This is a genomic window from Streptomyces sp. NPDC087215, assembly GCF_044744885.1.
Classification (GTDB): domain Bacteria; phylum Actinomycetota; class Actinomycetes; order Streptomycetales; family Streptomycetaceae; genus Streptomyces.
This window is the reverse complement of sequence record NZ_JBIUZD010000004.1, coordinates 507,257-559,080: the sequence shown is the minus strand read 5'-3', so window position 1 is coordinate 559,080 and position 51,824 is coordinate 507,257. Positions and strand designations below refer to the sequence as shown.

Annotated in this window: 55 protein-coding genes (1 of these 55 cut by a window edge); 29 read left to right on the top strand and 26 right to left on the bottom strand. The window is 72.4% G+C overall.

Annotated elements, in window-relative coordinates; all coding sequences use genetic code 11:
• From ACIO92_RS15395 to ACIO92_RS15375, 5 genes are all read left to right on the top strand, one after another.
• On the top strand, positions 1–1,290 hold a 1,290-nt coding region (locus ACIO92_RS15395; RefSeq protein WP_402281560.1), incomplete at its 5' end, for a vitamin B12 dependent-methionine synthase activation domain-containing protein.
• Positions 1,287–2,147, top strand: a complete 861-nt coding sequence (gene metF, locus ACIO92_RS15390) for a methylenetetrahydrofolate reductase [NAD(P)H] (RefSeq protein WP_366446306.1) — start codon at positions 1,287–1,289, stop codon at positions 2,145–2,147. The genes ACIO92_RS15395 and metF, both read left to right, overlap by 4 nt.
• Positions 2,140–3,558, top strand: a complete 1,419-nt coding sequence (ahcY, locus tag ACIO92_RS15385; RefSeq protein WP_402281557.1) for an adenosylhomocysteinase — start codon at positions 2,140–2,142, stop codon at positions 3,556–3,558. The genes metF and ahcY overlap by 8 nt, the downstream gene beginning before the upstream one ends.
• Before the next feature lie 6 nt (positions 3,559–3,564).
• The gene (locus tag ACIO92_RS15380; RefSeq protein WP_366446304.1) at positions 3,565–4,251 is read left to right on the top strand and encodes a maleylpyruvate isomerase family mycothiol-dependent enzyme; all 687 of its coding nucleotides are present in this window, start codon (positions 3,565–3,567) and stop codon (positions 4,249–4,251) included.
• 132 nt (positions 4,252–4,383) lie between these two features.
• On the top strand, positions 4,384–8,100 hold the full coding sequence (locus tag ACIO92_RS15375; protein WP_402281555.1) for an amino acid adenylation domain-containing protein: 3,717 nt from the start codon (positions 4,384–4,386) through the stop codon (positions 8,098–8,100).
• Here the strand turns inward: ACIO92_RS15375 and ACIO92_RS15370 are convergent.
• From ACIO92_RS15370 to ACIO92_RS15360, 3 genes are all read right to left on the bottom strand, one after another.
• Entirely contained in the window at positions 8,069–8,575 is a 507-nt protein-coding gene (locus ACIO92_RS15370) for a hypothetical protein (protein WP_366446302.1), read from the bottom strand. The genes ACIO92_RS15375 and ACIO92_RS15370 overlap by 32 nt on opposite strands.
• Positions 8,572–9,615: a hypothetical protein gene (locus ACIO92_RS15365; RefSeq protein ID WP_402281553.1), complete on the bottom strand. Its 1,044-nt coding sequence runs from the start codon at positions 9,613–9,615 to the stop codon at positions 8,572–8,574. The genes ACIO92_RS15370 and ACIO92_RS15365 overlap by 4 nt, the downstream gene beginning before the upstream one ends.
• A 192-nt stretch (positions 9,616–9,807) precedes the next feature.
• Complete coding sequence (locus ACIO92_RS15360) at positions 9,808–10,320, bottom strand: DinB family protein (RefSeq protein ID WP_402281551.1); 513 nt, start codon at positions 10,318–10,320, stop codon at positions 9,808–9,810.
• Between the two features lie 252 nt (positions 10,321–10,572).
• Here ACIO92_RS15360 and ACIO92_RS15355 point away from each other — a divergent pair, with 252 nt between their 5' ends.
• On the top strand, positions 10,573–11,574 hold the full coding sequence (locus ACIO92_RS15355; RefSeq protein WP_402281549.1) for a hypothetical protein: 1,002 nt from the start codon (positions 10,573–10,575) through the stop codon (positions 11,572–11,574).
• Positions 11,575–11,617: 43 nt separating this feature from the next.
• Positions 11,618–12,133 carry a DinB family protein gene (locus ACIO92_RS15350; protein WP_366446299.1) on the top strand — a complete coding sequence of 172 codons (516 nt, stop codon included), beginning with the start codon at positions 11,618–11,620 and terminating at the stop codon, positions 12,131–12,133.
• A 281-nt stretch (positions 12,134–12,414) separates the two neighbouring features.
• On the opposite strand, the gene ACIO92_RS15345 is transcribed toward ACIO92_RS15350, so the two are convergent.
• On the bottom strand, positions 12,415–12,639 hold the full coding sequence (locus ACIO92_RS15345; protein WP_351780666.1) for a hypothetical protein: 225 nt from the start codon (positions 12,637–12,639) through the stop codon (positions 12,415–12,417).
• On the bottom strand, positions 12,636–12,875 hold the full coding sequence (locus ACIO92_RS15340; protein WP_366446298.1) for a hypothetical protein: 240 nt from the start codon (positions 12,873–12,875) through the stop codon (positions 12,636–12,638). Before ACIO92_RS15340 ends, ACIO92_RS15345 begins: the two co-directional genes overlap by 4 nt.
• A 109-nt stretch (positions 12,876–12,984) precedes the next feature.
• Between ACIO92_RS15340 and ACIO92_RS15335 the strand changes: the two genes are divergently transcribed.
• Together ACIO92_RS15335 and ACIO92_RS15330 are read left to right on the top strand one after the other, a co-directional pair.
• Positions 12,985–13,794, top strand: coding sequence for a Scr1 family TA system antitoxin-like transcriptional regulator (locus tag ACIO92_RS15335; RefSeq protein WP_402281546.1), 810 nt, complete (start codon positions 12,985–12,987; stop codon positions 13,792–13,794).
• A complete protein-coding gene (locus ACIO92_RS15330) occupies positions 13,787–13,969 on the top strand; it encodes a DUF397 domain-containing protein (protein WP_366446296.1) in 183 nt (60 codons plus the stop codon). Before ACIO92_RS15335 ends, ACIO92_RS15330 begins: the two co-directional genes overlap by 8 nt.
• 45 nt (positions 13,970–14,014) lie before the next feature.
• Here ACIO92_RS15330 and ACIO92_RS15325 read toward each other — a convergent pair whose 3' ends face one another.
• Positions 14,015–14,365 carry a hypothetical protein gene (locus ACIO92_RS15325; protein ID WP_402056951.1) on the bottom strand — a complete coding sequence of 117 codons (351 nt, stop codon included), beginning with the start codon at positions 14,363–14,365 and terminating at the stop codon, positions 14,015–14,017.
• Between the two features lie 87 nt (positions 14,366–14,452).
• Here ACIO92_RS15325 and ACIO92_RS15320 point away from each other — a divergent pair, with 87 nt between their 5' ends.
• Positions 14,453–14,728, top strand: coding sequence for a hypothetical protein (locus tag ACIO92_RS15320; RefSeq protein WP_402056948.1), 276 nt, complete (start codon positions 14,453–14,455; stop codon positions 14,726–14,728).
• Between the two features lie 1,339 nt (positions 14,729–16,067).
• Here ACIO92_RS15320 and ACIO92_RS15315 read toward each other — a convergent pair.
• The gene (locus ACIO92_RS15315) at positions 16,068–16,862 is read right to left on the bottom strand and encodes a very short patch repair endonuclease (protein ID WP_402056945.1); all 795 of its coding nucleotides are present in this window, start codon (positions 16,860–16,862) and stop codon (positions 16,068–16,070) included.
• On the bottom strand, positions 16,859–18,175 hold the full coding sequence (locus ACIO92_RS15310; protein WP_402281543.1) for a DNA cytosine methyltransferase: 1,317 nt from the start codon (positions 18,173–18,175) through the stop codon (positions 16,859–16,861). The genes ACIO92_RS15315 and ACIO92_RS15310 overlap by 4 nt, the downstream gene beginning before the upstream one ends.
• 121 nt (positions 18,176–18,296) lie before the next feature.
• Here ACIO92_RS15310 and ACIO92_RS15305 point away from each other — a divergent pair, with 121 nt between their 5' ends.
• From ACIO92_RS15305 to ACIO92_RS15295, 3 genes are all read left to right on the top strand, one after another.
• Positions 18,297–19,163: an Eco29kI family restriction endonuclease gene (locus ACIO92_RS15305; protein ID WP_402281541.1), complete on the top strand. Its 867-nt coding sequence runs from the start codon at positions 18,297–18,299 to the stop codon at positions 19,161–19,163.
• Positions 19,164–19,759: 596 nt separating this feature from the next.
• Positions 19,760–20,128, top strand: a complete 369-nt coding sequence (locus ACIO92_RS15300) for a hypothetical protein (protein ID WP_402281539.1) — start codon at positions 19,760–19,762, stop codon at positions 20,126–20,128.
• A 475-nt stretch (positions 20,129–20,603) separates the two neighbouring features.
• Complete coding sequence (locus ACIO92_RS15295; RefSeq protein ID WP_402056936.1) at positions 20,604–20,726, top strand: hypothetical protein; 123 nt, start codon at positions 20,604–20,606, stop codon at positions 20,724–20,726.
• Between the two features lie 145 nt (positions 20,727–20,871).
• On the opposite strand, the gene sigJ is transcribed toward ACIO92_RS15295, so the two are convergent.
• Positions 20,872–21,804, bottom strand: a complete 933-nt coding sequence (sigJ, locus tag ACIO92_RS15290; RefSeq protein WP_402281537.1) for an RNA polymerase sigma factor SigJ — start codon at positions 21,802–21,804, stop codon at positions 20,872–20,874.
• A gap of 134 nt (positions 21,805–21,938) precedes the next feature.
• Between sigJ and ACIO92_RS15285 the strand changes: the two genes are divergently transcribed.
• Positions 21,939–22,385, top strand: a complete 447-nt coding sequence (locus ACIO92_RS15285; protein WP_402281535.1) for a hypothetical protein — start codon at positions 21,939–21,941, stop codon at positions 22,383–22,385.
• Positions 22,386–22,474: 89 nt separating this feature from the next.
• Here ACIO92_RS15285 and ACIO92_RS15280 read toward each other — a convergent pair whose 3' ends face one another.
• Positions 22,475–23,161, bottom strand: a complete 687-nt coding sequence (locus ACIO92_RS15280) for an NAD(P)-binding domain-containing protein (protein ID WP_366439900.1) — start codon at positions 23,159–23,161, stop codon at positions 22,475–22,477.
• A 94-nt stretch (positions 23,162–23,255) separates the two neighbouring features.
• Between ACIO92_RS15280 and ACIO92_RS15275 the strand changes: the two genes are divergently transcribed.
• A complete protein-coding gene (locus ACIO92_RS15275; RefSeq protein ID WP_366439899.1) occupies positions 23,256–23,729 on the top strand; it encodes a helix-turn-helix domain-containing protein in 474 nt (157 codons plus the stop codon).
• A 122-nt stretch (positions 23,730–23,851) separates the two neighbouring features.
• Here ACIO92_RS15275 and ACIO92_RS15270 read toward each other — a convergent pair whose 3' ends face one another.
• Both ACIO92_RS15270 and ACIO92_RS15265 read right to left on the bottom strand, forming a co-directional pair.
• Positions 23,852–24,526 (bottom strand): ATP-binding cassette domain-containing protein, encoded by a 675-nt coding sequence (locus tag ACIO92_RS15270; RefSeq protein WP_366439898.1) that lies wholly within the window; start codon positions 24,524–24,526, stop codon positions 23,852–23,854.
• Positions 24,523–25,695, bottom strand: coding sequence for an ABC transporter permease (locus ACIO92_RS15265; RefSeq protein ID WP_402281532.1), 1,173 nt, complete (start codon positions 25,693–25,695; stop codon positions 24,523–24,525). Before ACIO92_RS15265 ends, ACIO92_RS15270 begins: the two co-directional genes overlap by 4 nt.
• Positions 25,696–25,844: 149 nt before the next feature.
• Between ACIO92_RS15265 and ACIO92_RS15260 the strand changes: the two genes are divergently transcribed.
• The 5 genes from ACIO92_RS15260 to ACIO92_RS15240 all read left to right on the top strand — a co-directional run bounded on the left by ACIO92_RS15260 (position 25,845) and on the right by ACIO92_RS15240 (position 29,081).
• Positions 25,845–26,576 carry a TetR/AcrR family transcriptional regulator gene (locus tag ACIO92_RS15260; protein WP_402281530.1) on the top strand — a complete coding sequence of 244 codons (732 nt, stop codon included), beginning with the start codon at positions 25,845–25,847 and terminating at the stop codon, positions 26,574–26,576.
• A gap of 192 nt (positions 26,577–26,768) precedes the next feature.
• Positions 26,769–27,059 (top strand): hypothetical protein, encoded by a 291-nt coding sequence (locus ACIO92_RS15255; RefSeq protein WP_366439895.1) that lies wholly within the window; start codon positions 26,769–26,771, stop codon positions 27,057–27,059.
• Positions 27,060–27,103: 44 nt separating this feature from the next.
• A complete protein-coding gene (locus ACIO92_RS15250) occupies positions 27,104–27,418 on the top strand; it encodes a DUF2087 domain-containing protein (protein ID WP_366439894.1) in 315 nt (104 codons plus the stop codon).
• Entirely contained in the window at positions 27,415–28,047 is a 633-nt protein-coding gene (locus tag ACIO92_RS15245; protein WP_402281527.1) for a LysE family transporter, read from the top strand. Before ACIO92_RS15250 ends, ACIO92_RS15245 begins: the two co-directional genes overlap by 4 nt.
• 41 nt (positions 28,048–28,088) lie before the next feature.
• A complete protein-coding gene (locus ACIO92_RS15240) occupies positions 28,089–29,081 on the top strand; it encodes a hypothetical protein (RefSeq protein ID WP_402281525.1) in 993 nt (330 codons plus the stop codon).
• 26 nt (positions 29,082–29,107) lie between these two features.
• Here ACIO92_RS15240 and ACIO92_RS15235 read toward each other — a convergent pair whose 3' ends face one another.
• Positions 29,108–29,602: an RICIN domain-containing protein gene (locus ACIO92_RS15235; protein WP_366439891.1), complete on the bottom strand. Its 495-nt coding sequence runs from the start codon at positions 29,600–29,602 to the stop codon at positions 29,108–29,110.
• Positions 29,603–30,303: 701 nt separating this feature from the next.
• On the opposite strand from ACIO92_RS15235, the gene ACIO92_RS15230 reads away from it, so the two are divergent.
• Entirely contained in the window at positions 30,304–31,824 is a 1,521-nt protein-coding gene (locus tag ACIO92_RS15230) for a glycosyl hydrolase family 18 protein (RefSeq protein WP_402281580.1), read from the top strand.
• Positions 31,825–31,951: 127 nt separating this feature from the next.
• Here ACIO92_RS15230 and ACIO92_RS15225 read toward each other — a convergent pair whose 3' ends face one another.
• Positions 31,952–33,001 (bottom strand): hypothetical protein, encoded by a 1,050-nt coding sequence (locus ACIO92_RS15225; RefSeq protein ID WP_402281523.1) that lies wholly within the window; start codon positions 32,999–33,001, stop codon positions 31,952–31,954.
• 190 nt (positions 33,002–33,191) lie between these two features.
• On the bottom strand, positions 33,192–33,956 hold the full coding sequence (locus ACIO92_RS15220) for a PIG-L deacetylase family protein (RefSeq protein WP_366439889.1): 765 nt from the start codon (positions 33,954–33,956) through the stop codon (positions 33,192–33,194).
• A 156-nt stretch (positions 33,957–34,112) separates the two neighbouring features.
• On the opposite strand from ACIO92_RS15220, the gene asnB reads away from it, so the two are divergent.
• The 4 genes from asnB to ACIO92_RS15200 all read left to right on the top strand — a co-directional run bounded on the left by asnB (position 34,113) and on the right by ACIO92_RS15200 (position 39,860).
• Complete coding sequence (gene asnB, locus ACIO92_RS15215; protein WP_366439888.1) at positions 34,113–35,921, top strand: asparagine synthase (glutamine-hydrolyzing); 1,809 nt, start codon at positions 34,113–34,115, stop codon at positions 35,919–35,921.
• Positions 35,922–35,997: 76 nt separating this feature from the next.
• Positions 35,998–37,356 carry a hypothetical protein gene (locus ACIO92_RS15210; RefSeq protein ID WP_402281520.1) on the top strand — a complete coding sequence of 453 codons (1,359 nt, stop codon included), beginning with the start codon at positions 35,998–36,000 and terminating at the stop codon, positions 37,354–37,356.
• Positions 37,357–37,447: 91 nt separating this feature from the next.
• Positions 37,448–38,194 carry an SDR family oxidoreductase gene (locus tag ACIO92_RS15205; protein ID WP_351780725.1) on the top strand — a complete coding sequence of 249 codons (747 nt, stop codon included), beginning with the start codon at positions 37,448–37,450 and terminating at the stop codon, positions 38,192–38,194.
• A 100-nt stretch (positions 38,195–38,294) separates the two neighbouring features.
• Positions 38,295–39,860, top strand: a complete 1,566-nt coding sequence (locus tag ACIO92_RS15200) for a class I tRNA ligase family protein (RefSeq protein ID WP_402281518.1) — start codon at positions 38,295–38,297, stop codon at positions 39,858–39,860.
• Positions 39,861–39,941: 81 nt separating this feature from the next.
• Here the strand turns inward: ACIO92_RS15200 and ACIO92_RS15195 are convergent, their stop codons facing one another.
• Positions 39,942–40,190, bottom strand: coding sequence for a hypothetical protein (locus tag ACIO92_RS15195; RefSeq protein ID WP_402281516.1), 249 nt, complete (start codon positions 40,188–40,190; stop codon positions 39,942–39,944).
• 26 nt (positions 40,191–40,216) lie between these two features.
• Here ACIO92_RS15195 and mshA point away from each other — a divergent pair, with 26 nt between their 5' ends.
• Together mshA and ACIO92_RS15185 are read left to right on the top strand one after the other, a co-directional pair.
• A complete protein-coding gene (gene mshA, locus ACIO92_RS15190; RefSeq protein ID WP_401236396.1) occupies positions 40,217–41,602 on the top strand; it encodes a D-inositol-3-phosphate glycosyltransferase in 1,386 nt (461 codons plus the stop codon).
• A gap of 216 nt (positions 41,603–41,818) precedes the next feature.
• Positions 41,819–42,019 carry a hypothetical protein gene (locus ACIO92_RS15185; RefSeq protein WP_366439885.1) on the top strand — a complete coding sequence of 67 codons (201 nt, stop codon included), beginning with the start codon at positions 41,819–41,821 and terminating at the stop codon, positions 42,017–42,019.
• Positions 42,020–42,139: 120 nt separating this feature from the next.
• Here the strand turns inward: ACIO92_RS15185 and ACIO92_RS15180 are convergent, their stop codons facing one another.
• The 7 genes from ACIO92_RS15180 to ACIO92_RS15150 form a co-directional block, all read right to left on the bottom strand.
• Positions 42,140–43,192 (bottom strand): helix-turn-helix transcriptional regulator, encoded by a 1,053-nt coding sequence (locus ACIO92_RS15180; protein ID WP_366439884.1) that lies wholly within the window; start codon positions 43,190–43,192, stop codon positions 42,140–42,142.
• 117 nt (positions 43,193–43,309) lie between these two features.
• Positions 43,310–44,455, bottom strand: a complete 1,146-nt coding sequence (locus ACIO92_RS15175; protein ID WP_402281513.1) for a LuxR C-terminal-related transcriptional regulator — start codon at positions 44,453–44,455, stop codon at positions 43,310–43,312.
• 98 nt (positions 44,456–44,553) lie between these two features.
• Positions 44,554–44,994 (bottom strand): transcriptional repressor, encoded by a 441-nt coding sequence (locus tag ACIO92_RS15170; protein WP_366439882.1) that lies wholly within the window; start codon positions 44,992–44,994, stop codon positions 44,554–44,556.
• A gap of 153 nt (positions 44,995–45,147) precedes the next feature.
• Complete coding sequence (locus tag ACIO92_RS15165; protein ID WP_366439881.1) at positions 45,148–46,041, bottom strand: methyltransferase domain-containing protein; 894 nt, start codon at positions 46,039–46,041, stop codon at positions 45,148–45,150.
• A gap of 198 nt (positions 46,042–46,239) precedes the next feature.
• Entirely contained in the window at positions 46,240–46,521 is a 282-nt protein-coding gene (locus ACIO92_RS15160; protein WP_366439880.1) for a GNAT family N-acetyltransferase, read from the bottom strand.
• Positions 46,522–46,845: 324 nt separating this feature from the next.
• Entirely contained in the window at positions 46,846–47,754 is a 909-nt protein-coding gene (locus ACIO92_RS15155) for a M56 family metallopeptidase (protein ID WP_366439879.1), read from the bottom strand.
• The gene (locus ACIO92_RS15150; RefSeq protein WP_366439878.1) at positions 47,751–48,143 is read right to left on the bottom strand and encodes a BlaI/MecI/CopY family transcriptional regulator; all 393 of its coding nucleotides are present in this window, start codon (positions 48,141–48,143) and stop codon (positions 47,751–47,753) included. Before ACIO92_RS15150 ends, ACIO92_RS15155 begins: the two co-directional genes overlap by 4 nt.
• A gap of 83 nt (positions 48,144–48,226) precedes the next feature.
• Here ACIO92_RS15150 and ACIO92_RS15145 point away from each other — a divergent pair, with 83 nt between their 5' ends.
• Positions 48,227–48,406 carry a hypothetical protein gene (locus ACIO92_RS15145; protein WP_366439877.1) on the top strand — a complete coding sequence of 60 codons (180 nt, stop codon included), beginning with the start codon at positions 48,227–48,229 and terminating at the stop codon, positions 48,404–48,406.
• 19 nt (positions 48,407–48,425) lie between these two features.
• Here ACIO92_RS15145 and ACIO92_RS15140 read toward each other — a convergent pair whose 3' ends face one another.
• From ACIO92_RS15140 to ACIO92_RS15130, 3 genes are all read right to left on the bottom strand, one after another.
• Positions 48,426–48,707 carry a metal-sensitive transcriptional regulator gene (locus ACIO92_RS15140; protein ID WP_015035316.1) on the bottom strand — a complete coding sequence of 94 codons (282 nt, stop codon included), beginning with the start codon at positions 48,705–48,707 and terminating at the stop codon, positions 48,426–48,428.
• A gap of 88 nt (positions 48,708–48,795) precedes the next feature.
• Positions 48,796–51,060, bottom strand: coding sequence for a heavy metal translocating P-type ATPase (locus ACIO92_RS15135; RefSeq protein WP_366439876.1), 2,265 nt, complete (start codon positions 51,058–51,060; stop codon positions 48,796–48,798).
• An 82-nt stretch (positions 51,061–51,142) separates the two neighbouring features.
• Positions 51,143–51,424: a heavy-metal-associated domain-containing protein gene (locus ACIO92_RS15130; protein ID WP_366439875.1), complete on the bottom strand. Its 282-nt coding sequence runs from the start codon at positions 51,422–51,424 to the stop codon at positions 51,143–51,145.
• Positions 51,425–51,608: 184 nt separating this feature from the next.
• On the opposite strand from ACIO92_RS15130, the gene ACIO92_RS15125 reads away from it, so the two are divergent.
• A protein-coding gene (locus ACIO92_RS15125; protein WP_366439874.1) for a hypothetical protein crosses the window boundary here: on the top strand, positions 51,609–51,824 show its 5' portion. It continues 795 nt past the right edge of the window; the window shows 216 of its 1,011 coding nt (coding positions 1–216); the start codon lies at positions 51,609–51,611; the stop codon falls past the right edge of the window.

The window sequence follows — 51,824 nt, the reverse complement described above, 5'->3', positions numbered from 1 at the left end:
GCCACCGTGCGCGGCGACGTCCACGACATCGGCAAGAACCTCGTCGACATCATCCTGTCCAACAACGGCTACAACGTCGTCAACATCGGCATCAAGCAGCCGGTCTCCGCGATCCTCGAAGCCGCCGAGGAACACCGCGCCGACGTCATCGGAATGTCCGGCCTCCTGGTCAAATCCACCGTCATCATGAAGGAGAACCTGGAGGAACTGAACGGCCGGGGCCTTGCCGAGAAGTTCCCCGTGATCCTCGGCGGCGCCGCGCTGACCCGCGCCTACGTCGAACAGGACCTCCACGAGATCTACCGGGGCGAGGTCCGCTACGCCCGGGACGCCTTCGAGGGCCTGCGCCTCATGGACGCGCTCATGGGCGTCAAGCGGGGCGTGCCCGGAGTCGTACTCCCCCCGCTCAAGCAGCGGCGGGTGCCGAAGCGCGAGACCCCGGCCGAACTGCTGCGGGTCACCGAACCGGAGCCGGTCGGCCGCTCGGACGTCGCCGCCGACAATCCGGTGGCCGAGCCCCCGTTCCTCGGCACCCGGGTCGTCAAGGGCATCCAGCTCAAGGAGTACGCCTCCTGGCTCGACGAGGCCGCCCTGTTCAAGGGCCAGTGGGGGCTGAAGGACGCCGACACCATCGAGTCGGAGGGCCGGCCGCGGCTGCGCATGTGGCTGGACCGGCTCAGACGTGACGACCTCCTGGAAGCGGCCGTGGTCTACGGCTGGTTCCCCTGTGTGTCCAAGGGGGACGACCTGATCCTCCTGGACGAGGACGGAGGCGAGCGGACCCGCTTCTCCTTCCCCCGCCAGCAGCGGGGCCGCCGCCTCTGCCTGGCCGACTTCCACCGCGCCGAGGACTCCGGCGAAGTGGACGCGGTCGCCCTCCAGATCGTCACCGTCGGCTCGCGGATCGGCGAGGAGACCGCGAAGCTCTTCGCGGCCGACGCCTACCGCGACTACCTCGAACTCCACGGCCTGTCCGTGCAGTTGGCCGAAGCGCTCGCCGAGTACTGGCACGCCCGGGTGCGCGAGGAATGGGGCATCGCCGGGGCGTCGGAGCCCGACGGGATCGAGGGGATGCTGCGGACCGAGTACCAGGGCTGCCGCTACTCCCTCGGCTACCCCGCCTGCCCCGACCTGGAGGACCGGGCGAAGATCGCCGCGCTGCTGCGTCCCGAGCGGATCGGCGTGGAGCTGTCGGAGGAGTACCAGCTGCACCCCGAGCAGTCCACGGACGCGATCGTCGTCCACCACCCGGAGGCGAGCTACTTCAACGCGGGAGGCAGACGCCTGTGAACCCCACCTTCTCCTTCGAGTTCTTCCCGCCGAAGACCGACAAGGGCGAGCGGACCCTCTGGGACGCGATCCGCCGGGTGGAGGCCCTCTCGCCGGACTTCGTCTCCGTGACGTACGGCGCGGGCGGCTCCTCGCGGGACCGGACCATCGAGGTCACGAAGCGGATCGTCACCGACACCACCCTGCGGCCCGTCGCCCATCTGACGGCCGTCGGGCACTCCGTCGCCGAACTGCGGGCGATCATCGGCGCCTACGCGGACGCCGGGGTCCGGGACGTGCTCGTGCTGCGCGGGGACCCGCCGGGCGATCCGCGCGGCCCGTGGACACCGCATCCGCAGGGTTTCACGTACGCCCATGAACTGGTGGAACTGGTGCGCTCGCTCGGCGAGTTCAGGATCGGGGTGGCCGCCTTCCCGGAGGGTCACCCGAGGTCCCCGGACGCCGCGAGCGATCTGGCGCACTTCGTCGCCAAGTGCCGGGCGGGCGCGGACTACGCGATCACGCAGATGTTCTTCGACCCGGAGGACTACCTGCGGCTGCGGGACCGGCTCGCCGCCGCGGGCTGCGACACCCCGGTCATCCCGGAGATCATGCCCGCCACCGATGTGCGCCAGATCCGGCGGTTCGCGGAGCTGAGCGACGCGGCTTTCCCCGAGGACCTGGCCCACCGCCTGGAGGCGGCCAAGGACGATCCGGCCACCGCCTACCGCATCGGCGTCGAGCACGCGACGCGGACGGGCCTGCGCCTCCTCGACGAGGGCGCCCCGGGGCTGCACTACATCACCCTGAACAAGTCGACGGCGGCACTCGAAATCCACCGCACCATTCTCAGCGCAAGGAGCGTTGTCCATGTCTGACGTCACTGCCTCCGGCTTCACCGATTTCAAGGTCGCCGACCTGTCCCTGGCCGTCTTCGGCCGCAAGGAGATCACCCTCGCCGAGCACGAGATGCCCGGTCTGATGTCGATCCGCCGCGAGTACGCCGACCGGCAGCCGCTGGCGGGAGCGCGGATCACCGGCTCCCTGCACATGACCGTGCAGACCGCCGTCCTCATCGAGACCCTCGTCGCGCTCGGCGCCCGGGTCCGCTGGGTGTCCTGCAACATCTACTCCACCCAGGACCACGCCGCCGCCGCGATAGCCGCCGCGGGCATCCCGGTCTTCGCCTGGAAGGGCGAGACCCTGGAGGAGTACTGGTGGTGCACCGAGCAGGCGCTGACCTGGCCGGACGCCGACGGTCCGAACATGATCCTGGACGACGGCGGTGACGCCACCCTCCTCGTCCACAAGGGTGTGGAGTACCAGAAGGCGGGTGCCGTCCCGGACCCCTCGACGGCGGACAACGACGAGTTCCGCGTCATCCTGGAACTCCTCCGCGACACCGCGCTGGACTGGGGCACGATCGCCGCCGGCATCCGGGGCGTCACCGAGGAGACCACCACCGGGGTCCACCGGCTGTACGAGATGCACCGCGAGGGCGCCCTGCTGTTCCCCGCGATCAACGTGAACGACGCCGTGACGAAGTCCAAGTTCGACAACAAGTACGGCTGCCGCCACTCCCTGATCGACGGCATCAACCGCGCCACCGACGTCCTCATCGGCGGCAAGACCGCCGTCGTCTTCGGCTACGGCGACGTCGGCAAGGGCTCGGCGGAGTCCCTGCGCGGCCAGGGCGCCCGGGTCATCGTCACCGAGATCGACCCGATCTGCGCGCTCCAGGCGGCGATGGACGGCTACCAGGTGGCGACCCTGGAGGACGTCGTGGAGACCGCCGACATCTTCATCACCACCACCGGCAACAAGGACATCATCATGGCGTCCGACATCGCCCGGATGAAGCACCAGGCCATCGTCGGCAACATCGGCCACTTCGACAACGAGATCGACATGGCCGGCCTGGCGGCGATCCCCGGCATCGTCAAGGACGAGGTCAAGCCGCAGGTCCACACCTGGAAGTTCCCCGACGGCAAGGTCGTCATCGTCCTGTCCGAGGGCCGCCTGCTCAACCTGGGCAACGCGACCGGCCACCCGTCCTTCGTGATGTCGAACTCCTTCGCGGACCAGACCCTGGCCCAGATCGAGCTGTTCACGAAGCCGGAGGAGTACCCGGTCGACGTGTACGTGCTGCCCAAGCACCTGGACGAGAAGGTCGCCCGCCTGCACCTCGACGCCCTCGGCGTCCGGCTGACGACCCTGCGCACCGAGCAGGCCGACTACATCGGCGTGCCCGTCGGCGGCCCGTACAAGCCGGACCACTACCGCTACTGAGGACCCATGTGTACCGACGACCCTGGTGACGCGCCCGAGGTGCGCGACCCGTGGCTGCCGGACCGGCTCCTGAGAACGGAGCGGGACCTGCTCCTGCCACTGCTCCGCCGCACCCCCGAGGAGACGTACGAGCTCCGCACCGCCTGCCCCGGCTGGACGGCGCGGCAGGTCCTCGCCCACTGCGGGGCGGCCCTCGTCCGGATCGTCGAGGGCCGCCTCGAAGAAGGCGTGTTCCTGCCCGAGGCCAACGCCTGCGACGTGGCCGAACGGGAGGACTGGCCGCTCGGCCGCATCCTCGACGAACTCGAACGCGGCCTCACCGAGGCCGGACCGGTCATCGCCGGGCGCGAGGACGGCAGGCTCGACGCCGTCGCGCTCGGCGAATGGGTCCACGCGGGAGACGTCCGGGAGGCCTTCGGGGCCCCCGGCGCCTACTGCGGCGACAGCCTCGAACTGGCCCTGCCGCTCCTCTCGGTGACCAGCCGCAAGCGGGAGACCCCCCGCCTGGTGGGCGTCCTGGAGGACCGCGAGACCACCCCGGTCGCCCTCGGCAACCCCATCGAGGGCCGCCCCCCGGCCTCCTTCAAGGGCGACGCGGCCACCCTGATCCGGATCTACTCCGGCCGCCCCCTCGTCCGGACCCGCTACGAACTGACAGGCGCCACCGAACGCGAACTCCTCATCTACCGCTGAGGGCCCGGCTCTTCGGCCCCCGCCCCCCACCCCCGCTCCCGCACCCGGGGCCCGGCCCACCGCCGGGCCCCGCCGCGGAGCGGGGCGAGCCGTACCCGAGGCCCCCGGCGCACCGCATCCGAAGGGACCTTCATGCCCAGCACGCTCGACCGGCTCCTGCACGCCGAGACCCTGGAAAGACCGGACGCCACCGCCGTCGTCCACGAGGGCGAGACGCTCACCTTCCGGGAGCTGTCGGAGGGCGCCCTCGTCCTCGGCCACTATCTGCGCTCCCTCGGCGTGACGAGGGACTCCCGGGTCGGCGTCCACGTCGACCCGTCCCTGGAGCTGGTCATCGGCACCTGGGGGGTCCTGTGCTCCGGCGCCGCCTACGTGCCGCTCTCCCCGGAGTACCCGGAGGAGCGCGTCCGCTACATGATCGAGGACAGCGGCGCCCGGATCGTCTTCACCCAGGACCGCTTCCGCGACCGCGTCACCGACCTCGCCCCGCCCGGCACCACCGTCGTCACCCTCCGCGAGGCCGTCCAGCACGCCTGGCGCACGGCGGGCGAGGAGGTCCCCCCGTACGAGATACGGCCGGACGACCTCGCGTACGTGATCTACACCTCCGGCTCCACCGGAAGACCCAAGGGCGTCATGGTCGAGCACCGCTCGATCGTCGCCCAGATGCGCTGGATGGCCGCCGAGCACCAGCTGCGGCCCGGCGCCGTCGTCCTCCAGAAGACCCCGATGAGCTTCGACGCCGCCCAGTGGGAGATCCTCGCCCCGGCGACCGGCGCCCGCGTCGCCGTCGGCCCGACCGGCTGCTACCGCGACCCCGACGCCCTCGTCGACACCATCCGCGCGCACGGCGCGACCATGCTCCAGGGCGTCCCCACGCTCCTCCAGGCCCTCGTGGACACCGAGCGCCTCGGCAGCTGCGTCAGTCTGCGCCGGGTCTACTCGGGCGGCGAGATCCTCTCCCGGAACCTGGCCGGACAGCTCCTCGCGGAACTGCCGGCGGCCGAACTGATCAATCTGTACGGCCCCACCGAGTGCACCATCAACGCCTCCTCGTACACCGTGGACCGGGCGACCCTCGCTGCCGCGCCCGCCGCGATACCCATCGGAAGACCCGCGCACGACACGACCTTCCACATCCGGGAGGGAGAGCTGTGCATCGGCGGGGTCCAGGTCGCGCGGGGGTATCTGGACCGCCCCGAACTCACGGCGGAACGGTTCATCACCACCGGGACCGGGGAGCGCCTCTACCGCACCGGGGACCTGGCGCACTGGAACGAGGACGGCACCGTCCAGTTCGCCGGGCGCGCCGACAACCAGATCAAGCTCCGCGGCTTCCGCGTCGAGCTGGACGAGATCGCGCTCGCCGTGGAGGACCACGACTGGGTGAAGAACGCGGCGGTCATCGTCAAGGACGAGCCCCGCACCGGCTTCCAGAACCTGGTGGCGTGCGTCGAGCTGTCCCCGAAGGAAGCCGCCCTGATGGACCAGGGCAACCACGGCGCCCACCACCAGTCCAAGGAGTCGAAGCTCCAGGTCAAGGCCCAGCTGTCCAACGCGGGCACCCGGGACGAGGACGATCTGGCGGGCCGCCCGGTGGTCGTGCTGCCGGGCCTCACGCCCCCGGAGCGGACCCGGCGGGCGGTCTTCGCCCGCAAGACGTACCGCTTCTACGAGGGCGGCGAGGTGATCCGCTCCGACGTCCTGGCGGCGCTGGCCCGCCGCCCGGAGGGCATCGGCTCCCGCGCGGTCGGCAGCCTCACCGTCGCCGATCTGGGTGAACTCCTGCGCTGGTTCGGCCAGTTCGGCAGCGAGGAGCGGTTGCTGCCGAAGTACGGTTACGCCTCGCCGGGCGCGCTGTACGCGACGCAGCTGTACGTGTCGGCGCGCGGGCTCGCGGGTCTGGAGCCGGGCACGTACTACTACCACCCGGTGTGCCACCGGCTGTATCTGGTCGATCCGCTGCCGGACGCGGGGGAACCGTTCCTGCGGGTGTCGTTCCGTGGCCGGAGGGACGCGATCGAGCCGGTCTACCGGAACAACATCCAGGAGGTCCTGGAGATCGAGGCGGGCCACATGGTGGGCCTCTTCGAGGAGGTCCTGCCCGGCCACGGCCTGGACATCCGGCCGTACGCCCCGGGCGCGGGCGCGGCGGACCTCGGGACCTTCGAGATCGTCCCGTACGACGGGGAGCACCGCGCGGACCCCGAGGTGGACGTGTACGTGCAGGCGCACCCGGACCGCGTCCGCGACCTCCCGGCCGGGCAGTACGTCCACGAGGCGGGCGCCTTACGGCGGGTCTCGGACGCCCTGGTCGAGAAGAAGCACGTCATCGCGATCAACCAGGCCGTCTACGAGCGGGCCGCGCTCGGCGTCACGGTGATCAGCCGCACCGAGGCCGCCGACCGGGCGTACGTGGACCTGGGGCGGGCCCTCCAGCGGCTTCAGCTCGGCGGCCACGGGCTCGGGTTCATGTCGTCCGGCTACAGCTCGAAGTCGGGGCACCCGCTGCCCGCGGCCCGCCGGATGGACGAGATCCTGGCGGCGGCCGACCGCCCGACCGGCCCCTCGTACTTCTTCGTCGGCGGCCGGACCAGCGAGGAGCAGCGGCTGAGCGAGGGCATGTACGAGGACACGGTCCACATGAAGGGCCCGGCGGAGATGATCCGCGACGACCTCGTCCGGCGGCTGCCGGACTACATGATCCCGAACCGGGTGGTGGTCCTGGACCGGCTGCCGCTGTCGGCGAACGGCAAGGTCGACACGAAGGCGCTGGCCGGGCTCGCGGTGGTCAACGCGGGTCTGCACGGGCGCCCGCACGTCCTGCCGAGGACCCGCACGGAGAGCAGGCTCGCGGAGATCTGGGCGGTGGCCCTCAAGTACGAGGAGGTCGGTGCGGTCTCCGTCCTGGACGACTTCTTCGAGTCGGGCGGCAATTCGCTGATCGCGGTGGCGCTGGTGACCCGGATCAACCGGGAGTTCGGCTCCTCGCTGCCGCTCCAGATCCTCTTCGACCGGCCGTCGGTCGAGAAGCTCGCCCATCAGCTCGACGGCGCCGCCGCCACCCCGGCGTCCCGCCTCGTCCGCCTCCACTCGCCCGGCGCCCGGCCGCCGGTCTACTGCTGGCCGGGGCTCGGCGGCTACACGATGAACCTGCGGCACCTGGCCGAGGAGATCGGCATCGACCGCCCGTTCTACGGGGTGCAGGCGTACGGCATCAACCGGGGCGAGGAGCCGTACGAGACGATCACGGAGATGGCTGCGGCGGACGTGGAGGCGATCCGGCGCCGCCAGCCGACCGGGCCGTACACGCTGTGGGGGTACTCCTTCGGCGCCCGGGTCGCCTTCGAGTCGGCGCACCTCCTGGAGGCGGCCGGTGAGCAGGTGGAGAACCTCTTCCTGATCGCCCCGGGCTCCCCGAAGGTCCGCTCGGCGGAGACCGGCGGAGCCTCGTACGCCAATCCGGCGTTCGTGACGATCCTCAACTCGGTGTTCTCGGGCGCGATCGAGACGGTCCCGGCGGAGGTGTCGGACCGGAGGACCTTCGTCGCGCACGTCGCGGACCGCTTCCCCGCCCTCGACCCGGACCTGATCGGCCGGATCGTGGCGATCGTCGAGGAGACCTTCGAATTCACTTACACCTTCCGGGAGCTGACGGAGCGCCAGGTGGCGTGCCCGGTGACGCTGTTCAAGGCGGAGGGCGACGACTACTCGTTCCTGGAGCACGCGGAGGGCTGGTCGGCCCGCCCGCCGACGGTCGTCGAACTGGACGCGGACCACTACAGCCTGCTGCGGCAGCCGGACCTGAGGGAACTGGTCAAGAAGATCCGCTACCGGCTGGGGCAGTAGGCCCCGGGCTTCCGGGCCCTCCGGCCGGTACTCCGTGGAACCGGCCCTCGATCAGGCCCTCGACCGGGTCGGGACGCCGGTCGGGGGTCACGACGAGATCGTCCCCGAGGTCGAGGACGCTGACTCCTCCGCTCTCGAACCGGAGGGCGAGGCCGACGGGGATGTCGAGGTGGCGGTACGACTGGCGGACCTCCCGGACGGAGACGATCCGCTCTCCGGCGTACCCGGTCAGGGGAAAGCCGGGCAGGTCGTGCTCGACGGTGACGCGGCCGTACTCGTCCATGTCGTAGGGCCCGTGGGGTTCGTCGATCTCCATGAGCGGCAGGTCGCCCCCCGCCGTGTGGAACCGGACGGGGCCGAGCCCGTCCAGCCGCAGCCACATGTGCAGGAGGGACGGTTCGTCCTCCCGGTGGTGGTGCCAGGACGTCGTCACCTGCGCAAGGCGTCGGCCGAGCAGATCCTCGGGGGTGATCATCCACGGATGGTCTCAGGGCGAGGGGCGGCGGGGCGAGGGATTTCGCCGGGCCGCCCGGCCGCCTCCGCGCAGTGGGGGCAGAGCGGCTCGTCCGCGACCGGGCGGAACAGGGCCGGCTGGGTGTGTCCGGCGCCCTCGCACTCCCGGGTGCCCGCGAGCCGCGCCGACAGGCGGGGGCCGGGCGGCGGCGGGGACACGGGCAGGTCCCGGGGCGGGACCTCGCGGAGCAGGTACCGCACCAGACCGCCGGGCCGGTGCACGGGCGTCCCGTCGTGGGGCAGACCGCGCAGGACGTGGGCGTGGACGTCGGCGGGGGTGTGCCCGGCGTCGAGCCACCGGGCGGCGAGCCGGGCCAGCTCGTCACGCATCCCGGGCGGGACGTGCCGGAGGGCGGGGGAGAGGAGCGGCAGGGAGCCGACGAGGGCGCGGGCGTCGGGGGAGGGGCCGGGCGGGGCTGAGGGGCCGGACGGGCCGTGGGTGTCGGGGAGTTCGGGCGGTCCGGGCGGTCCGGAGGGCCACTCGCCTTCGCGCCGACCTTCCGGATGGCGTCGGGGCTGGACGGCCGGACGGTGTTCCCGCTGGGGCGGAAGGTGGGAGGTCTCCTCCCCACGGTCTTCTTCTGGATGACCGTCGGTGGGCGGGGTGCCCGGCGCACCGACGGCCGGATTCCCGGGACCCGGTGCGACCTGCGCGGTCGGCTGCCGTACGGGCTTCGCGCCGAGCAGCTTGACGGCCTGGCCCTCGGTCAACGGGGTGTTGGAAACGAGCTGTTGGGTGATCCAGAAGCCGCCCGCGCCCTGCGCGCGCCGCTCGTGGACGAAGCCCTCGGCCATGAGCTGCCGCTTGGCCCGGGTGAAGGCGGTCGCCCCGATCCCGGCCCGTTCGGCCGTACGGGAGAGGTTTTCCCTGGCGCCCTCGGGAAGGGAGAGCTGCCAGGTCAGCAGCCGCACGGCGTCGGAGGAGAGCCGGGGGTGCCGGATCAGCTCGTGGGAGAACCGGGTGAAGGCGCGGGAGGGCGCGATAAAGTGCCGAGAGATCACGGGTGGAGGTCCGTCCACTGGTGGTTGAGGCCCCTGGCGGTGATTGCAGTCACCGACGGGGGCCGTTTGGCGTGACCGTACCGCCTGTAAACCTGTCCAGGGGGACACACCGGGAGAAGTGCGCTCGAACGGGTGAAATGAGGCTGGTGGGCGCGGTGTTGGGAAGAAGGGTTTCTCCCGGCCCGGCCGGAGCTATGCGCCGGTGGCGCCGTCGATGCGTTCCCTGACCAGGTCGGCGTGGCCGTTGTGGCGGGCGTACTCCTCGATCATGTGGACGTAGATCCAGCGGAGACTGACGTCCTGCTCCATGAAGCGGCCGGTGTCGGTCAGGGCGCGGCCGGCGCAGTGCTCCCGGGCTCGGGCGATCTCCGCGCGCCAGGTGGCGAGGGCGTCGCGCAGGGTGGCGTCCTCGGTCAGATCGAAGCCGCCGTCGGGACCTTTCGGGTCGGCCTCCGGGGCGTAGATGGGCGGGGCGTGTTCTCCGGCGAACACCCGGCGGAACCAGTTCCGCTCCACCTCCGCCATGTGCCGGACGAGACCGGTCAGAGTGAAGCCGGACGGCGGTACGGAGGCCACGGCGGCCTGCTTGTCGTCCAGGCCCTCGCACTTCATGGCGAGTGTCGCGCGGTGGAAGTCGAGCCAGCCTTCGAGCGTGGTGCGTTCGTCGGCGTTCAGGGGCGGCAGAGGGCGTACGGTGATGGTCACCCGGTCGATTATCGCCAGCTGCCGCACCTGTCGGCGTGCCACGTGCTCCCGAGTCCGGCTGGAAGACGCGCCCGGAAACGGTCGCGCCGACCGTTCGGCGCCACGCGACGACCGGCGGGAACGCCAGGTCACCCTGATGGAGCCGTCTCCGGGGAGCGGCCGTCCCGCGTACGGCCGCCCCATCGGAAACCCCTTGTCTCCGGGCCCTCCGCCTGGTGGGATGCGGGGGCTTCGGCGGTGGGAGGGGACGGTGTGGCGGTGTTCGGGTGCGCGGGCTGCGGTGCCGCGCTGACGGTGGCGGTGTCACGGGTGGTGCGGCCGGTGCATCTGGCCGACAGCCACTGGGAGATGCTGCATCCGCCGCTCCTGGAGGCGGGGACGTACGCCGTCGACCACGAGCGGTACGGGGCGCCCTGGCGGACCTGGGAGGAGGTCGGCGCGGCGGAGGCGGCGGCCCGGGGCTACTTCGTGGAGTTCTGGGGCAACCTGTCCGACGGCCCCCCGGACAGCCTCCTGTTCGCGCCCGGCGACCTGCCCGGCACGGCGCTGATCCCGGAGCGGAACGAGGGCCACTGCCTGGGGATCGACGGCAGCGGCGGGCCGAACCTCGCGTGCCTGGACTGCGGGCGGCCGGTCGGCTGGCGGATCGACGACTGCGGGCAGTGGCAGGTGGCCCGGCTCCTCCCGGAGGCGGTGCGGCTGCCCGGCCCGCCGGAGCGCCCCGTCATGGACTGGGCGGAGCTGACCGCCGAGGGCGCGCTGTGGCCGGGACTCGGCGAGTACCGGCACATCCCGGCGGGCGTGGCCCTCGCCCACGCGGTGGTGGCCACCGGCGGCGGACCGGTCGTGGCGGCGCCCGGCCCGGTCGCCGGGCTGTTCGGCCGGGCGCTGGCCGCGCTGCTGCCCGCCGGGACGGGCGCGACGCGGCTGGACCTGGCGGGTCCGGGGCTCGGCGAACCGGACGCCGAGCTGGTGCTGGTGCCGGTCCATCCGCAGACCGGAGAGGTGTGGAGGCCGGGCGGCGGCGCGGTGCCCGTGCCCGTCGAGGCCGCGCTCTGGGCCGAGTTGGCCTTCCCGGTCCACCGGACCCGGCTCCCGGCGGTCGGCGGACTGCCCCCGGGCGTGGAGCGGGACGACCCGCTGCCCCCGCACCCGCCGGCACGCCCGTCGGGCAACGCGTACAGGTACACCGTCGCGCGCCTGCCTGTCGGCCGCGAGCCCTGGCTGCGGGCGCTCCACGCGCGCTGGCACTGAGGGCCGGGTGCCCCTCCCGGCCGCCCTGGTAGCGTGCGCCCGCATGTCATCCTCACTCGAACGCCCCCCGCGCCAAGCGGACGAACGCACCGCGCTCATCGGCTGGCTGGATCTGCAGCGGCAGATCCTGCGCTGGAAATGCGAAGGGCTGAGCGACGAGGACGCGCGCCGCCCGGTCATCCCGACCTCACCGACGATGACGATGGCCGGTCTCCTCTCCCACATGCGCTGGACCGAGCACATATGGCTGGAAGTGCTGTTCCTCGGCGGCGACAAGAAGCAGAACCCCGCATTCGACGAGTCGATCGAGAACGGCGACTGGCACACCGACGGCCGCCCCCTCGCGGAACTCCTCGCGGAGTACGAGTCCCAGTGCGCCCGCAGCAACGAGATCGTCGCCGCGGCCGAGCTGGACGACACCGGCCGCCACCCCGACTTCCGCGACGGCAGCGCCAACCTCCGCTGGATACTGATCCACCTCGTCGAGGAGACGGGACGCCACGCCGGGCACGCGGACATCGTCCGTGAGCTGCTCGACGGCACGAAGGGCTACTACTAGCGCGGCTCCGCGGACCGCCTTCGAGGAACCGGCGGGGGCCGAACCGCCCGCGCCGGGAGGGTGGCAGGGCCCCGGGGCCCAGTGACGAGCGGTCGCCCCTCGGACGTATGACCGGACGTATGACCGGGCCGGTGGGCGGGCCGGTGGGCGGGCCGGTGGGCGGCCGAGTGCTCGGCCGGGTGGAAGGGCCCTCCCGCCGGTGGGTCCCGGCGGCCGGGAGGGCCCTCCTCAGGGGGTACGGAGCCAGAGCGCCGCGCCGAGGGCGGCGACCGCCAGGGCGATCAGGCAGAGGGCCGCGACGGCGACGTACTGATGACGCGCACGGCTCCGCGCGGGGTCAGGGCCGCGCGTTCCTCGGGGCTCGCCGTCCAGCACTGTTCGATCGCCGCCTCCCACAGGTACCCACTGGGCCGGACCAGACTGAGCAGGTTCCCGTGCACGTCCCGGACCTGCCCGGTCAGGGCCCGCTGCCCGTCCGTGACGACGTCCCCGACGCGGTACCTCACGGGGTGGTCCGGGAGGCGTTCAGGATCACGGTCAGCCGCTTGGCGCCGGTGACGCCGACGACTCCGAGCCCGTACCGGTGGAGGTCCCCGCCGGGGGAGCGGGTGACGTCCCGGTAGAGCCCCTTGATGGGGACCCCGGCGCCCTCCATGGCGGCCTTGAGCTCCCGGTAGACCCGGGCGGCCTCCTCCTCGGAGACGGGACGGACGGGCGGCGGTGCGTTCGTGGACGTATGCATGGAGGGCTCTCTTTCTGGTGGATCTCCTCCGGAACGCCTTCACGATGACGTGGATCTCCCTACGCTCGCCAGAAGTTGGGTTTCCCTAGGGGATCAGGAAACGTCGCATATGCCAGCTCAGAACGAGATCGACCCCAGCGAGAGCCTGGAGAGCTTCATCGCCGACATGATCCGCGACGCCCGCAAGCGCCGCGAATGGCGGCAACAGGACCTCGCAACCAAGGTGTTCAGCAGCACTACCCGGATCTCCGAGATCGAGAACGGAGATTCGCCGGACCTCAAGCTCGGCCGACAGATCGACCAGGTCCTCGAACTCGGCGGGGCGCTGGTGAACCTGCTGGTCATCCGTGACCGCACAGCTTTCCGCGACTACGCGCAGGGCTTCCTGCGGGACCAGGCTCGGGCGCGGACCATACATGAGTTCTCGCTCGTCGTGCCGGGACTGCTCCAGACCCCGGCGTACGCTCGCGCGGTCATGGAGCAGGCGGTGCCCGGTGGGCACCCTGACATCGTCGGTGCCGTACGGCGACGTGCCGAGCGACAGGCCGTGTTCGACGGCCCGCATCCGCCGTGGTTCTGGGTGGTTCTCGACGAGAACGCCCTGTCGAAGGTGGTCGGGTCCAAGGAAGTGATGCGGGGGCAGATCGAGTGGTTGCTCGAAGCCGTTGCCCGGCCGTTCATCAACGTCCAGATCCTGAAGGCGGACCGTGCGGGGCTCCCGGGGTCGGTGAGCCTCCTCACCCTCAATTCCGGTGAACGCACCGCCTACACAGAAGGGTTCGGCATCGGTTGCTATATGGTCGAACCGTCCGACGTCGACCGATTCCAGCAGGTCTACGACCGGCTCCACGCCGACGCCCTCGGGATCGTTGAGTCAGAAGAGATCATCCGCGAAGCACTGGGGAAGCACGATGACTGAGCCCAACTGGCACAAGAGCACGTACAGCGGCGACGACGACAACTGTGTCGAGGTGGCCGGCAATCTCGCTCGTGTCCACGTCCGGGACACGAAGGACCATGCCAAGGGTGAGCTGGCCGCCGCCCCGGCGGCCTGGGCCGCGTTCACCGGGTTCGTGGCGGCGCAGGCGCGATGACGTGACGTGGCGGCTGCCTCGCGAGGCGGCCGTCCGTGCCGGGGTTCAGACGGACTGCTCGACTCGCTCGAAGATGTCCGCGTCCGTCTCCAGCTGCCAGGTGGGAAGGTCGGCCCAGTCGGCGACGTAGCCGGGCTTCGGGTCCTCGAAGTGGCGGAACATTTGGGCGGTCCAGCAGATCGCGACGAAGCGGCCCTTCTGCTCGCGGGTGAGGCGGGCCGCGGGTCCCCCACTGACCGGGATGAAATCCCGCACCTGCCCGCAGACGTCGGCGGCCTCGCGCTCCCACGTGGGCGTCTCGTCCCACGGCGTGACGTATCGGGGCTTCGGCTCGCCGGGGTAGTGCTTGTTCACGCCATCGATCCACGCCTCGCGGAAGATCCGGCCGTCACTCATCCGCGTGTCCCTCTCGTCGTGCGGTGCGCGGAAGCGCCGCGATTCGGTAAGTCGTGGGAGGTGCGCGGCCCGTCCCGGCCAGCACCGATGTACCGCGACGCCGAACGCAACCGCACGCCTTCCGAGGACGTGCTGTGGAAGGGCACCATGCGGGCCGGGGACGTCATGTACATCCGGTGCGGCTTCTGGCACACCGCCACCCGGCTCGGCTCCTGCAGTGGCGGCCACTCGTTGCGCGTGACGTTCGGATCTACAAAACGGAACGGTGTCACGTGGGCCAACTTCCTCTCCGACGCCGCCCGCGCCGACGGGACGTTTCGCCGCGACCTGGAAGGCGTCGAGGGACCGAGCACAAGCTGCTGACGGGAAAGCCCGACTCTCTGGCCGCCACCTACAGCCCCGAGCGGTATCTGGACGAGCTGTGGTCCAATACCCCGCCCGCACACCACCCCATGTGGCCGCCTTCGGCCGACCGGAGAGGGGCCCGGCCGTCACCGAGTTCACGCCCTCCATCATCCGCTTCGGCAAAGCGGTCCAGGTCTGTGGCGGGGCAAGCGGCTGACGTTCCTCGAGCGCGCGGAACCGGGCCTGCGGCTCCTATCGGGTCACCCGGTCCACCTCGACGGCGCCGACGAGGACACCACCACACTGGCCGACCCGCTCATCACGGAGGGGCTGTGCGGACCACTGACGGAGATGTCGTCCGCGGGCCCCGGTCTTGTCATGCCCATGACGTATTCGAGTCGCCTCCGACCTCGGCCTAGCGTGCCTCGACACCGCCTCGAACTACCTCCGCCGTCGCTCACACGAGGCACTGAGGACGGTGGCTGACGATCTCTTGTCGAAGGTCTCGGTCTCCACCAAGGTTGGGTACTTCCGAGGAACGCTCCCTCGGGCCCGCCCAGCTGCGTGCCGCAGTCGAGCGGGCCGCGAAGGACCTGGGACGGGAGCCGGACACGGTATTCCTCCACAACCCCGAGCACTCCCACCCGCCGCCGAGACGCTGGCGCGCGCGTGCGTGATTTTGGCCGATGCCGCGAGGGCGGAGTTGTGCGGGGGTGGGGTGTATCGAGCTGGGACCCGCGCCCGCTCGTGGAGCTGGACGCGCCCCGCCCCGACGTCCTCATGGTCAGACCGGGGCTGCTGGTCGGCGTCGACGCCCTCGAAGCGGCCGAGGCCCTGGTGACGCGATGGCGGCCGTCGCAGGTGTGGGGCATGAGCCCCTTCGGCGGCAGTACGACCGAGGCGGTGTGGGGGAAGTTCGACCTGCGGATCTTTCTACGGGACTCCCCGCCGGCCACGAGGGTCCAGACGGCGTTCCGCTCCGCCTACGGCCTGCCCCGGGTCGACGCGGTCGTGGTCGGCACGGACGACGTCGACCACCTGCGGGAGCTGACCGGCGCCCTGGCGCACAGGTTGACGACCAGGTGGTTCGGGAGTACCGGCAGCTCCTCCAGGCCCGCCGTCAGCCTGTCTGAAGTTCCTTACTCAGATGTGTCCGAAGCGTCCGCTCCACACGATCGAGAACCTCATCAATCGGTTCGACCCGCAAGTCGACGGCACGGGCCGCAGGTACCGAGAGAGTCGTGAACGCGACCGTAGCAGCGGGCCGGTCCGTAGGGACTCATCTTGGTCACGGTGCCAACTCTTCCCATCGGGCTTCGCTCCAGCCGCTGGGCACGTCCCCAGAAGTCGCCTGTGATCAGCGGCGGTTCGGTGACGTGGGCTGCCTCGACCGCACCGCCTCAACCACCTGTTGCGCGGCTTGCTCCGGGTCTTCGTGTTCCCACACTCGGATGACAAGCCATCCCGCCTTGCGCAGTACCTCGTTGGTCTCGCTGTCGCGGGCTCGGTTTCCGGCGATCTTCTCCTGCCAGAACTCCACGCCCTTCTTGGCGGGGCGAAGATGCTCGGGGCAACCGTGCCAATAGCACCCATCGACGAAGACGGCGACACGCGCTTTCGGAAACACCACGTCGGCGGTTCGACGTAGGTCCGGAATGGGCCTCAAACCGACGCGGTAGCGCAAGCCGTGCCGGTGGAGCGCGGACCGCAGCAGTTTCTCGGGTTTGGTGTCCTTCGCCTTGTTGGCGGTCATGACGGCTCGGGAAGCGGGGGAGGACGCCCACGAGCCGGGAGGTACGGTCTCGGTGGTCACGTATCCGGCGGCATGGGCTATCTCCCATGCCGCTGCCAGGTTCGCGGTACGAGTCGCGGCGTCCACCTCTCCGACATACCGCTCGTGAGTCTCGCCCTCCTGCGACCACCGGAGGTAGGCGCGGATGCGGCGGGTGCTGCGATACAGGCGCAGCGCGACAGACGCTCGCGCGTATCGCGCCTCACCGATGTCGACCGCACGTGTGAGGCGACCGCCGGCAGCTCGGTCCTGCTCGGCCGCTCGGGCCTCCCGGCTCATCCCCGCTCGCGGCTTCCACGCCCGATCGGGAGGCATCTGATCCTTCCAACGCCTCTGCCGATCGCCTGCTGCCTCGGTCACTTCCGCTTCTCCGGGTCCTCCAGAGCCTCGACGGACTTGAGAGCTTCGGCGACGGCCTTCGAGAAGGCCGTCCCGAGCTTGACGGGCACGGCGTTACCCAGCTGGCGCATCTTCTCTCCCCGCGGCCCGTCGAGGACCCAACGGTCCGGAAACGTCATGACTCGCGCGGTCTCCCGTACGGTCATGTACCGGTACCCGTTTCCGCCGCCCGCGTTGACGAAGTCGATTTCGTCGAGCTGCATGACGGACTCACCGCCTGGCACACCGTGCACACCCGCCTTTACGGTCTTCGCGGGCCGATCCAGCATGTTCGGAGTGTGCCCGGCGTACGTTCGAGCTCCGGGCCACCCAATGTGGTCGGCGACGTCGCCCACGGGGAGCTTGTCCCTGACAGCGTCTTCCGTGACGTGCGGGAGCGGTTTCCCCTCGTTCTCGTCGACTCCCGCGATGGCGTCGCGCAGCGTGCGCCACGGCTCCAGTTTCAGTTTCTCCTTGACCTTCTCGTTCTCGTAGTCGAGTTGGGGAAGGTTGGCGATGACACGCTTACGGACAGCGGTGGTCACCTTCCTGTGCCGCTCCGTCCAATAGGGCCCGCCCTCACGCATGGAGTGGATCATCGACTCCTCGGAGTGCGTCTCCTTGGGCATGAACCCTTCCCAGTCGACGCCGAGGTCGGCTCGGAACGCGACGATGATCACTCGATTCCGGATCTGCGGAACACCGTAGTCAGCCGCGTTGACCTCCATCTCCTTGACCATGTATCGCTCTGAAAGTTCAACGGAGTCGTTGGCGATCAGTTTCTCGAGGATTTCGTTATGAACTTCCCACGTAGCGTCCCCGTCACGTTCGACGAACGGCAGACGCATCTCGTTCAAGATGTAGTTGAAGTAGGGCCTGAAGGAAGGTCGAAGCAGGCCACGCACGTTCTCACAGATGACCGCCTTCGGTCTCATCTCCCGAATCGCGCGGAACATTTGCGGAAACATGTTCCGCTCGTCTTCCATGCCCTTGTGGACGCCCCCGAGGCTGAACGGCTGGCAGGGGGGTCCGCCGGCCAGGACGTCGACCTCTTCCGTGACAAGGTCGGCGAAGTCGACATCACGTACGTCACCCTGGACGAGCGGCCAACGCTTCTCCGGCTCGTCGGGGTCCGGCGGATTGTTCCTCAAGGACTCGCACGCCCGCTTGGCGTACTCGTTCACCAGAAGCGGGCGGAAACCTGCGGCGTGCACGGCCATCGCGAGCCCCCCGCCGCCAGCGAACAGTTCGACACACGTGCCCACCTTTTGGTGATCTTCTCGCAGCTCAAGCATGGGAGAAGCGTACCGCGGAGTTGTTGATCACTGAAGCTCATTCGTGAACGGATACTCCGTGACCACCGGAATCACCGGATAGGGTGACGGTGATTGAGCCCACAGTGAGGTTGAGCAAGGCATGTCCGCATCGTTCAGCAACCAGTTCCGCCTGAGCATCACCAAGGCGCTGGGGGACCAGCTCGCGGAGGAATTGGCCAAGCTGACGCCCGCCGCCCTCACGCGGACCAACCTCGACGCCTTGGGCCAACAGGCGGCCATCGAGAACCTCGCCAGCCGCTCCGGGGTCTACGAGCTCTACCGGCAGACCGAGGCGGACCCCGAGCCCAAGCTGGTGTACGTGGGCAAGGCGGAAAAGCCGCTTCCTCAACGCCTTGGGAACCATCTCAAGAAGATCTCGGGGCGAAGTGACATCTCGCTCGACGAGATGGCGTTCAAGTGCCTTTTCGTCGCCGAAGATTTCACGGCTGTGGCCCCCGAGAAGTTGCTGATCAAGAAGTACAAGAAAGACGGGCAAATCCCGTGGAACACGAACGGATTCGGCAACAAGGACCCGGGCCGTAATCGTGACCGCACCGTACTCAAGAAGAATCACTTCGACGTACTGTTCCGGATCGACCTAGAGCGAAACCTGGAGGGCCTCACTCCTGGCGAGCAGACCCTCGAATCCCTTCTCGCGCAGATCAAGGGCGGAGTGTCGTACAACTTCCGCTACGAAGAGTCTGACATCTACCGAGACACGACCATCTCGGTGCCGCTTGGTCCAATGACAGCTGACCAAGCGTTTCGGCTTGTCGCGGCACACTTGCCGGAAGGGTGGCAGATCGCGGCACTCATGGGCTACGTGATCATGTACCAAGACGACCAGGCCGACTACGCGAGCGCCTGGCGGTACTACCGAGGAACCGACGTGGACGACTCCGAGCCGAAACTGAAGGCCGCCGGAAAGATCGAAGAAGAGTCCGAGAACGGTGACGACGACGCTTGACGGCTCGCCAACCCCCACGCGCCAGTGGTCCGGTCACGTGAGCTCCCCCTTCTCCAAGAGCTCCCGGACCGCCTCCTCGTCGCGCCGTAGAACGATGCGACCATCCCCTCGGCTGTAGGCGAGGGTCCGACTACCTGGGGTCAGGCCAGCCTCGGCGAGGAGGCCCAGGGGGAGGGGAACACTCCCGTCGTCGGCGATCACGAGTTCAGCCGGTTTCACGCACACATGCCGATCACTTTCTCAAGAGAGGGAGCGGTTCAGGGCGTCCGGCAGCATCCCGAAGGCCCGCAGCCGCTCGCCATCAAGCACTGGCGGGCGACTGTGGCTTCCACGGGTTCCTCATGCAGTCGGCACCAAGCCCGAAACGGGATCGCAGACGCCCACCACCGAGGCAGGCCCCACCCTGCGAAGCTTGGTGTCCGATGGCGAGAGGGGCGCCGCCACATGATCGCCGACGGCCTGGGTCGCGTTCATCGTATTCGCGGCGGGTCGGACGGGCTGCGCCGCACCGGCGGCCGTCCGGCGGCGGCTCCCGCTTTTTCCCCGCATGGGCCCGGCGGCCCACAACGGGCGTCCAGTGGAATCTCGGGGGATCCATGCCGGAGCAAGGCCGTGTCGTCGTGAGCGTCGACCGGGCGCGGACCACGGTGGGCGACGGGCTGACCAGTGCCTCGCTGAGCACGCTCACTGTGTACGTGCCGGGCGGCGGGTCCCTCGTGCTGACCGACGCCTACGCCGGGCTCACGGGCTTCGCCGAGGCCGTCGACGCCGACTTCAGCGGCGTGCGGCTCCCGCTGGACGCGGCCCGTCTGGAGGCGGGGGAACGGCTCGACTTCCTGCTCGTCCGCATCGACCTCGCGGGGATCGAGCACCTGGACGAGCGCCTGGAGTGGCGTGCGGTGGAGCGGGTCGAGCCGGTGCGGGACAATCTGATCATTCGTCAAGTTAGCTTCGGCAAGCCGTAGTTGTCGCTTCCGGTGGAAGGGGTCCCCAGCCTGCGGATCCTCCTGGCGCTCACGGACGCGCTGCTGCGGCGGCACCGCCAGGGGTGGCGGTCGTCGCTGACGGCGGCGGCGGAGGCCATCACCGTGCTGTTCGGCTCCGGCGAACCGCAACGATCATCGGCCGTACGAGGGGGTCGCCTGCCGGATCGCCGCTGGTGTACGGATCGGGATCAAGCCAGATATTGCCGCGTCGGCGCGATATTGCAAAAGAGCAGTTCAGCCCATGCTTTTACGTTTCCCCAGGAGGAGGCGAGGCGGCTGGAGCACCGGGCCGTGAAGTCCTTTCCAGGGCGTTGAGCTGCGGTGATACCAGGAGTCCCCAACATGCCGGCAGTTCTTTAATGATTGGGTCGAAAACAGGTCTCCCGGCGCAGAGCCCGCGTACCTTCAACGCCTTGCGCAAGAAGCGCGCGGATCCGATTCCAGGAGTGGCTAGATGGCCAAGGGACACAAGTGCCCGGTCTGCGGGACGCAGACACTGCAGCCGAGCAGCACCAACCGCCTGAAGTGCTCGAAGTGCCGGTCGACGTTCCTCAAGGGCGTGATCGTCGGCCCTTGACGCACAGGGGTGTCCCGGAGCCCATGAGGGAGGGGCCGGAAGCCGTGGTGCCGCAGGGAGGCCCCGCGGCTCCGCCCCACCGGTTCGGGCCTTTCTCGGCGAAGGAGCTCCGGGCGGCCCGGCCTGTCCCAGGGCCGGTTCTCCTTCACCGGGTCCAAGGCCCGTGCGGTGCCCCCGGCCCATCGCCCGGCACGGTCCACGCCGTCAGTTTCTCCGGGTTGCGGACCGCCCAGATGTGGGTCACCCGGTCGCCGTCCAGGGCGAAGGCCGCCACCGTCACCACGTTGGCGCCGTGCTGGGCGACCAGGCCCGGACGGCCGTTCACCGTGCGTTCCAGGAGGGTCAGGCCCGGGGCCTTGCCCGCGATGAAGACGAAGTACTCCGCGATGCGGCGGGCGCCCGTCAGCGGGCGGAGCGCCGTCCCGACGAGACCGCCGCCGTCCGCCGTCATCACCGCGTCCGGGTCCAGGAGACCGACCACCGCCCCGATGTCCTTCGCCTCCCACGCTTCCTTGAAACGCCTTACCGCGGCGGCCTGTTCGGCATCTGGCCGGGACACCGTCCGCTCCCCCCGGACCCTGCGCCTGGCCGACGCGGCGAGCTGACGGCAGGCCGCCGGAGTCCGGCCCACGATCCCGGCGATCTCCGGGAACGGGTAGCGGAAGACGTCGTGCAGGACGAACGCGACCCGTTCCGCCGGGGTCATCGACTCCAGGACCACCAGGAACGCCATGCCCACCGACTCGTCCAGGGCCACCCGGTCCGCCGGATCGGCCCCGTCGCCCCCGCCCCACTCCGTACGGTCCGGCAGCGGCTCCGGCAGCCACGCGCCGACGTACCGCTCCCGCCGGGCCCGCGCCGAGCCCAGCATGTCCAGGCAGATCCGCCCCGCCACCGTCGTCAGCCACGCCCCCGGCGACTCCACGGCCGCCCGCCGCGCCGGAGCCAGGGCGTACCAGCGGGCGTACGCCTCCTGCACCGCGTCCTCGGCCTCGGTCAGCGAACCGAGCAGCCGATAGGCGATGTTGGTCAGCCGGTGCCGCTCCCCCGCGACCGCGCCGGAGTCCTGGATGCTCATGGGTGACGTCCGCTCCCCGCTCGTCCCGCCCGAGGCGTGCGGCGCACCTCGCCTCACACTTCGCGGGCCTGTCTCGTCGAACAGGCGAGACAGTACCGAGCGACCGCCGCACGGCGGGACGAGGGGGCGGAACGATGTCCGTACCGATGACGAACGGGACGATCACGGGGGCGGGAAGCGGGGGCGCGAGCCGTCCGGGCGGGTGCGCGGACCGGGCGGGCGGGTGGCCCGTCCTCGTACGGGTCGCGGTGCTGCTCCAGACCCTCGCCCTGTTCTTCCAGGCGGTGACGGCGGGGCTGCTGCTGTCCACCTCGTACGGGGAGACGCTCCACGGGGTGGGCGCCCGGGTCATGTACGGGGCGTCGATGCTGTACCTCCTGGCCGCCGTCCTGGCCTGGCGGCCGGGCGGCGGCTCGCCCCGCCGGATCGCCCACGCGACCGTCCTCCTGCTGCTCGCCTCCCTCCAGGTGGTCCTCGGCATCGCCCACGTCCCCTCGGTCCATGTCCCCCTGGGCGTCCTGATGTTCACGCTCAGCGTGCTCGATCTGGTGGGGGTTCCGGGCCGTCGCGTACGGCGGTGAGGGCGCGGCCCGGGGAGGGGCCGACGCCACCTTCTCCCGTACGGGCCCTGGCCGTACGCCTGGGCGGCCACCGCCACGGCCCTCCCCGGCTACGGGCGTCCGGCCCCGCCCGCTCCCTGCGCCCGGTCGCCGCCCGGCCCCGACGCGTACGCCAGCGGGGGCGCGATCGACCGGACGTCCGCGCCCTCCCCGACCCACAGCCCGATGAACAGCGCGGCGGTCGCCTCCAGCAGGCCCGCGCGGTCCAGACCGCCGCCGGAGACCGGGACGCAGCCCGCGTCCACGACCAGCTCGTGGACGCGGGCGAGGGCCGCCGGGTCGTCCCCGCAGACCGGCACCGCCAGCGGGGACCCGCCGAACACGGGGGGCCGCATCCGCCACACGTCCTCGTGGCACAGGTTGAACGCCTTGACCACCCTGGCTCCCGGCGCGGCCTCCGCCAGCCGCCGCGCGGCCGACGGGCCGCCCTCGGTCAGCAGCCGGAAGCCGGGCCCGACCGGGTTGGAGCAGTCGAGCAGCACCCGCCCGTCCAGGGGACCGCGCAGTTCCCGCACCACCTCGGCACCGGCCCCGTACGGCAGCGCCGCGAGGACCACCTCGCCGGACCCGGCCGCCGCCCGGAGCCCGGCGGGCCGCGCGCCCCCGCCCAGGCGCGCCGCGAGCCGTTCCGCCGCGCGCGGGTCGCGTCCCCCGACCGTCACCTCGTGCCCGGCCCGCACCCAGTGCGCGGCGAGCGCGTCCGCCATGTTCCCCGTGCCCAGTACGCCGATCCTCATCGTGTTCTCCCTTCGCCCCTGAACTTCCTTGTGGGGCTGACTGGTTCGGCTGTCCGTACCGACGCTAGGGAGCGGCTCGGGCACCATTCGGTACGTGACCCCTGACTCCGGCCCCGATGCCTCCCCCTTCCTCGCCGACTGCCGGGCCCGCCTCGCCTTCGACCTGCTCGCGAACACCTGGAACGCCGTGGTGCTGTGGGCGCTCCGCGACGGGCCCCGCCGCCCGGTCGAGCTGCGGGAGCGGATCGGCGGCATCAGCTCCAAGGTCCTCAACGAGACCCTGCGGCGGCTCCGGGACAGCGGTCTGGTCGAGCGGCGGCCCCACCCCGGCTCACCGCCCCGGGTCGAGTACGAACTCACCGATCTGGGGCGGACGTTGCTGGGTCCGATCGAGTTCATGGGCGCCTGGGGCTTCGAGCGCGGCGACGAGGTGATGGCGGCGCGGGAGGCGGCTTGCGCGGCCGGGCGGGAGGTTGGGCGGGAGCCCGAGCGGGAGTCCGGGCGGGAGTCCGGGCGGGAAGGTGAGCGGGAGGGCTGGTGGGGGAGCGGGCCGGGGTCGGGCCGGTAGCCGGGACGGTTGCCGCCGGGGCGGGGTCCGGGGCGTACCCCCGCCTCGGAGGGGGAGGTACGGGCCCGGGGCCCGGCCCGTTCCCGTACCGCGCCCCGGGCCCGTGCCTCCGCCCCCGGTGTTCAGGCCGTCGTCCGCCGGACCTCGGCTCCCATGGTCACCGTCGTGTCCGCCGCCTCCGTGACCACCGGGTCGTGGGTCGCCACCACCGTCACACAGCCGTGCTCGTGCGTGGTGCGGGCGATCAGGGCGGTCAGTTCGTCCGCGCGGGCGCGGTCGACGGCCGCCGTCGGCTCGTCCACCAGGAGCAGTTCCGGCTCCAGGAGCAGGGCGCGGGCCAGGGCGACCCGCTGGCGTTCGCCGCCGGAGAGCTGGTCCGGGCGGTGGGACCCGCGATGTCCGAGCCCGACCTCTTCGAGGAGCGCGCGGGCCCTCGGGCGCAGGGCGCGCGGGCTGCGGCCGGTCAGCGAGACGGCGGCGAGGAGCTGTTCCTCGGCGGTCAGCCCGGTGAGCAGGTTGCCGCTCTGGAAGACGTATCCGATGCGCTCCCGGCGGGCGCGGGCCCGCTCCCGGTCGGTGAGCGCGGCGAGATCCGTACCGTTGAGGAGGACCTGGCCCGCGTCCGGCCGGAGCAGCGCCCCGGCGACCGCGAGCAGCGTCGACTTGCCCGAGCCCGAGGGGCCGACGAGCGCGGTGAGCGCGCCCGGCGGGAAGCGCGCGTCGAGACCGCTCAGGGCGGTCGTACGGGACTCGCCCCGGCCCAGAGCGACGGTGACGTCATGGAGGTGGAGGCTCATCGTCCGGCTCCCAGCAGGGTCATCGGGTCGACGGTGGCGACCCGTCGCAGGGTGAGGGCGGAACCGGCGAGACCGACCACGGCGACCGCCAGCATGGTGGCCGTGAGCGTCCCGGCGGGCAGACTGAACGGCACTTGCTCGCCGACGAGCAGACCGACCCCCGCCGCGAGGGCCGCGCCGACGGCGGTGCCGGTGGCGACGACCACCGCCGCCTGCGCGAGGGTGTGGCCGAGGAGCCTGCGCCGGGAGGCGCCCATCGCGCGCAACAGGGCCAGTTCCGGGGTGCGTTGGACGGTCCACACGGCGAAGAAGGCGCCGACGACGAGCGGCGCGATCAGGAACAGGAACGTCTGGATCGACGTCATCGTCAGACGCTCGCCGTCATAGCCGGGGGCCGCCGCGAAGGCGGTCTCCAGGGGGACGGTCGTGGTGTCGTGGCGCCGGTCGGCGGCGGCGAGCGCCGCGCCGTCGGTGCCCTCGGGGAGCCGCAGCGCCACGGCGCTGTACTGGGCGGGGAGCCCGGCGGGTGCGGCCGAAGCGGCACTCGGGGCGGCCGACGCGGCTCCCGGGACGGCCGAAGCCGCTCCGGGGGCGGTGAAGCGGACGCGCCGCCAGGTGTCGGCCGTCATGTACGCGACGGGCACGTGCCCGTACGAGGAGCGGCCGGTGGCGCCGACGACGTGCAGCCGGATGCCGAGCCGGTCCACGACGAGGGCGTCGCCGATCCGGACGCCCTCGTCGAGGAGCTGGCGGGAGACGACGACGCCGTCCGGGCGCGCGGGGTCGAGCCGTCCGCCGTCGTCGGCGCCGGGGTCGGTGAAGGCGCCGGGCACGACCCCGAACGCGGCGAGGTCGACCTCGGTGCCCCGGCCGGTGGTGCCGCGCGTGATGGTCACGCCCAGCGGGCTGGCTTCGGCGCCTGCCTCCCGGCCCCAGTCCTCGGCGGTACGGGCGTCCACCAGGCCCCGGGCGAACTGGTCGGAGTCCGAGCCCGAGGCGAAGGCGACATGGGTGGCGGGCAGACGGCGCAGGGCGGAGACGGTGTCGTCGCCGAGGCCGGTGGTGAAGCCGGAGACGATGCCGACGAGGGCGGCGACCAGGACGACGACGCTGCCCATCAGCAGGAAGCGGCCCCGGGCCGCTCTCAGTTCCAGCAGGGCGAGGAACACGGTGTTCCCTCCTCCAGTGATCTTTCAGGGGGCTGATCTTTCAGGGGTCCGGCCGTCCCCAGGATGGGGACGCAGCGTCCCCAAGATAGAAGATGGCGACGCGGCGTCTCCAAGGGGGGTCCCCGCGGTGCGCCCCTAGACTTGACCCCGTGCCCAAGATCCACGCCGCCACGGTCGCCGACCACCGCTCCCAGCAGCGCGCCGCACTGCTCGGGGCGGCCCGCGAGATCCTTGAGGAGGGCGACGCCTCCCGGGTGACCTTCGCGGAGGTGGCCCGCCGCACCGGGCTCGCCCGCAACAGCGTCTACAAGTACTTCCCCGACCGGCACCACCTGCTGACCGCCGTCGTGCACGAGGCCGCACCCCGCTGGACGGACCGCATCCACACGGCCCTCGCCGCCGCCGGGGACGGCCCCGGGGAACGCGTCGCCGCGTACGTCACCGCACAGCTCCTGATGGTCCGCGACGGCGAACACCGCATCGCCCGCGCCGTCGCCGACGAACAGGACGCCGCCGCCCTCCGCGCGGGCGCCGACACCGCCCACCGGGCCCTCCTCGACCCCCTCGTCGACGCCCTCCGCGACCTCGGCGACGACGACCCGCTGCTCACCGCCCGCTTCCTCCAGGGCTTCGTCAACGCCGCCACCACCGCCCTGGAGAACGGCGCCGACTGGACCGCCGTCACCGACCGCGCCGTCCGCCTGGCCGTCGCGGCCCTCGGCGGCCTCGGGGCGGGCGGGGCCGTTCCCTCCACGGGCTCGGCCGTCTCCTCCACGGGCTCGGCCGTTTCCCGTACGGGGCCCGTCGCGCCCCCGGCGGGACCGGTCGCACCTCCCGCAGGCCCGCCCGCGTCTCCGGCGGACGGGCGCGCGGGGGAGTAGGGCCGCCGCCCTCGCCCCTCCGGGGGCCCGCGGCCCTTGCCCGTCCGGGGCCCGGGGCCCGGGGCCTTCGCCCGTCCGGTGACCCGCCGCCCTCGCCCGTTCGGGGGCCGCCGCCGTGCGGCCCGTCCCTGCGCCTGCTGAGCTGGACGCGATTCCCGTACCCCCGCGTCCCCCCACCCCCAGGAGCAGGGCATGGCCGTCATCGTCACGATCGAGATCCCCGGCGGCACCCGGGAGCAGTACGAGGAGACCACCCGGCGCCTCGAAGAGACCGACTGGTTCCCGCCCGCCGGGCTCCTCGCGCACGCCGCCGGGCCCGACGGCGACGGCGGATGGCGGGTCGTCGACTTCTGGGAGTCCGAGGACGAGTTCCTCGCCTTCATCGAGAAGGGCAGACCCGTCTTCGAGCGCTCGGGCGTCCGCAGGGTCCTCCCGACCGTCCAGGAGGCGACCCACGTCATGGTGCCGCCCCCGGCGAACTGAAAACCCTTTGCGGGGCGGGCCCGCGAGCGGCACGCTTCTCGACCATGACCAGCACCGCTTCCCCCGTCCGCCCCGTCGCGGACCTGTTCGCCGCCGACGGGCGCCTCAAGACGGTCCCGCGCCGTCCGGCCCGCCGCGAGGCGCTCCTCGCGCACCTCGCCGAGACCCTCTTCGAGACCGGCCGCGACTACCGCGAACCCGAGGTCAACGAAGCCCTCATGGGCGTGCACGCCGACTACCCGGCCCTCCGCCGGTACCTCGTCGAGGGCGGCTTCCTCTCCCGTACCAAGGACGGCTCGGCCTACCGCCGACAGCAGCGCCCCGACTCCCCGTCAGGCACGGTCCCCGCCGTCGCGTGACCGGGCCGGTCACGGCGGGCCTGCTCGCCGGATACGGCATCGCGATCCCGGTCGGCGCGGTCGGCGCGCACCTGGTGGCCGTCACGGCCAGGACCGGCTGGCGCACCGGCGCCGGGGCGGCCCTCGGCGTCGCCACGGCGGACGGGGCCTACGCGCTCCTCGCCGTCGCGGGCGGCGCCGCCCTCGTCCCGCTGCTCCTCCCCGTCATGGGCCCGCTCCGCTGGGCCTCCGCGCTGCTGCTCACCGCCCTCGCGCTGCGGTCCGCGCGGACCGCGTGGAACGCGTACCGCGCGGGCGACGCGGCCTCCCGCGACGACGGCACGGCCCCGACCGCCGGCCGCGCCTACCTCGCCTTCCTGGGGATCACGCTCCTCAACCCCATGACGGTGGTCTACTTCGCGGCCCTCGTCCTCGCCACCGGCCCCGACGCGCCCGCCGGGCCGGACGGGAAGACGGCCTTCGTCCTCGCGGCGCTCGCCGCCTCGGCCAGCTGGCAGCTCCTCCTCGCCCTCGGCGGCACCGTCCTCGGCCGCACCCTGACCGGCCACCGGGGCCGCCTGGCGACGGCCCTCGTGTCGAGCACCCTCGTCACGGCCCTCGCGGTGCGCCTGGTGACGGGCGGAGACTGACGGCCGGGCCCGTTGTCGGAGGCGGTCACTACAGTGCCGCCATGTCGAACGAACAGATCAACTTCGCTTCCGTACAGGCCCTTTCGGTCGGCGACCCGGTCGGTGGACTGGGCAGTGACCTGGTCGGTGGACTGGGCAGTGACCCGGGTGCCGTCCCGGGCGCTGGCCTCGGCCGTGAACCGGGCGTCGGCCTCGGCCGTGAACCGGGTTTCGTCCCCGGCTCCGGTCCGGGGTCCGGTCCCGGCGGTGAGCCGGGCAACGACCCCGGCTGGGACCGGCTCCTCGCCGAGGGCTTCGCCGCCCTGATAGGCCGCCCCCTGGAGGAGTACGGCACCGACGCGGTCTACGCCGCCGGGATCGGCGGCAACCTCATGTACGAGACCGACTTCCGGCAGGACCTCGCCTGGGTGCGTCCGGAGGCCCTGAGCGGCGCCGAACCGGTCGTGTGGGACTGCCCCTTGTTCGGCGAGGGCGACAAGGTCCCCGCCTTCGACGCGAGCCGCTCGCTCTTCGAGTTCCCGGCCCTCTCCTGCGCCAGGACGGCGCTGCCGCCGGAGCTGGCCGAGGCCCTCGCCGCCGTCGAGATCGGGCACGGGATGGTCCGGGGCGCCGATCTGGCCCCGCTGCTCGCCGCGCACGCCGTGGACCTCGCCGACCCCGCCCACGCGGGCACGTGGACCGTGTACCACGCGGTGCTCGTCTCCGACGGCAGCCTCCTGGGCGCCCTGAAGGCGGCCCTCGTCACCGGCGACCGTCCCGAGGACCTGATCGACTTCGGGACGGAGCCGGACGAGGAGGGAGCGGAGGAGCTCGCCGCCGTCGCGCACGACGGACTCCGCACCCACCTCGGCCACTTCCGCTCCGACGGCGACGTCGGCATGGTGACGGTCACCGAGGAGGGCCTCGTGCCGGGAGTCCTGCACGAGCTGGGCTGCACTCCCGTCGCGGGCTGGGAGGACGGCCACGGCCAGATCGACATCGCGGTCCTGCGCCTGAGCGACCGCGTCACGGGGCGCGCGCCCCGCCGGGCCTGAGGCCCGGGGCCCGGGGCCCGGCGCGCTCAGTGCCAGAGCTGGGTGTTGGACCCGTTGCAGTCCCACTGGTTGGCGGTGGCGCCGTTCGCGGTGGAGTCCCCGCGGATCTCCAGACACTTCCAGGAGTTCCCGTTGATCAGGGTGTTCGACGAAGTCCAGTACCAGAGCTGGGTGTTGGACCCGTTGCAGTCCCACTGGTTGGCGGTGGCGCCGTTGGCCGTGGAGTCCCCGCGGATCTCCAGGCACTTGCCCGAGTTCGCGTTGACCAGGGTGCCCCAGCCGTTGAGATCGGAGCTGTACCAGAGCTGGGTGTTCGAGCCGTTGCAGTCCCACTGGTTGGCGAGGGCCCCGTTGGCCGTGGAATCGCCCCGGATCTCCAGGCACTTGCCCGAGTTGCCGTTGACCCAGGTGAACGGGCCCGACGCCGCCGCGGCACCGGCGGACGGCGCGGTGGCGCCGCCGACGAGCAGGACCGCTCCGGCGGCCAGCGCCATGCTTCCCTTGCCGACGCGTACGTTCATGTCTCTCCCTCGGGTGGTGGTGGACCGGATACGGCCGGAACGGGGGCGCGGACGGTGTCGGACCGGCGGGCGGGACCCCGGACCGCCGGTCGTCGGCCGCGACCCGTCGGCCATCGATCCACTTATCATGTACCTGATCAATCTCTCCGGTGACCGACGGCCCGCCATTGGCCCGAAACGCGTGAAGACCGGCCGTGAAGAAGCCCTCGCCCCGCCCGGCGCGCTCCGGGTTCCCGCGGCGACGCCCGCGCACGGCCGGATCGCGGGCCCCGCCCTCTTCCCGTCCAGGGCCGGACGGACGGTTCCCCGCGGCGGTGATGTCGTCGTGGATTCCCCGGCCGCCGCCGAACGTCACGTACCCGCCGTCCGGGCGGAGGGCGGTTCCCCGTGCCGACCGGGCCCCTTTCCGTCCACGGTCCCGTCCCCGCCGGGCCGGGGCTGCGGTCCCGTCCCCGCCGGGCCGTACGGGTGGCTCACTGGACCAGTCCCGTGCGCGCGGCGCAACGCGCGAGGCAGGGCCCGCCCCCGGTGGATGCACCACGCACCCATGGCCCAAATTGGTCTAGTCCAAGGTTTGTTCAAGTGCCGCCCAAGTCGTTGACGCGACCCGGCGGCCGGGGTTTCCGTATCCCAACAGCCTTGCGCGACAACGGCGTTGCCGCACCCCCCCCGCACCCCCCCACAGTCATTGGATGGCCATGATGAGACGCATGAGGTCGCTCCGCTCCGCCCTCACCGCCGCCGCGACCGCCGTCGCCGCCCTGGGCCTGGCCGCGACCACCGCCGCCCCCGCCCAGGCGGCCACCCCGCTCCCCGCCCATGTCTTCGCCCCCTACTTCGAGGCCTGGACCGGGGAGAGCCCCGCCGCCCTCAGCGCCCAGTCGGGCGCCAAGCACCTGACCATGGCGTTCCTCCAGACCGCCACCAAGGGCTCGTGCACCGCGTACTGGAACGGCGACACCGGCACCCCCGTCGCCCAGTCCTCCTTCGGCGCCGACATCAGGACCATCCAGTCGCGCGGCGGCGACGTCATCCCCTCCTTCGGCGGGTACACGGCCGACACCACCGGCACCGAGATCGCCGACAGCTGCACCGACGTCAACCAGATCGCGGCCGTCTACCAGAAGGTCATCACGACCTACGACATCACCCGGCTCGACATGGACATCGAGGTCGACTCCCTCGACAACACCGCCGGGATCGACCGCCGCAACAAGGCCGTCAAGATCCTCCAGGACTGGGCCGCCGCCAACGGGCGCAAGATCGAGATCTCGTACACCCTGCCGACGACGACCCGGGGCCTCGCCGCCAACGGGGTCGCCCTGCTCAAGAACGCCGTGACCAACGGCGCCAAGGTCGACGTCGTCAACATGATGACCTTCGACTACTACGACAACGCGGCCCACGACATGGCCGCCGACACCAAGACCGCGGGCCAGGGCCTCTACGACCAGCTCGCCAAGCTCTACCCCGCCAAGACCCCCGCCCAGCTCTGGGGCATGGTCGGCATCACCGAGATGATCGGCGTCGACGACTTCGGCCCCGCCGAGACCTTCACCCTCGCCAACGCCCGTACGGTCTACGACTGGGCCGTCGCCAAGGGCATCAACACCCTCTCGTTCTGGGCGCTCCAGCGTGACAACGGCAGCTGCCCCGGCGGGGCCGCCGCCGACAACTGCTCGGGCATCCAGCAGAACACCTGGGACTTCTCCCACATCTTCGCGCCGTTCACCAGCGGCACCACCGCCCCCACCGACGACTTCTCGGTGACCGCGAACCCGGCCGCCGCGACCGTCACGGCGGGCGGCTCCACCACGGCCACCATCGGTACGGCCGTCACCGCGGGTACGGCCCAGACGGTGAACCTCTCCGTCAGCGGTCTGCCCGCCGGGGTCACCGCCGCCCTCAGCCCCGCCTCGGTGACGGCGGGCGGCTCCTCGACCCTCACCGTGAACACCGCCGCGACCACGGTCTCCGGCACCTACCAGATCGTCGTCAACGGGGCGAGCGCCTCGGCCGGTCACGCGGCGGTCCTCACCCTGACCGTCACCGGCGGCGCCACCCAGTGCACCGCCGGGCCGTGGGTGACCTCCTCCGTCTACACCGGCGGCCAGACCGTCTCGTACAAGGGCCACACCTGGAAGGCCAAGTGGTGGACGACGGGCGAGGAGCCCGGCACCACCGGCCAGTGGGGCGTCTGGCAGGACCTCGGCGCCTGCTGACCCGGCCCCCGGCCGACACACCGAACGGACCCGCCCCCGGGAAGCCCCGGGGGCGGGTCCGCCCGTAGGGGCGGGACCACCCCTACGGGTCCGGGCCGACCCCCCGTACCCGTGGCCGTACGGGCGGCTAGCGCGGTCGGCCGAAGCGACTCCCGTTGTCGTCCTCCGTCCGATCCTGTTCCTCCCCCGCGGCGCGGACCGCGTCGCGCAGGGGGCCGGCGAGATGGCGGCCCAGGGCGCGGACGGCACGGTCGAGGTCGTCGAGGAGCGGGGCGAACCCGGCGGCGGCCGAGGCGCCGAGCGAGCCGCTCCGCCGGAGTTCCTCCAGGTCGTACACGGCGCGGGCCAGCGCGTTCGTGGTCCGGCCGGAGATCCTGTCGGCGATCTCGGAGAGCCGGGTCGCCGCCCGCGCGTGCTCCTGGAAGTCGATGCGGAAACTCCACGGGGCGCCCACCGGAGGCCCGTACCCCGGCAGTTCGCCCGGCAGCCGGTCGGGCGCCCGCCGCCCGGCACCGACGACCGCGCCACCGCTTCCGACGGCTCGGCCACCACCCCCGACGGCTCCGCCCACGATCCCCGCCCCGCCCGTGATGCCGGGGCCCGTGCCGCCGCCGGTCGCGCGGCGCCTGCCCGCCAGGTCGGCCGGGACGTCCGGGAGGCCCGCCACCGCCGGGTCGGCGCGGGCGGCGGCCGACCGGGCGCCACAGTCGTCGAAGGCCTCCGCCTCGATCGACCGGAGTTCGGCGCGGGCGTTCTCGACGGCGTTCCGCCGCGCCGCGTCCAGCGGCGGCCGGATGCTTCCGGGCACGGCGGTGGGCGGCGGGAGGGCGGCGGCGAGGCGGGCGACGACGTCGCGGGCCGTGTCCTTGTGCACGGCGATGGCGTCACCGCAGTTCAGCAGCTCCGAGGCGATCACGGCGGTGGCCTCGTTCGTACGGGTGAAATGGTCCCGGACGCGGGCCCCGTGCGCGGCGAGCGCGTCCGTCGCCTCCCCGCGCCCGCCGGACAGCGGCCCTTGCAGGGCCTTGGCGGTGTCCGCGCAGTCGTCCGCGAGGTGGTCCGCGCAGCTGCGCAGACTGTTCCGCGCCCGGCTCGCGGCGTCCTCGTCCGCCGCGGGCCAGGGCAGGCCGTGCTCGTCCATCAGGGCCCGCTCCTCGTGCGTGCGCTCGATCGTCACCGAGTGAACTCCCCCCAGCAGAAGCCGATTCGGGCGCACACGCTCTCATGGGCCCGATCGCCCTACAAGGCGCGCGGCGGCCCGCCGGGGGCGTACCGGAGTCACGTGAAGCGCACGGGCCACGGCCCGAGGCGCACGGACCCGGCCGAGGCGCACGGCGGTGGGCGGCCCACGCGCGCACGGCGCCCCGTCAGTCGATGTGCACGATCTGGAAGGCCTCGGCCATCCGGCCCGGCGGCAGTCCGCCCGCCGTCGCGTGCTCGCCGAGCCAGGTGCGGAGCAGCCCCGCCAGGTCGTCGAAGTGGGCGGTCTGGGAGGTGTGGATGCGCAGCGCCTCGACCTTGCGCTCGAAGACGGGGGTGACGTCCACGTACTGGTTGGGGGTGGGCCCCGTCATCAGCCACAGCTCGTGGACCGTCCAGGGCTTGAGCCCCTCGTGCTTGAGGAGTTCGGAGTGCGCGAAGGGGTTGCGGGCCTCGGGATAGATCGCGCGGAGACAGGCGTCGCCGACGGCGCGGTGGTCGGGGTGGAGGTCGGCGACCCGGGACCAGTTGATCTCGGGGGAGGGGATGATGGCCCGCTGCGGCCGTACCTCGCGGATGATCCGGCACAGGTCGCGGCGGAGTCCGACGGACGCCTCGACGAAGCTGTCGGGGTAGCCGAGGAAGCGGACGTCGGCGACTCCGCTGAGCTTGGCGGAGTGGACCTGCTCGGCGCGGCGCAGGTCCGCCATCGCCTGCCGGGGCAGCCGTTCGTCGTAACCACCGGCGCCGCCGTCCGTGACGATGCAGTACGTGACACGGGTGCCGCGCTCGATCCACTGCATGACCGTGCCGCTGACACAGAACTCGATGTCGTCCGGGTGCGCGGCCACGACCAGCAGAGATTCCGGCGCGCCGCGGTCGGGGGCCGTGTCCGCCAGGGCGCTCGTCGCGTGGTCCTCCATGTCCCTCATGGGGCCAGCCTGTGGGGGCGGAGGGGGCGTCGCAAGGTCACGTCGTGGCGTGAACTGGACATGGCACTTACGCGCCATTCAAAAGCTTGGTAGATTCAAATCATTGGGTGCAACGCGTCATGACAGGCAGTGACTTCGGATCAGGAGGCGATCGGCGTGTGCAGAGTTCTCGGCTCCTTCGCCGCAGGGGCGGACCGCCCCGAGCCGGCCCAGCTCGCGGCGGTCTCCGCGCGCCAGCGCCACGGCGGGCCCGACGAACACCAGGTGCTCAGCGGGCCCGGCTGGTCCCTCGGCTGCGACCGGCTCGCCGTCACCGACCCCTGCGGCGGACAGCAGCCCTACCGGCTGCCCCACCTCCCCGGCATCCTCGCCGTGCTCAACGGCGAGATCTACAACCACGTCGAGCTGCGCCGGACCCTCGCCGCGCGCGGCCACCGCTTCCCCGACCGCTGCGACGGCACCGTGCTCCCCGCGCTCTACGCCGAGTACGGCCCCGCCTTCGCCGAACACATCGACGGCATGTTCGCCGTCGCCGTCCTCGACCTGCGCCCCGGCAGCACCCAACTCGTCCTGGCCGTCGACGACATGGGCATGAAGCCGCTCCACCTCCACCACGACCCCTACGACGGCTCCACCCGCTTCGCCTCCGAGATCCCCGCCCTCCTCGCCTTCGAAGGGGTGCGCATCGCCCCCCGCGAGGACTCCCTCGACACCGTCCTCGCCACCCGCACCTCCTTCTCCGCCCACACCGCGCTCGACGGCGTCAGCGTCCTGCCGCCCGGCGCCACCGCCCTCGTCCGGCCCGGCACCGCACCCGTCGTCCGCCGCCGGGGCCCCCACCGGGCCGCCGCCCCCGTCGGCGACACCCAGGACGTGCTGCGCCACGAGGTGCGCAGGCTCGCCCAGGCCGAGGTGCCCGTCTGCGCGATCACCAGCGGCGGGCTCGACTCCGGCCTCGTCACCGCGCTCGCCGCCGAGCAGGCCCGGGAGGCCGACGCGCCGCCGCTGCACACCTTCCACCTCACCTACCGGGGCCGGTGGCCCGACTCCGAGGCCGCGTACGCCCGTTCCGTCGCCCGCCGCACCCGGACCGTCCACCACGAGGTCGTGGTCGACCCCGACGAACTCGGCTCCCTCCTCACCCGGACCGTCCGCCACCTGGGGCAGCCCAACGCCGACCCCATCACCCTCTCCACGTACGCGCTGTTCCGCGCCGTCCGCCAGAGCGGCTTCACCGTCGCCCTCACCGGCGACGGCGCCGACGAACTCTTCGGCGGCTACGACCGGATGCGGGAGGCGCTCGCCGCGCCCGCCGGGTCCGACTGGGCCGCGCTCTACACCGACGCCCTGTCCGCCGCCCCCCGGCTGCTCCGCGAGCACCTCTACACCGCCAACTACCGTGCCCACATCGCCGATCAGGGCTCCGCTGCCGACCGCATCGAGCAGGAACTGCGCTCCGCCGAGGCCGTCGGCGAGGACCGGCTCACCGCCATGACGGCCTTCGAGACCCGCTGGCGGCTCCCCGCGTACCACCTGCGGCGGGTCGACCACCTGTCCATGGCCTGGGCCGTGGAGGCGCGCCTGCCGTTCTGCCAGCCGTCCGTCGTGGCGCACGCCCGCGGACTTCCGGCGGAGGCGCGGACGGGCAAGCGCGCGCTGTACGAGGCGGGGGCCGAACTGCTGCCCGCCACGGTGCTGCGGCGCCCCAAGCAGCCCTTCACGCTGCCGGTCGCGGCGATGCTCACGCCCGGCAGCCCGCTCCTGGAGACCGTCCGTGAACTCCTCTCCCCGGCCAGGCTCGTCCTCGGCGGGAAGGTCCGCGCGGACCGCGTCCAGAAGCTCCTCGCCCGTCAGCTCGAACGCCCCTCGCGCCACGACGCGCAGGCCCTGTGGGCCCTCGCCGTCCACGAGCTGTGGACGGAGGTGGTCCAGGGAATGCGCATCCCGGTCGGCTGTGCGGCCTGACCACCGGCCCGGCCCCGCGTCCGGCCCCGCGTCCGGGCCGGTGTCCGGGCCGGTGTCCGGGCCGGTGTCCGGGCCGGTGTCCGGACCCGCGACCGCGTCGGGCCCCGCGTCCGGGCCGGTGTCGGGCCCCGGCCCCGCGTCCGCCCCCGGCCCCGCGTCCGGCCTCGGCACCACGGCCCGGCCCGCCGCCGGGCCCGCCGCACCGAAGGCCCCGGGCCGGAACAGGGCGCCCACCGGGGGAGCCCGGCCCCAGCCCGGCGGCGGGACGGCCGCCGCCCCGCCGCAGGGCGCCCCGCCCCCGCCCCGGGACCCCCCGGAGCCGGACGCGGCGCCCGGCAAGGCGTCCGGCGCGCCCCCCGCCCGGCCCCTCCGGACGCCCCACGGCCCCCGCCGGAACCCGTGCCGCCCCGGAGCCGTCCGGACCACCACCGCCCAGGCCACCGTCGTCCGGACCACCACCGTCCGGGCCACCGTCGTCCGGGCGCGCGACGCCCCCGGGCCCACGCTCGTCGTGCGGCTCGACCAACTGCCCGCCGGGGCCCTCGCGCTCGGGGGCGAACTGGCCCGACTGCGCCGGGCGCTCGCCGGGACGCCGTACGCACGGCTCAACAAGATCGCCCTGTACGGCCCCGCCGCCCGCCCCGGGCGCGACCTCGACTACCGGTTCGTCCAGGCGCTCCCGGACGGCCGGTTCGACTTCCGCACCGGCTGCGGACACTCCCTCCTCGCCTGCGTGGTCGCCGAGGGCCGCCCCGGGCCCGTCACCGTCCGCGCGGTCACCACCGGCGACACGGTCCTCTGCACACCGGAACCAGGCCCCGTACCGCCGCACGCCGCCTCCGGACCCCCGCCCGCGCCGCCGTACGCCCCCGGACCCCCGCCCGTACCGCCGCGCACCCCCGGCACCGCCCCCTCGCCCCCGTACACCCTGCACTTCCTGCGGCCCCCCGGCGCGCCCGGCGGGCTGCCCAGCGGGCGTCCCGTCGACGTGCTCGACGGGACGCCCGTCTCCCTCGTGTCGTACGGCAACCCGTACGTCTTCGTCGACGTCCGGCACCTGGCCGCGCACCGGGGCGACGACGCCCTGCGGGACCGGCTGCTCGTGCTGCGCGCCGAGGCCGCCCGGCTCCTCGGGCACCCGCCGCGCTCCGCGCTCCCCAAGATCGCCGCCTTCGGCGCGGGACCCGGCGGGCTGTCCGTACGGGCCCTGACCGTCGGCGGCTGGCACCCCCGGCTCGCCCTCACGGGCGCCGCCGCGCTCGCCGCCGCCGGGGCCCTCGACGGCACGGTCGTACCGCCGGTCCACGGTCCCGTCCACACCCCCGGCGGGCCGGTCACGGTGACGGCGGGACCCGACCGGGTGGGGGTGCACCACAAGCGCGCGGACGTGCTCGACAGTCTCGAACTGCCCTGGCGTGTCCACGCAACGGCGTGAACGCGCACCCCTCTCACCAGGTGCGCGGCCGTCTCCCTCTGCCACGCTGAACGGGACCGGCAATCGGTATCCGTGGGGAGAGCAGACACACATGAAATTCGAGAATCTGCGTGTCGTCGTGACCGGAGCGTCCCGCTATTTCGGTCGCGCGCTCGCCGTCGGATTCGCCCATCTCGGCGCCGAGGTGTACGTCTCGGCACGTACCGTCGAGGCCGCCGAACGCACCCGCGCGGAGGTCATGGGTTCCGCCCGCGACCGCATCCACGCCTTCGGCTGTGACCTCAGCAAGCCGTCCGAGATCAGGGAGTTCGCCTCCCGGGTCTCCGAACACACCGACCGCGTCGACCTGTTGGTGAACAACGGGGCCCGCTGGCTCGACGGCATGGACCTGGAGGCGGCCAGCGACGCCGAGATCGTCGAGACGATCGAGTCGACGGCCGGCGGCACGGTCCTCATGGTGAAGCACTTCCTGCCGCTGCTGCGCGGCTCGCTGCGGCCCGACATCGTCAACATGGTCGCCGTCCGCGACGCCGAGGGCGCCTCCGCGGCGACCGCGGGCGCCGCGCACGAGGCCTTCTGGGCGGCGAAGAGCGCCCAGGCGGGATTCGCCGACATCCTCTCGCGCCGCCTGCGGCCGTCCGGAGTCCGCGTCTTCTCCCTCTTCCCGCCCGACTTCTCCATCTCCGACCCGCGCTTCGCGGAATGGGACGGATCGAACCCGGACGGCATAGCACCCGACGAGAAACTGACGACGCAGGCCCTCTTCGAATGCATCGTCTACGCGGTCGAGCAGCCGCGCGACTGCTTCATCCGGTCCTTCCACTTCGAGCCCCGCTGACCCGCCCCGCCGACCCGACCCCGCTGGCCGCCCTGCGCCGACAGCGCTCCGCCGACCGCGACCGCTGAAGCCCACCGCACCACAGCGTCAAGGAGGTCCCATGAGCACCCCCGTCTGGATCACCGCGACCCCTCCCGCCACCCACGGCGAGCTGCACATCGGCCACCTCGCGGGGCCGTACGTCGCCGCCGACGTCCTCACCCGCTATCTGCGCGCCGAGGGCGAGGCGGTGCGGTTCACCACCGGCACCGCCGACCACGCCAGCTCCGTCGAGGTCCGGGCGCTGCGCCACCACCGCAAGCCGGAGGAGGTCGCGGAGGGCTACCGGGCCGCGATCACCGCCGACTGGCTGCGGTCCGGCGTGGAGTTCGACCACATCGTGCGCCCGCGCAGCGACAAGGGCTACGGCCGCTGGGTGCAGGACCTCTTCGGCCGGCTGTACGCGCAGGGCGTGATCGCCCCGCGCACCCGGCTGCTGCCGTACTGCGAGCCGTGCGACCGCTGGCTGCACGGGGCCCACGCCACCGGCACCTGTCCGCACTGCGGGGCGGCCAGCGACGGCGGCATGTGCCACGAGTGCGCCCGCCCCAACGACGGCGGCGACCTGATCGCGGCCCGCTGCGCGCTCTGCGACACCCCGGCGGTGGCCCGCCGCTGCCGCAGGCTGTACGTGCCCCTGGAGCCGTTCCGGGAGACGCTCGCGGACTACTGGGCGACGGCGGGCCTGCCGCCCCGGCTCGCGGCGCTGTGCGAGTCGCTCGTCGAGGACGGGCTGCCGGACATCGCGGTCGGCCACCCCGCCGACTGGGGCCTGCCGGTCCCGGTCGAGGGCTTCCCCGAGCACCGGATCGACGGCTGCTTCGAGGCGGCGGCGATGCACCTCTTCGGCTACGACGTGACCGGTCCGCTGCCCCGCCGCGCCATCCACTTCTGCGGCTTCGGACACGCCTTCTGCCACGCCGTGCTGCTGCCGGTGCTGCTGCTCGCGCAGGACGTGAAGCTGCCGCAGGACTTCAACGTGAACGAGTCGTACGTCATCGAGGAAGGCGTCCGGGAGGGCAACGTCTGGGCGCTGGACCTGCTCACCGAGTACGGCTCCGACACCCTGCGCAGGCACGTCCTCCAGGCCCGCCCGCTGGGCCGCCGCACGGTCTTCCAGCGGGAGCGCCTGGCGGCGGCCAGACAGGAGCTGGACGAGAACTGGAACAGCTGGCTGGCCCGGCTCTTCGCCGCCGTGCGGGAGGAGTGCGCCGGACTCGCGCCGCAGGCACTGCCCGGCGGCACCGGCTGGGAGATCCTGGAGCGGCGGCTGCACCGGGCAGTGGACGATCTGCGCGAGGCGTACGGCCCCGACGCGTTCGACCCGCGCCGGGCGGTGGCGGTCCTGGACGAGATGGTCCGGTCGGTGGCCGACTTCGGGTACGTCAACGCCCATGAGCGCTGCCGCCCCAGCACCTCCTGCCGTCATCTGCCCGCGCTCGCCGCCCAGTTGGCGGTGGCCTCGGCCCTGTCGGCGTGGGCGCGGCCGGTGATGCCGGAGGGTTCCGACCGGCTGGCGGCGGCGCTCCAGGTGGCGCCGGGACGTCCGGTCGACTGGCACGCCCTGACCGCGCCCCTGCCGGGGGCCCGGCTCGAACCGCCGTCGGGTCCGGTCTTCGGCTTCTGACCGGCCCCTCCGACGGCCCTCAACTACTAATCCACTAAGTACATACGCGGACATCCGGGCGAAGGGTGTCCGCGTGCGCGATCAGACAAGGCTACCGGGATGCCGCCGGGATCCGGACGAGCGAAATCCGAAGAACGGGCCCGGCACGAAGAAGCCCGGCACGAAGAAGCCCGGCACGAAGAAGCCCGGCACGAAGAAGCCCGGCACGAAGAAGAGCCGGAGCGAAGAAGCCCGGAGCGAAGAAGAGCCCGAGCGAAGAGCCGGAACGTGGAAGCCCAGAACTGAAAAAAGACCGGAACTGAAGAAGAGCCAGAACGAAGAAGATCGCATCAGACCGTTCCCCTTCCCCGCCGCGTGTGTCCGTGCGCGCGCGAGCGACGCGCGGGGACACCCGCGGCCCCTCTCCCCAGGAGCCCCTCGTGTCCCTGCGCGTCGCCATGCTCAGCGTCCACACCTCCCCGCTCCACCAGCCCGGGACGGGGGACGCGGGCGGGATGAACGTCTACATGGTCGAGCTGGCCCGAGCCCTGGCCGAACAGGGCGCCGAGATCGACCTCTTCACCCGCTGCCGGGGCGAGGGCCACGCCCCCCGGGTCGCACTCGCCCCCGGCGTGGAGGTCCTGCACCTGAACGCCGGTCCCCGCGAGCCGCTGCCCAAGGAGGCCATGCCCGACCTGGTGGTGCCGTTCTCGCTCGCGCTCCTCAAGGAGGAACGCCGCTACGACCTGGTCCACTCGCACTACTGGCTCTCCGGGCAGGCGGGCCGCATCGCCTCGGTCGGCTGGCGCGTCCCGCTGGTGCACACCGCCCACACCCTGGCCCGGGTGAAGAACGCCTCGCTGGCCGCCGGTGACACCCCCGAGCCGGAACTGCGGGTCCTGGGCGAGCACCAGGTGGTGGCCGCCGCCGACCGGCTGATCGCCAACTGCGCCGACGAGGCGGAGGCGCTGCGCGACCTCTACGGGGCGGAGGAGCCCCGCACCGAGGTGGTCCGGCCCGGGGTCGATCTGCGGACCTTCCACCCGGCGGACGGCCGGGCGGCGGCCCGCGCCCGGCTGGGACTCCCCGCCGACGCGTTCGTCCCGCTCTACGCGGGCCGCATACAGCCGCTGAAGGGCCCGGACGTGCTGGTACGGGCCGTCGCCGAACTGCTGGCCGAGGCACCGCACCTGCGCCGCGGGCTCCTCGTGCCGGTGATCGGCGGCCACTCGGGCGCGACCCGGGAGGGCACCGCGTGGCAGCTGGCCCGCGAGCTGGGCGTGACCGATGTGCTGCGGCTCTGTCCGCCGGTGGCCCAGCACGTCCTGGCGGACTGGTACCGGGCGGCGGACGTCCTGGTGGTGCCCTCGCGCAGCGAGTCGTTCGGACTGGTGGCCCTGGAGGCGCAGGCCTGCGGGACCCCGGTGCTCGCGGCGGCGGTCGGCGGGCTGCCGACGGCGGTCTGGGACGGGGTGACGGGCCTGCTCGTGCACGGCCACGACCCGGTGGAGTACGCCCGGCGGCTGCGGTGGCTCGCGGAGCACCCGGAGGTGACCGTGACCATGGGGGCGGCGGCGGTCGGCCACGCGCGCGGGATGAGCTGGCGCGCGTCGGCCGCACGGACCGTGGAGGTGTACCGGGCCGCGCTCGCGGAGACGCGCCGGCCGGTCCTTCCCGGGGTGGTGGGGCAGGGGCGGCGGCACGCCCCTGCCCCGGCGGCCCCTCTCTCCTGGAGGAACGAGAAGGCCGTAGCACAAGTCTAGCATCTCTTTTGGTCGAACCAAAGATATGGCGCGCTCCGGATCGGTCAATTCCGTTGTGGAGAAGGCAGATTGACGCATCCACGCCATGGCGGGTCCACGCAGAGAGGATCCCTGGATTCGATTCGAACGCCGGGACAGAATAGAGATGTCTTCAGGGAACGCCCGGCGGCACGGGCCCCCAGAAGAGAATTCGACATTCCAAATCCTGGAGGAATCATGTCCGTTGCGCAGAACACCGGAATCCGCAAGGCCGTCCGTCAGCTGCTGGTCTCCATGGTCGCCTGTACCGCCGTCGCGGGCGGCGCCGCCTTCGCCCTCGACTCGGGCAGCGCCCCCGTCGCCCCCCAGACCTACGCGGGCGTCGCCGAGGACAACGGCTGGCCGGTCGTCCCCCCGAAGCCGACCCCGACCAACTGACCTACCACCACCGGTCATTGCCCCGGTAATTCGTGCCCCCCCCAGGCCCCGCAATCGCTGCCACGATTGTGGGGCCTCGGCAATTCCCCGCGTATTTCTCCGCCCGGGAATTCCGGAGGCTCAGTCCAGCCAGCCGAGCCGCACCGCGCGCGCCCCCGCCTCGAAACGGCTCGTCGCCCCCAGCTCCTGCATCAGCTCCGAGATCATCCGGCTGACCGTCCGCAGCGACACCCCCAGCGTCCGCGCGATCCGCTCGTCCTTCATCCCCGACGCCAGCATGTGCAGGGCCGCCCGCTGCTGCTCCGAGAGCCCGTCGCCGCCCGCCTCCGCCGTCGCCTCGTTCCCGTACGGCGTCGCCGTGTGCCAGCAGTGCTCGTACAGGCTCAGATACGGCCGCACCAGCGCACTGCCCCGCGCCAGGATCGCGCCCTCGCCCGGATCGTCCGGCCGGATCGGCACCAGGGCGAACTGCTGGTCCGCGATGATCATGTTCATCGGCACCACCGGGGCCAGCCTGATCTCCACCCCGACCTCCGCCCGCAGCCCCAGGAACTTCTCCATGTACGGGTCCGTGGCCTCCTGCCGGCCGTAGACGGCGCGGACGCGCACCCCGTTGGCGATCTGCCGCCGGTCCCGGTCCAGCATCCGCTCCGGGTTCTGCCGCCCCGGCAACCCCGGGTGCATCGCCGCCGAACTCTCCTGCATCACATCGGTGATGTCCTCGATGGCCTGCTGGATCCTGCGGTAGTCGGTCAGCGCCTCCACGTGCGCCTCCGCCCGGGTCAGCGCCTCCGCCCGCAGATAGGACCCCGCCAGGATCTCCAGCGTGCTGTACGCCTCGTCCGCCTCCGCCAGGTGCTCCCGCAGCCGCTCCCGCTCCCGCTCCAGGAGCCGCAGCAGCGCGATCTCCGGATCGATCGCCGCGACCGTGTCCGTCTCGGAGCGCCAACTGCCGTCCGCCACAGCCGACACGGTGGCGTGCGCCTGCCCCGTGGGCACGATGAGGCCCAGCTCCAGCAGCTCGCGGCGACATCGCTCGTACTCCTCCGCCGCGAGCCCCAGCTCACCCCGGACCTCCTCGAAGTCCGAGACGCCCCGGCGGCGCAGTTCCTGGTACACGGTCAGCAGGACGTCGGTCGTGCCGTCCCCCCTGTGGTCTCCCGCGGTGCCCATGGCGAAGTGACCCCCCTCATCCTCCGAGTCGCCCCCGCCCTCACCCTGTCATACGGCTCGGCGGGAGTCCGTCGTGCGTTGTCTGCACCTACCGTGAAGCAAAACGAACTCCTCTTACTAGGCCCCCTGTTCGGACCCTTCGCCGTCCAGGAGGCCGAGCCGGGCCGCTTTCACCCCGGCTTCGAAGCGGCTCGCCGCACCCAGTTCCTGCATGACCTCGGAGAGCAGCCGGCTGACGGTCCGCAGCGACACCCCGAGACTGCGCGCGATCTGCTCGTCCTTGATGCCGGACGCCAGCATCTGGAGCGCCGCGCGCTGCTGGCCGGACAGTCCGTCGCCGCCGGTCTCGCCCGGCTCCTCGCCGTAGCGGGTGGCCGCCTGCCAGCAGTACTCGTACAGCGCGAGGTACGAGCGGACCAGTCCCGGCCCCCGGGCCAGGATGGTGGGCGACCGCGGATCGTGCGGATCCGTCGGCAGCAGCGCGAAGTTCTCGTCCGCGAGGACCATGTTCATCGGGACGACCGGCGAGAGCCGCAGCTCCACCCCGAGGGCGGCGCGCTCCTCCAGGTGCTGGGTCATCTCCGGTACGGTGCCGACCCGGCGGCTGTACATGGCGCGCACCCGCACCCCCCGGGCCGCCCGCGAGCGGTCCCGCTCCAGCTCGGCGGCCATGTCCTCGCGGCGCACCGATCCGGTGTGCATCACATGGACGGCGCCGCGGACGGAAGCGGTCAGCTCCGTCAGCTCCCGCAGCACCCGCTGCGGATCGGTGACGATCTCGACCTCGACCTCGGAACAGGGCGCGGCCCCGGCCCGCAGAAACGGTCCGGCAAGGGTTTCGAGCGCGGTGTGCGCCCGGCTCGCCGCCGCCAGCCGGTCCTGGAGCCGGTCGCGCTCCCGGCGCAGCAGCCGCAGCAGTGCGACATCGGGTTCCACGACGGCGTACTCCCCGGTCCCGCCCGCCGCTCGGGCGGTGTCCGTCCCGGAGCTCCCGTCGCCGAGAACGGGCTGGTCGCACCCGGTGGTCACCACGCCTCCGACGCCCGGGGGCCCCTCGTCGGAAGGGCCGGGCGGCGCGTGCGGGCGCGGTTCGGTGAGGCCTAAGGAGGTGAGTTCCCCCCGGCAGCGGTCGCGCTCGTCGGCGGACAGCTCAAGCCGGTCCGCGACCTCGTCGAACGTGGCGTCCGGGCGGCAACGGAGCTCCTGGTACACGGCGAGGGCCTGCTCGCTGCCCACCCGGGACACGGCGGCGTTTCTTGACACGGCGCAGCAGACTCCCCTCGGATCCCGGCGGACCCTGTTGAATCGCCCCGCTAGACAGTGCCACACATTCGAACGACACGCACGGAGTTGACCACTGCTCAGGCGGCGGAGGCGCTCGTCCGGCACTCCGGGCACAGGCCCTTGAACACGATCTCCGCGTCCTCGACCCGCCACTCCCGCAGGGCTCCGCGCGGCGGTTCGGGCGCGGTCGCCGACACGTTCTCCACCCGGCCGCACACCGTGCACAGGGCGTGCTGGTGGGGCGGTCCCGACACCTCGAAGACCGCGGGCAGACCGGGCCGGTCGAACTTGCTGACCAGGCCCGTCTCCTGGAAGTGCCGCAGCATCTCGTACACGGCCTGACTGGTCAGCGTGCCGAGCCGCTCCCGGGCGGTCGTGGTGATCGCCTCGACGTCGAGATGGCCGCCCGAGGCGAGCACCGTGAGCACCTCCAGGCGCGGGCCCGTGACCCGCAGCCCGACATCGCGCAGGCGCTGGATCACCGCCTCGCGGCCCGTCAGCTCTTCCACGACTGCCATCTTCTCCGCCCGCCACCTGGTCGGCTCAAACTTTTGTAGGCATCGTACCTCTTGCTCGTCAACGTCGTCAGGTGCCCGTGGTCGCCGCCCGGCCGTCCGCGCCGGGTGCCGGCCGTCGCCCGGTCGTACGAGGCGGGTGCCCCGTACCGCCGTTCAGTCGTCCGTCCTGCACACGAGGAGGACGGACTCCGTCCGCTCGTCGATCCGGTGCCGACGCCGGCCTTCGATGTGCAGTCCCGCCGACTGCAGCTCCGCCGCGAGCCGCTCCGGGTCCACGATCCACTTGTCGGTGGTGAGCACGACCCGCTCGGTCGAGACCTTCCCGGTCCGCGCCGCGTAGTACGTGATCCGCTCGCTCATCGACGGCAGGTCGAAGACCTGCCGGGCGACCACCCACTCGTCGATGCCGTCGAAGCGCGGCACCTGGAAGGCCCAGGTCCTGCGCGGCTCCGCGATCAGTCCCGGCAGCTGGTGCGCCGTGTAGTCCAGGGCCAGCGCCCCGCCCGTGTCCAGGTGCGCGGCGACCTCCCGCAGGAGGGCGGGCCGCCGGGCGGGGGGCACCGCGGAGACCATGGCGCCCGCGAGGAGCGCGAGCCGGTAGCTGCCGTGCAGCCGCAGCCCGGCCAGGTCCGCCCGGTGGGTGACGACGAGCCCGGCCACCTGCGGACCGATCCGCCGGGCCCAGCTCTCGAGGCGCTCAAGGGCCGAGGCGTCCCGGTCCACGGCTTCCACGGCGAAGCCGTGACGGGCGAACGGGACGGCGAGCCGCCCGGCGCCGGAGCCGAGGTCCAGAACGGGTCCGCCGGTGGAGCGGGCGAGGCTGAGGTACCGGACGATGTCCGCGCTGTGCGGGCCGAGCAGTGCGTCGTGCAGCCAGACGGAGTGCTCGTCCGAGGGGGAGACCGACTCCAGTCCGGGGAGGGTGTCCGGGGTGACCCGGATGCCCGCTCCGGGGGCGGGTTCCCGCTCCCGGTCGTATCGGGACGGCAGGACCGGCGCGAGCGTCGCGGGCACGTCGGGCAGGGAAGTGCCGCTCGGTGTGTGCATCGCTCCTCCAGGGGCTCGCTCGGTCCATGCCGTCCGGGCGTGGTTCCCGTGCCGCCGGGATCGCGCCGCTGGACCCATCCTGACCTGGGGAGGGAACGCCGATCTACCGGATCGGGCTGCGTGAACACGCGATGGCGTGGATCTGCCACGTCCCCCTGAGGGGTGAACGCGCGAAGAGGAGTTCGAGGAGCGGGGTCCCTAGGGGGCCAGCGGGCGGCTCCAGCGGGTCGGGGAGAGGGCCGAGAAGCCGAGCCGGGTGTAGAAGGGGAGCGCGGGATCGACCGCCGCGGGGAGCTCCACCCGCTGGTCGAGGGCGCCGTGCTCGCGCATCCGCTCGGTGGCCGCCGTGAGGAGCGCGGTCCCCACGCCCCGGCGCCGGGAGCCGTCCGTCACGGCCAGCGCGTACACCTCGCCCTCGCCCGGTACGGGGACCCCGCCGGCGGCGGCTCCGACGATCACGCCCTCCGCGTCGGTCGCCACCAGCCAGCCGAGCCAGCCCGGCGCGCCACCCGGAATTTCAATTTCCGCTCGTATGCGGGGGAGTGCGCATTGTGCGGAGATCAGCCGCCGCATCGGGATTTCGGCCAGTATTTCGGTGTAGCTGCTCCGAATGGCGTCGGCAAGCAGCCTGGATATCGTCGTCGCATCGCCGGCCGCGGCCGTCCGTACGCCAGCCAGCTGCATTGGTTTCGTACCCTTCGACGTGCCGAGCGTGAGTCCCAACATACCCACAATAGCGGGGAATTCAGTTGTCCGTGACCGATGCGAAATCTACGAATTCGCTTAGTAAATAACCGTGGCTTATCAGGGGAACGAGCAGCAGGCGATGATCAGGGGAGCCATCGCGAGCGCCGCCGACGCGATGGTCAGCAGACCGAGCAGAACCGGGTGCCCCGCGCTGTGCGGGGTGAGGATGCGGCGCATCCGCAGCGCGGCCGAGGGGCCGCCCGCGGCGAAGGCGGACCGGGGCGCCCGGCCCGAGGCGAGCGCGTAGAGCGCGGTGGCCAGCGCGTCCCGGGTGCAGCGGCGCAACGCCCGGTCGTCCGCCGCCATTTCGAGGAGCAGCGGTACGGCCGTGGCGCCGTGCCGGGCCAGCGGCAGATGCGGGAAGACGGCCGCGAACGCCTCGGTCGCCGCCACGAGGAGGTGGTGGCGACCGGTGATGTGGGCCCGCTCGTGCGCGAGCGCCGCCGCGAGCTGCGCCGGGGTGAGGGTGTGCACCGCGCCCGAGGAGACGACGACCCGGCGGGAGCTGCCGGGCAGGCAGTAGACGGCGGGCCGTTCGTCGTCGAGGACGATGGCCCGCAGGGCGGGGTCGTACCGGCCGACCAGCCGCAGCACCCCGGCGTGCCGGACCCGCATCCGGCGGGCCCTGGCCAGTCGGCGGACGAACGCGGCGACGGGCAGCGAGAGCGCGGCGAGGGAGAGGGTGAACGCGAACCGTTCGCGTCCTTCGAGGTGGAGCATCTGCTCCAGGGTGGGCGGCTGGAGGGCGAACAGCGCTTCGCCCAGCCGGTGGCTGCTCTCGGCGGGCAGCACCAGCTGGGCGGGGAGGAGGGCGGCGGCGGCGGCGAAGGAGGCGCCGCTGGCGGCCCACACGGCGAGGGCGAGCCGGGGTGCCTGCTGGGCCCAGCGGGCCCGTACCACCAGCCAGGGGACCGCGAACCCGGAGAGCAGGGCGAGCCCGATCGGGACGAGCAGGTGGTGGTTCACGGGCGGCCCCCGTCCCCGGGCCGGGGTTCGTGACCGCCCCGGGCGGCGCGCAGCGCGGCGTCCAGGGCGGCCATGTCCTCGTCGGAGATGACCTCGACGAAGCGCAGGAGGGCCGCCGGGCGGTCCTGGCTGTCGCCGAGGGCGTCCCGCATGAGTCCCGCCGTGTACTCCTCGCGGCTGCGGACCGGTTCGTACAGCCAGGCCCGGCCCGCCTTCTCGCGCCGCAGCCAGCCCTTGCGGTGCAGGATGTCGGCGACGGTCATCACGGTCGTGTACGCGACCCGGCGTCCCCGGTTGATGTCGTCGACGATCTCGCGGACCGTGGCGGGCCGCTGCCAGGCCCACAGCCGGTCCATGATCTCGGTCTCCAGGTCTCCAAGGCGGCGCACGTGCATCCCCTCCCCCTACGGGCGGCTCATCGTACGGGCCGCTCCCCCCGCTCAGGTATACCCCCTAGGGGTACGGTGGCGGGATGTTGACCCTCATCGAGTCCCTTGCGTCACGAGCAGAGAAGAACCGCCCCTGCGCGAAGGTCTGCGGCCCCGGTCTCCCCGGTGCGGTGGAGCTGGTGCTCCTCCGGCGGCTGCTCGGCCTCTGTCTCCGGCTGAGTCTCACGCTGTCCGCCGACTGCCCTTCGCGCAAGAGCGGTTGATCTCCCCCTCCGAGGGGCCCTACGTCCGGATCAGCCGGGCGATGGCCTTCGACGCCTCGCCCACCTTCACCTTGGCCTGGTCCCCGCCCTGGGCGATGGCCTCCGTCACGCAGCAGCTCAGGTGCTCGTCCAGGAGGGCCACCGCGCAGGACTGGAGGGCCGCGTTGATCGCGGAGACCTGGGTGAGGACGTCGATGCAGTAGACGTCCTCGTCCACCATCCGCTGCACCCCCCTGACCTGGCCCTCGATGCGGCGCAGGCGTCTGATGATGTCTTCCTTGTGCTGTCCGTAACCTGCCACGACGGGCTCCTCGGGGAGGGGAGGGGAGGGGGGAGGGGGATGGGCGGGAAGTGCGGGGAGGCGCGGTGGAGCCGGGCGGTGCGGCGGGTCAGCGGTCGGCGGCCTGGAAACCCCGGAGCCGAAGGCTGTTGCCGACCACGAAGACCGAGGAGAAGGCCATGGCCGCGCCCGCGATCATCGGGTTGAGCAGTCCGGCCGCCGCGAGCGGCAGGGCCGCCACGTTGTAGGCGAAGGCCCAGAAGAGGTTCGAGCGGATCGTGCCGAGCGTCTTGCGGGAGAGCCGGATGGCGTCGGCCGCGGCCCGCAGGTCACCTCGTACGAGGGTCAGGTCGCCGGCCTCGATGGCGGCGTCCGTCCCCGTGCCCATCGCCAGACCCAGGTCGGCCTGGGCGAGCGCGGCGGCGTCGTTGACGCCGTCGCCGACCATGGCGACCGAACGGCCCTCCGCCTGGAGCTTCTTGACGACGTCGACCTTGTCCTGCGGCATGACCTCCGCGATGACCTCGTCGATGCCGACCTCGGCGGCGACGGCCTCCGCGACCGCCTTGTTGTCACCGGTGAGCAGGATCGGGGTGAGCCCCAGACCGCGCAGTCGCCGGATGGCCTCGGCGCTGGTCTCCTTGACCGCGTCGGCGACCTCCAGGACCGCACGGGCCTCGCCGTCCCAGGCGACCGCGATGGCGGTCTTGCCCGCCTTCTCGGCGGCGTCCTTCGCGGACTTGAGGTCCGCCGGGAGGCTCATCGCCCACTCTTCGAGCAGCTTCTCGCGGCCGACGAGGACGGCGTGGCCGTCGACGACGCCCTGGACGCCGAGACCGGGGACGTTCACGAAGTCCTCGGGGGTCGGCAGGGTGCCCACCTTCGCCGCCGCGCCGGTGGCGACGGCCTGGGCGATCGGGTGCTCCGAGGAGTGCTCCAGGGCGCCCGCGAGCCGCAGGACGTCCTGCTCGTCGACGCCTTCGGCGACGTGCGTACGGATCAGGGTCATCCGGCCGGTGGTGACGGTGCCGGTCTTGTCGAGGACGATCGTGTCGACCTTGCGGGTGGTCTCCAGGACCTCGGGTCCCTTGATCAGGATGCCGAGCTGCGCGCCGCGGCCGGTGCCGACCATGAGGGCGGTCGGGGTGGCCAGGCCCAGGGCGCAGGGGCAGGCGATGATCAGAACGGCGACGGCGGCGGTGAAGGCGGCCGTGAGGCCCTGTCCGGTGCCGAGCCAGAAGCCGAGGGTGCCGAGCGCCAGCGCGATCACGATCGGGACGAAGACGGCGGAGATCCGGTCGGCCAGGCGCTGGGCGGCGGCCTTGCCGTTCTGCGCGTCCTCGACGAGCTTCGCCATCCGGGCGAGCTGGGTGTCCGAGCCGACCCGGGTGGCCTCGACGACCAGTCGGCCGCCCGCGTTCAGGGTGGCGCCGGTGACGGAGTCGCCGACGGAGACCTCGACCGGGACGGACTCGCCGGTGAGCATGGAGGCGTCCACGGCGGACGAGCCCTCGACGACGGTGCCGTCGGTGGCGATCTTCTCGCCGGGGCGGACCAGGAAGCGGTCGCCGACCTGGAGGTCGGCCGTCGGCACGGTGACCTCCTGGCCGCCGCGCAGCACGGTGACCTCCTTGGCGCCCAGCTGCATCAGGGCCTTGAGCGCGGCGCCCGCCTTGCGCTTCGAGCGGGCCTCGAAGTAGCGGCCCGCCAGGATGAAGGCGGTGACTCCGGCGGCGGCCTCCAGGTAGATGTTCCCGGCGCCGTCGGAGCGGGCGATGGTGAACTCGAACGGGTGGGTCATGCCCGGCGTACCGGCGGTGCCGAAGAACAGCGCCCACAGGGACCACAGGAACGCGGCGATCGTGCCGACCGAGATCAGGGTGTCCATGGTGGCCGCGCCGTGCTTGGCGTTGGTCCAGGCGGCCTTGTGGAAGGGCCAGGCGGCGTAGACGACGACCGGCGCGGTGAGCGTGAGGCTCAGCCACTGCCAGTACTCGATCTGGAGCGCCGGGGTCATCGCCATCGCGATGACCGGCACGGCGAGCGCGACGGCGGTGATCAGCCGCTGCTTGAGGGGCCGCAGCTCCTCGTCGGCCTTCTCCTCGTCGGTGGGGCCCTCGGCGCCCGGGGTCTCGGACTTCGGGGGCGCGGGCTCGGCGGCGGTGTAGCCGGTGGCCTCGACGGTGGCGATCAGGGCGGCGACGTCGATGTCGGCGTCGAAGGTGACCTTCGCCTTCTCGGTGGCGTAGTTGACGGTGGCCTCGACCCCGTCCATCCGGTTGAGCTTCTTCTCGATGCGGGCCGCACACGAGGCGCAGGTCATGCCGCCGATGGCGAGCTCGACCTGGGCTGTGCCCGGTGTCGTCGTTGTCATGCGTCTGCTCCTCGTGAATACGGGGTCGGGGGCCGGGGCCCGAATCGGTCGGGCGGGCCCCGGCGGCCGAGGGGGCTGTCGGTCAGGCGCGGCCGGTGAGCTCGTAGCCCGCGTCGTCGACCGCCGCGGTGATCGCGGCGTCGTCGGGCTCGCCGCCCGTGGTGACGGTCACCAGGCCGCCGGCGACGTCGACGTCCACGGCGAGGACGCCGTCCAGGGCGCTGACGGACTTGGTGATCGCGGTCTTGCAGTGTCCGCAGGTCATGCCGGAGACGGCGTAGACGGTGGCGGTGCTGTCGACGACCGCGACAGCGGTGGCCTCCGTGGTCGAGCAGCTGTTGTCGGGGGTGCAGCAGGAGCCCATGGCTTCCTCCTCGGTCGGTTCTTGTGGATCGAATACCCTCGGGGGGTATTCGTTAGGACTCCATGTATACCCCCCGGTGGTATCAGACGCAAGTGTCCCCCCGACTTGACTTGATACCCCCCAGGGGTATGGTGAAGTGCATGGAACGGTCCACGCGCCACCCCCACGTACCGGGAGAGCAGTCATGAACACCGGAGTGAAGATCACTGCCTTTGCCGCCACGCTCGCCGCGACCTTCGGGACCGCGTACGGGGTCGGCAAGGGCATCGGCCCCGTCGCGGAGCCCGCGAAGGCCGGACACGGCGAGCACGCCGCCGCGCGGCCCGGCACGACGGGGGAGGAGGCGCCGAAGCCCGGGAAGACCGGCGGGCACGCCGGACACGAGGAGGGCGGCACGAAG

Coding starts and splice junctions, on each gene's coding strand:
- ACIO92_RS15200 (WP_402281518.1), top strand. CDS start 38,295: ATGAGCACCCCCGTCTGGATCACCGCGACCCCTCCCGCCACCCACGGC.
- ACIO92_RS15135 (WP_366439876.1), bottom strand. CDS start 51,060: ATGACAACGACGACACCGGGCACAGCCCAGGTCGAGCTCGCCATCGGC.
- ACIO92_RS15375 (WP_402281555.1), top strand. CDS start 4,384: ATGCCCAGCACGCTCGACCGGCTCCTGCACGCCGAGACCCTGGAAAGA.
- ACIO92_RS15310 (WP_402281543.1), bottom strand. CDS start 18,175: ATGCTTGAGCTGCGAGAAGATCACCAAAAGGTGGGCACGTGTGTCGAA.
- sigJ (WP_402281537.1), bottom strand. CDS start 21,804: ATGAGCATCCAGGACTCCGGCGCGGTCGCGGGGGAGCGGCACCGGCTG.
- ahcY (WP_402281557.1), top strand. CDS start 2,140: ATGTCTGACGTCACTGCCTCCGGCTTCACCGATTTCAAGGTCGCCGAC.
- ACIO92_RS15220 (WP_366439889.1), bottom strand. CDS start 33,956: ATGAGGGACATGGAGGACCACGCGACGAGCGCCCTGGCGGACACGGCC.
- ACIO92_RS15145 (WP_366439877.1), top strand. CDS start 48,227: ATGTTGACCCTCATCGAGTCCCTTGCGTCACGAGCAGAGAAGAACCGC.
- ACIO92_RS15165 (WP_366439881.1), bottom strand. CDS start 46,041: ATGCACACACCGAGCGGCACTTCCCTGCCCGACGTGCCCGCGACGCTC.
- ACIO92_RS15285 (WP_402281535.1), top strand. CDS start 21,939: ATGTCCGTACCGATGACGAACGGGACGATCACGGGGGCGGGAAGCGGG.
- ACIO92_RS15205 (WP_351780725.1), top strand. CDS start 37,448: ATGAAATTCGAGAATCTGCGTGTCGTCGTGACCGGAGCGTCCCGCTAT.
- ACIO92_RS15325 (WP_402056951.1), bottom strand. CDS start 14,365: ATGAGTGACGGCCGGATCTTCCGCGAGGCGTGGATCGATGGCGTGAAC.
- ACIO92_RS15180 (WP_366439884.1), bottom strand. CDS start 43,192: ATGGGCACCGCGGGAGACCACAGGGGGGACGGCACGACCGACGTCCTG.
- ACIO92_RS15320 (WP_402056948.1), top strand. CDS start 14,453: ATGTACCGCGACGCCGAACGCAACCGCACGCCTTCCGAGGACGTGCTG.
- ACIO92_RS15255 (WP_366439895.1), top strand. CDS start 26,769: ATGGCCGTCATCGTCACGATCGAGATCCCCGGCGGCACCCGGGAGCAG.
- ACIO92_RS15170 (WP_366439882.1), bottom strand. CDS start 44,994: ATGGCAGTCGTGGAAGAGCTGACGGGCCGCGAGGCGGTGATCCAGCGC.
- ACIO92_RS15235 (WP_366439891.1), bottom strand. CDS start 29,602: ATGAACGTACGCGTCGGCAAGGGAAGCATGGCGCTGGCCGCCGGAGCG.
- ACIO92_RS15380 (WP_366446304.1), top strand. CDS start 3,565: ATGTGTACCGACGACCCTGGTGACGCGCCCGAGGTGCGCGACCCGTGG.
- ACIO92_RS15195 (WP_402281516.1), bottom strand. CDS start 40,190: ATGCGATCTTCTTCGTTCTGGCTCTTCTTCAGTTCCGGTCTTTTTTCA.
- ACIO92_RS15295 (WP_402056936.1), top strand. CDS start 20,604: ATGGCCAAGGGACACAAGTGCCCGGTCTGCGGGACGCAGACACTGCAG.
- ACIO92_RS15185 (WP_366439885.1), top strand. CDS start 41,819: ATGTCCGTTGCGCAGAACACCGGAATCCGCAAGGCCGTCCGTCAGCTG.
- ACIO92_RS15270 (WP_366439898.1), bottom strand. CDS start 24,526: ATGAGCCTCCACCTCCATGACGTCACCGTCGCTCTGGGCCGGGGCGAG.
- ACIO92_RS15230 (WP_402281580.1), top strand. CDS start 30,304: ATGAGACGCATGAGGTCGCTCCGCTCCGCCCTCACCGCCGCCGCGACC.
- ACIO92_RS15370 (WP_366446302.1), bottom strand. CDS start 8,575: ATGATCACCCCCGAGGATCTGCTCGGCCGACGCCTTGCGCAGGTGACG.
- ACIO92_RS15330 (WP_366446296.1), top strand. CDS start 13,787: ATGACTGAGCCCAACTGGCACAAGAGCACGTACAGCGGCGACGACGAC.
- ACIO92_RS15350 (WP_366446299.1), top strand. CDS start 11,618: ATGTCATCCTCACTCGAACGCCCCCCGCGCCAAGCGGACGAACGCACC.
- ACIO92_RS15130 (WP_366439875.1), bottom strand. CDS start 51,424: ATGGGCTCCTGCTGCACCCCCGACAACAGCTGCTCGACCACGGAGGCC.
- ACIO92_RS15250 (WP_366439894.1), top strand. CDS start 27,104: ATGACCAGCACCGCTTCCCCCGTCCGCCCCGTCGCGGACCTGTTCGCC.
- ACIO92_RS15240 (WP_402281525.1), top strand. CDS start 28,089: ATGTCGAACGAACAGATCAACTTCGCTTCCGTACAGGCCCTTTCGGTC.
- ACIO92_RS15340 (WP_366446298.1), bottom strand. CDS start 12,875: ATGCATACGTCCACGAACGCACCGCCGCCCGTCCGTCCCGTCTCCGAG.
- ACIO92_RS15280 (WP_366439900.1), bottom strand. CDS start 23,161: ATGAGGATCGGCGTACTGGGCACGGGGAACATGGCGGACGCGCTCGCC.
- ACIO92_RS15335 (WP_402281546.1), top strand. CDS start 12,985: ATGCCAGCTCAGAACGAGATCGACCCCAGCGAGAGCCTGGAGAGCTTC.
- ACIO92_RS15300 (WP_402281539.1), top strand. CDS start 19,760: ATGCCGGAGCAAGGCCGTGTCGTCGTGAGCGTCGACCGGGCGCGGACC.
- ACIO92_RS15305 (WP_402281541.1), top strand. CDS start 18,297: ATGTCCGCATCGTTCAGCAACCAGTTCCGCCTGAGCATCACCAAGGCG.